The following is a 53466-nucleotide window of genomic DNA, read 5'->3' as shown; positions in this document are numbered from 1 at the left end:
GGGGGCCCGGGGCGCCCACCCTACGCTTGCGCCGCCGCGTGACAACGCATCGGCACAGGCCATGTTACAAAAATCAATGACGGAAGTGACGGGTCCCGGTGTACAGCATCACGACGCCACGCTCATCCGCCGCATCGATCACTTCCTGGTCGCGCATCGAGCCGCCCGGGTGGATCACGCAGGTCGCGCCTGCATCGACCACCACGTCCAGCCCGTCGCGGAACGGGAAGAAGGCATCCGACGCCACCGCCGAACCGGCCAACGACAGGCCCGCGTTCTGCGCCTTGATCGAGGCGATGCGCGCCGAATCGATACGGCTCATCTGCCCTGCCCCCACGCCCAGGGTCATGCCGTTACCGCAGAACACGATGGCGTTCGACTTGACGAACTTGGCCACGCGCCAGGCGAACATCAGGTCCTGCAGTTGCTGCTGGGTCGGCTGCTTCTTGGTGACCACGCGCAGCTCGCCCAGGCCCACGTTCTTGGCATCCGGCGACTGCACCAGCAGGCCGCCACCGACGCGCTTGACGTCGTAGGCATTCTGGCCGGCGCCCAGCGGGATTTCCAGCAAACGCACGTTTTGTTTCGCAGACATGATCTGGCGCGCTTCCGCGGTGAAGGACGGTGCGATCAGCACTTCGACGAACAGTTTCGCCAGCGCCTCGGCCGCACGGCCGTCGACTTCCACGTTGAAGGCGATGATGCCGCCGAAGGCCGAGGTCGGGTCGGTCTGCAGGGCGCGCGAGTAGGCGTCCAGCGCATCCACGCCGATCGCCACGCCGCACGGATTGGCGTGCTTGACGATCACGCAGCCGGCCGGCTGCTCAGCGTTGCCCAATGCGCCACCGAGCGACTTCACGCATTCCCAGGCCGCATCGGCGTCGGCGATGTTGTTGTACGAGAGTTCCTTGCCCTGCAGCTGGCGATAGTTGGCCAGCGCGCCGTCGACAGCCGTGATGTCGCGGTAGAACGCGGCGCCCTGGTGCGGATTCTCGCCGTAGCGCATGTCCTGCACTTTTTCAAAGGACATATTGATGGTCTGCGGATACGACGAACGCGTGGCGTGCTGCTTGTCCTCGCCCAGGCTGGTGAGGTAGTTGGTGATGGCGCCGTCGTACTGCGCGGTGTGCGCGAACACTTTCTTGGCCAGGCGGAACTTGGTGTCATAGCTGACGGCGCCGGTGCCTTCGCCCGCGCCCTTCATTTCCGCCAGCACCACGCCGTAATCCGCCGGATCGACGATCACGACCACGTCCTTGTGGTTCTTGGCCGCCGAACGCAGCATGGTCGGGCCGCCGATGTCGATGTTCTCGATCGCATCTTCCAGCGAGCACTGTTCTTTCGCCACGGTCTGCTGGAAGGGATACAGGTTCACCACGACCATGTCGATCTGCGGAATGCCGTGCTCTTCCAGCTTGGACACGTGCTCGGGGAAATCGCGGCGTGCGAGGATGCCGCCGTGGACCTTCGGGTGCAGGGTCTTCACGCGGCCGTCGAGCATTTCCGGGAAGCCGGTGTAGTCGGCAACTTCCGTCACGGGCACGCCATTGTCCTGCAGCAGTTTGGCGGTGCCGCCGGTCGACAGGATGTTGACGCCGAGCGCAGACAGCGCGCGCGCAAAATCGAGCACGCCGGTCTTGTCGGAGACGGAAATGAGAGCTTGTTTGATCATGGGAGTGGCCAAGGTTGATGAAAATGTTGTGCGGATTCAGGGCACGCCATACTGGCCGCGCCCGCGCACGGCCACTCGTGCCGGCAAGCGTTAGAGCAGTCCGTGCTCTTGCAGTTTCTTGCGCAAGGTATTGCGGTTGATGCCCAGCATCTGGGCCGCGTGCGACTGGTTGCCGTCGGCACGCGTCATCACCACTTCGAGGATCGGCTTCTCGACGGTCATGACCATCATGTCGTAGATATTCGTCGGCTTCTGCTCGCCCAGGTCATTGAAATAGTCCTCGAGGCTCTTCTGGACAACTTCCTGGATACTCTCTTTGCTCATGTCTGCTGCTTCATCCTGGTTAGTGTTTGCTTCGCCGCGTGGCGACGTCCCCATCGTTCTTATTCTTGTTTGACTACTTTTATGCTGCTTGTGCCTCAACGTCAGGCTGCGCGGGCCGGTATTGTAACCGCTCGCCGAACCCCAGTTGGGATTGGAAGAATTTATCCACCGCATCCAGCTGTTCGCTCGTCGATTCCATCCGGTTCATGCGCTGGCGGAATTCCTCGCCACCCGGCAAATCCTCGACGTACCAGCCGATGTGCTTGCGCGCCGTACGCACGCCAACATACTCGCCGTAGAAGGCATAGTGCGCCGGCAGGTGTTCGTTCATCAGGTGCCGCACTTCTTCCACCAATGGCGCCGGCAGCAGTTCGCCGGTGCGCAGGTAATGGTCGATTTCGCGGCAGATCCAGGGCCGGCCCTGGGCCGCGCGGCCGATCATCACCGCATCGGCGCCGGTGTAGTCCAGCACAAATTTCGCCTTTTCCGGCGTGGTGATGTCGCCATTCGCGACCACCGGAATCCCGACCGCCGCCTTCACGGCGCGGATGGTGTCGTACTCGGCCTCGCCCTTGTAGCCGTCGGCGCGGGTGCGGCCGTGCAGGGTCAGCATCTGGATGCCGGCCTGCTCGGCCATGCGCGCGATGCGCAGCGCGTTCTTGTTTTCGCGGTCCCAGCCGGTGCGGAACTTCAGCGTCACCGGCACGTCCACCGCTTGCACCACTGAATTTAAAATACGCTCGACCAGGTCTTCGTGCTGCAGCAGGGCCGAACCGCACCAGCTGTTGCACACCTTTTTCACCGGGCAACCCATGTTGATGTCGATGATCTGGGCACCGCGCTCGACGTTGTGACGGGCGCAATCGGCCAGGTCTTGCGGATCGGCGCCTGCGATCTGCACCGCCTTCGGCTCCATTTCGCCTTCGTGGTCGGTGCGGCGGCTGGTCTTTTCGCTGGCCCACAGGCGCGGGTTCGAGGCTGCCATTTCCGAAACCGCATAGCCCGCGCCCAATTGCTTGCACAGCTGGCGGAACGGACGGTCGGTCACACCCGCCATGGGTGCGACAAAGACATTATTGCGAAGTAAATACGGACCGATTTGCACAGCGGGAATGGGGTAAGAATTTGCGGGAACCTGCTATTTTACCCGAATCGCTGCTCAAATTATCAGCAAAATTTTTCGCGAACTGTCGCGAACGGCACAATTTACTGTGGACAGCCGGAAAATTAATGGCTACCCGAGGTCATCCATCACGGCCGGACGCAGGTGGTCCACCTCGCCCCAGCTCACCAGCTCGAGCTTGCCGTCGCGTACGATAAAGCGGTTGATGCTGGCATTCAATACCTTGAAGTCGCGCGGCGTTTCCAGCGGCAAACCGAGCGCGGCGCGGTAGGCACACTCGAGCACGCCGCCATGGGCCACCAGCGCAAGCGACTTGCCCAGGTTGTCTTCGGCCCAGCCGAGGATGGCAGGCACCACGCGGTCATAGAACTGGCGGAAGGTTTCGCCCTGATTCTTCCCCGGCGGCAGCACGGCATCGACGTCGCGCGCCTGCCAGGCGGCAAACTCTTTTGGGAAATGCTGTTCGATCTCGGCATACAGCAAGCCTTCGAAGCCGCCGTAGCAGCGTTCGCGCAGGCGGCCGTCGATGTAGAGCGGCTGGTCGCGCTTGTCGCCCAGGGCTTTCGCGGTCTGGGCGGCGCGCGCCAGGTCGCTCGACACCAGCACGTCGACGTGTTCGCCGGCCAGCGCCGCGGCCAGGGCGCGCGCCTGGCGCTCGCCTTCGGCATTCAGGTCGATATCGAGGTGGCCTTGCAGGCGGCGTTCGGCGTTCCAGGCGGTTTCGCCGTGGCGGATCAGCACGATCCGGGTAGGAGGTGTGTTTTGCATGAAGAAGAAATAGCCCCGGAAACCGGGGCGTGGGATTACAGCGTGGACGCGACTTGGGGATTGAGCGAGTACACGCCGAAGATCTGGGCCTCGTCGAGGATGTGGCCGCGCATGGCGAGGCGTGCTTCCTGGCCGGTGAAGGTCCCTTCCAGCGGCAGCTGGGCGATGTCCAGCGCGTAGATGGTAAACACGTAGGTATGCACGCGCTCGTCGTTCCAGGGCGGGCAAGGACCGTCGTAGCCGAAGTACTCGCCGGCCATGTCGGGGTCGGCCGCGAACCAGCCGGTGTAGTCGTTGGTGCCCTGGCGCAGCTGGTGCTCGGTGCCGTTCTTGACCAGGAAAGGCAGGTTCGGACCGGATTTGCCGCCCGGCGTGACCATGTCGGAGAACTGGCCTTCGGCCAGCGACTTCAGGCTGGGCGGAATGTCGACCAGGGTCCAGTGATAGAAATCGGCGCGCTTCAGGTCTTCGGGAACGGTTTTGCCTTCCTTGTTGACGTCGGTGCCGTCGGTCGGCACGTCGCGGTCGTGGCAGAGCAGCACCAGCGACTGGGTGCCGGCGGGTACGTCGTCCCAGGCCAGGTGGGGATTGCGGTTGCTCGACAGGCGCACGTGGGTGGCCGGGTCGATGACGGCGAAAGCGCATTCCGGCGGAATCAGGCCGCCTTCGGTAAACGAATCACTCCAGATTTTCATCACGATCTCCCTAGTGGGACTCCTTTCTATTGACCGCCATGAGGCAGTACGGGTTTCAGCGCTTGACGTCGACCGGATCAACACGCAGCCAGATCGTCACCGGTCCGTCATTGGTCAGCGATACTTTCATGTCCGCGCCAAATTGACCGGTTTCAACTTTGCCATGCCGTGTGCATGCCTGGCGCACGAAATGATCGAACAGGCGGCGGCCGTCGTCCGGGCTGGCGGCCGGCGAGAACGAGGGACGGGTGCCGGAGCGGGTGTCGGCGGCGAGCGTGAACTGCGGCACCAGCAGCAAGGCGCCGCAGGTATCCGTTACGCTGCGGTTCATCTTGCCGGCTTCGTCGGAAAACACGCGGTAGCCGAGCAGCTTGGCCAGCAAGGCGTCGGCCTCGCGTTCGGTGTCGCCCTTCTCGGCGCAGACCAGCACCATCAGGCCGGCCTCGATCGCGCCAATGGTGGCGCCGTCAACCACGACGCTGGCGTGGCTGACGCGTTGCAGCAGGGCGATCATCCAGTGAAGGTCACGCGGGCGAACTTGCGCTTGCCGACTTGCATCACGAAGGTGCCGGCCTCGACTTGCAGGCCCTTGTCGCTCACCACGCCGCCGTCGATGCGCACGCCGCCCTGGTCGATCATGCGCATGGCTTCCGAGGTCGAGGCGCACAGGCCGGTAGCCTTCAGCAACTGGGCCACGCCCAGCGGCGCGCCTGACACGTTTACTTCAGGCACGTCGTCAGGAATGCCGCCTTTCGAGCGATTCACGAAATCGGCCAGCGCATCGTCGGCGGCCTGGGCCGAGTGGAAGCGGGTGACGATTTCCTTGGCCAGCGCCACTTTCGCATCGCGCGGGTTGGCGCCGCCTTCGGTGGCGGCCCTCAGGGCGGCGATGTCGGCCAGCGGACGGAAGGACAGCAGCTCGAAATATTTCCACATCATGGTGTCGGAAATACTCATCAGCTTGCCGAACATCATGTTGGCCGCCTCGGTGATGCCGATGTAGTTGTTCTTGGACTTGGACATCTTGTCGACGCCGTCCAGGCCTTCGAGCAGCGGCATGGTCAGAATGCACTGCGGTTCTTGCCCGTAGTCTTTCTGAAGTTCGCGGCCAACCAGCAGGTTGAATTTCTGGTCCGTTCCACCTAGCTCAAGGTCTGATTTCAAAGCGACCGAATCGTAGCCTTGCATCAAGGGATAGAGGAACTCATGAACAGCAATCGGGGTCCCACTCTTGTAGCGCTTGGTGAAGTCGTCGCGTTCCATCATGCGCGCCACGGTGTAGCGCGAGGCCAGTTGAATCATGCCGCGCGCGCCCAGCGGGTCGCACCACTCAGAGTTGTAGCGCATCTTCGTGCGTTCCGGGTCCAGGATCAGGCCCACCTGGCGGAAGTAGGTTTGTGCGTTTTCCTCGATCTGCTCGCGGGTCAGCGGCGGGCGGGTGGCATTGCGGCCCGACGGGTCGCCAATCATCGAGGTGAAGTCACCGATCAGGAAGGTGACTTCGTGGCCGAGGTCTTGCAGCTGGCGCAGCTTGTTCAGCACCACGGTGTGGCCGAGGTGCAGGTCGGGCGCGGTCGGGTCGGCGCCCAGTTTGATGCGCAGCGGTACGCCGTTTTGCTCGGAGCGGGCCAGCTTTTGTGCAAATTCGCTTTCGATCAGCAGTTCGTCGACACCGCGCTTGGTGATCGCAAGCGCCTCCTGCACCTTGTCCGACAAGGGCAGAACGGCATTACTTGCTAAATTGCTATTACCTGAAGTCGCGGAGGATGTCATAAATTTCTTGTAGGAATATGGCTAAAACGGTTGTAGGAGCGCGTAGTTTGGTATAATGCTCGATCCCATCAATCTTGCCGTAAGAAAACTTTTCAAAACAACAAGAACAAAATAGGTGAGAAGTTCAAGCGGTAAATTTTAACTGATTGCATGAACCCTATACATAAAATCACCGGCAAACGCTGGTTCGGCCTGGCCGACACGAGTCGCAAGACCCGCATCGTCGGCGCCGGCGCGGTCGCCCTGGCGCTGTGCGCATTCGGCGCAGTCGCCGTCGCTCCGATCGCCCCCGACGCAGCAGACATGCCGGTCAAATCGGTTGCCGAAGACCTGGCCCTGCCAAACCTGGCCGACCAGATCGCCGCGCTGCAGGAAGACGAACAGCAATTCATCCGTCAGGAAAGTGTTCGTTCCGGCGACTCGATCGGTTCCACCCTGAGCCGCATGGGCGTTGACGACGCCGACGCACAAAAGTTCATCCGCACCGACAAACTCGCCCGCCGCGTGCTGGCGCTGAAAAACGGCAAGCGCCTGCAAGCCGAGACCGATGAAAACGGCCTGCTGCTCTCGCTGCGCGCCACCATCCCCGGCAAAGATAACGCACCGACGATCCTGACCATCGCACGCAAGGGCGAAGGCTTCGTGGCCAGCGAGGCGCCTGCCAAGCTCGAGCGCCGCGTCGAAATGCGTTCGCGCCAGATCAATTCCTCCTCGCTCTACTCGGCCACCGACGCGAATGTCGACGGCGGCTCGATCCCGGATTCCGTCGTCAGCGAAATCGTCCAGATGTTCTCGACCAACATCGACTTCCGCAACGACATCAAGCGTGGCGACCGTTTCAACGTCGTCTACGAAACCTTCTGGCTCGACGGCGAAATGGTCAAGACCGGCCGCATCCTGGCTGGCGAATTCATCAACCGCGGCACCAGCTACCAGGCCGTCTGGTTCGAAGACCCGGTCAGCAAGCAGGGCGGCTACTACAGCCTGGACGGCAAGTCGCTGAAAAAAGCCTTCCTCAAGTCGCCGATCGCCTTCTCGCGCGTGTCGTCGGGCTTCTCGAACCGTATCCACCCGATCTCGGGCAAGTGGAAAGCGCACAAGGGCATCGACTACGCCGCGCCAACCGGCACCCCGATCCGCGCCGCCGGCGACGGCACCGTCGATTTCGCTGGTGTGGGCAATGGCTACGGCAACATGGTCGTCCTGAAGCACTGGAACAACTACAGCACCGCCTATGCCCACATGAGCCGTATCGGCACCGGCATGCGCAAGGGCGCCAAGGTCAGCCAGGGCCAGGTGATCGGCTACGTCGGCTCGACCGGCTGGTCGACCGGCGCCCACCTGCACTACGAGTTCCGCGTGGCCAATGTCGCCCGCGATCCAAGCGCACTCAAAGGCCTGACCCAGGCACCGCTGACCTCGGCAGAACTGGCACGCTTCAAGATGGCTGCCGCCGAGATGAACCACCGCTTCTCGCTGCTGACCCCGGGCGGCAACGCGATGGCTGCACGCTAAGCCTTCCGTATCTCCTGTTAAAACGCCTTCCCTGCATTGCACGGAAGGCGTTTTTGCGTGGGCCCTCCTCCTCCGGCATCCTTTATGATGAGCACATGATGACGAACTCCACTCTTTATATCGGCCTGATGTCGGGCACCAGCATGGATGGTGTCGATGGCGTGCTGGCAGACTTCCAGGGCGGCGCGATCCGCACGCTCGAGGCGACCTTCGTGCCCTTCCCGCCGACGCTCCGCGCCGAGCTGATGGCGCTGCAGGCGAATGGCGACAACGAGATCGAACGCGAAGCCATTGCCGCCAACGGCCTGGCGCGGTGCTACGCCGACTGTGTGCAGAAACTGGCGCCTGCGGCCCCGAGTCCGGTCGCGGCAGTGGCGTTGCACGGACAGACCGTGCGCCACCGGCCCGAGCTCGGCTTCACGCGCCAGACCAACAACCCTGCCCTGCTCGCCGAACTGACTGGCATCGACGTGATCGCCGACTTCCGCAGCCGCGACATTGCCGCCGGCGGCCAGGGTGCGCCGCTGGTGCCGGCCTTCCACGCGGCGGCATTCGGGAAAGCGGGCACGGCGCGCGTCGTGGTCAACATCGGCGGGATCGGCAACATCAGCGTGCTGCATGCGGATGGACGGGTGGGCGGTTTCGATACCGGGCCCGGGAATGTGCTGCTCGATGGCTGGATCGGGCGGCACCAGGGGAAGGAATACGACGCGGACGGAGCCTGGGGCGCGAGCGGGGCCGCGCACGCGGGCTTGCTGGCCGTGCTGCTGGCAGAACCTTACTTCCAGCAGCCGGCGCCGAAGAGTACCGGGCGCGATTTGTTCCATATGGAATGGCTGGATGCGCGGCTGGCTGGGTTCGCGGACCTGGCGCCGGCAGACGTGCAAGCGACGCTGGTCGAGGTGACGGCGCGTTCGATTGCAGAAGCGATCCTGCAGGAAAGCGCGGAGGTTGACGCGGTGTATGTCTGTGGCGGAGGCGCCTACAACGGCGCGTTGCTGCGGGCGCTGGCGACTGCGCTGGGCGGGAATATCGCGGTGGAATCGACGGCGGCGCTGGGCGTCGCGCCGAACCGGGTCGAGGCGCTGGCGTTTGCCTGGCTGGGCTACCGGTTCAATACGCGCGAGCCGGGCAATATGCCGGCGGTTACCGGCGCCAAAGGGCCGCGCATCCTCGGCGCGCTGTATCCCGCCTAGGTCGATCAGACGTATCGATGACCGTACGGTCGATACCAACGCAACGCCAACCAACAGGTTGTAACGCACAAAAAACAAATCCGGGCATTGCCCGGATCTGGATAGCGACACCCGGCAGCGCCGGGCCATCGAACGACTTACGCCGAGAACGACGAACCGCAGCCGCAGGTGCTGGTCGCGTTCGGGTTCTTGATGACGAACTGGGCGCCTTCGAGGTCGTCCTTGTAGTCGATTTCCGCGCCGACCAGGTACTGGTAGCTCATCGAGTCGATCAACAATTGCACGCCGTTCTTTTCCATCGTGGTGTCGTCGTCATTGACGATTTCGTCGAAGGTAAAGCCGTACTGGAAGCCCGAGCAGCCGCCGCCCTGCACGAAGACGCGCAGTTTCAGGTCTGGGTTGCCCTCTTCTTCGATGAGCTGCGCCACTTTGTCAGCGGCGCTGTCGGTGAAGACGATCGGGGTCGGGATGGTGTCAAAGTCTTGCACTTCGGCCACTGCTGTCATGGGATAAACTCCTGATGAATTTCGATTTATGCCCATTATAGACGGTTCGCGCCGGTCATGCTTCGGCCCTTGCCGCTTCCGCCAGGTGAAAGACCGGCTCGCCCGTCGGCTGGTGCGTGAGCTTGCCGGTCACCAGGGCGCCGCCGTGCATTTCGAGCAGTTTATAGTGGACATCCCCATGTATGCGGCCTTTCGGCTGCAATTCAAGTAGCTCGGTGGAATGGACCGAACCGGCGATGTAGCCGTTCACCACGAGATTGGCACAGCGCACCTCGCCTTCGATGCGGGCGTGTTCCGACACGATCAGGACGCTGTCCGGGCCTTCGCTGGCCAGCACGTTGCCGTGCACCTCGCCGTCGATGCGCAGGCCGCCGCTGAAACAGAGGTCGCCTTCGATACGGGCGGCTATGCCGATCAGGCTGTCAATTTCGCTTTTCGCGTTGCGACCGAACATGGTGGCACCCCTGTAGGTTAGTAAAGTTGCGGCGAGTAAATCAACCAGTGCATCGGCCAATTTACCGCCCTCAACAGTTACCACCTTGATCTAGCTCTGGTCAGGCAATGCCTGTAGGAATCACCTGACCGGGGTAACAACAGTCTTATGGAAGCAAGGCGATCTGCTGCAGACCTGTGGTCTCGTCCAGGCCGAACATCAGGTTCATGCACTGCACGGCCTGGCCCGAAGCGCCCTTCACCAGGTTGTCCTGCACCACCAGGATCACGACGGTGTTCGTGCCTTCCGGACGGTGCAGTGCCAGGCGCAGCATGTTCGAGCCGCGGGTCGAGCGGGTTTCCGGGTGCGAGCCGAACGGCATCACGTCGACAAAGGCCGAATCCTTGTACTCGGCCTCGAACAGTTCCTGCAGGGCGGCGTTGTCGATGTCCTTCGTCAGGCGCGCATACAGGGTCGCGTGCATGCCGCGGATCATCGGCACCAGGTGCGGGGTGAAGATCAGGCCGACTTTCTGGTCGGTGAAACGCTGCAGCTGGGCCGAGGTTTCCGGGGTGTGGCGGTGGCCGGCCACGCCGTAGGCCTTGAAGTTGTCGCTGGCTTCCGAGAACAGAGTGCCGATCTCGGCCTTGCGGCCGGCGCCAGAGACGCCCGACTTGGCATCGGCGATCAGGCTGTCGGCGTCGATCAGGCCGGCCTTGAGCAGCGGCACGAAGCCGAGCTGCATCGTGGTCGGGTAGCAGCCCGGGTTGGCGATCAGGCGCGCCTTCTTGATGTCTTCGCGGTTCAGCTCAGGCAGGCCGTACACGGCTTCCTCGATCAGGTCCGGGGCGGTGTGCTCGATCTTGTACCATTTTTCGAAGGCGGCGCGGTCCTTCAGGCGGAAGTCGGCGGCCAGGTCGATGACCTTTACGCCGGCGGCCAGCAGGGCCGGGGCTTGTGCCATGGCCACGCCGTGCGGGGTGGCGAAGAAGACCACGTCGCACTGGGTCAGGTCGGCCTTGTCCGGCGCCGAGAAGGCGATGTTCACGCGGCCGCGCAGCGACGGGAACATGTCGGCCACCGGCAGGCCGTCTTCCTTGCGCGAGGTGATCGCGGTCAGCTCCACGTCGGGATGCGCGGCCAACAGCCGCAGCAATTCCACGCCCGTGTATCCGGTTCCGCCAACGATGCCAACTTTGATCATAGTGTTTCCTTCGTAAGATAAGCGCCCAGCCGGGCCGAGGCTGCAATTTTAACAGCCCCACCCGGTCGGTGCGGCGCGCGGCATGTCCGGCGCTTTGCGAAAGCATGCAAAGAAAATTTGCATCACGCGTCAATCTTGCAAATATTGCATGGCCGCTACGTCAGGTGCCGGTCAGGCGCTCCGCGTCGTGCACCGGCACCGGATCCATGGTCGACATCTTGCCCACATACTCGAGGTGCTGGTCCAGCCAACGCTCCGCGGTGGCCACGCCCAGGTCGTGCAGGCGCAGCAGGAAGGGCCACTCGGTATTGAACTTGCTCGACAAATCGAGCTGCTGCAGTTCTTCATTGCCGCTGATCAGGTGCAGGCGCACGCCGGCCGCGTGCACGACCTTGCTTTCCTCGGCATCGACCACGGCGCCCAGGTGACGGATCATGCTGACTTCGCGCACGAAGCTGATGTTGAACGCGATCTCGCTGGTGCGGCTCTGGATGTCGCTCATGGTCATCGGCAAGCCTGGCCGGGCGATCGGGTTGTTCTGGATGATGACGATATCGGCCGGGCCATTGTCCGCCAAGGGGGACAAGGAAGGGTCGCCGACAAAGCTGCCGTCCCAGTAGGCTTCGCCGTCGATCACGACCGGCGCGAACACGTAGGGCAGGCAGGCCGAGGCCGCGATCATGCGCGCATCGAGCTCTTCGCGCAGGAACACCCTGCCTTTGCCGCTGCGGATATTCGTTGCCGGAATGAACAGGTCGATCTCCTCGCAGCTGCGCACGCGTTCGAAATCGATCAGCGTGGCCAGCAGCGGCTGCATCGGGTTCATGGACAGCGGCGATACCGGCGGCGCCAGCACGCCGGCGAGCAATTGCATCAATTGGTAGCCGGGCGAGGTCGCCAGGGTGCCGCCGCCCGTGGCCCAGTCGAAGGGCGAAGGCCGCACCGGACTGATCACGGTGGCAGCCGTGCTCAGCCCGCGCCAGAAGCGCTGCAGCGCAGCGCGCGCACCCTCGCGCCCGCCACCCCGGGCGTAGCCGTCGGCCAGGACCGCCGCATTCACGGCGCCGGCGCTGGTGCCGCTGATGGCGCCGATTTCCAGCCGCTCTTCCTGCAGCAGGCGGTCCAGCACGCCCCAGCCAAAGGCGCCGAATGCGCCGCCGCCCTGGATGCCAAGGCTGATCCGTTTTACGCCTGTCGTCACGATTATGCTCCTGCAAACTTGATTACTGACCAGCCTAGCCCGCACCGAAGGCCGTGGCCGTGCATTGCCGAACATTCGCGGACGACCGGAAGTGAAAAAATTTTGCAGTGCACAAGAGCGGTGCAAAAACGTGCCGGAAAACAAAAAAGCCACCCGAGGGTGGCTTTCTCTGCAGTAAGCAGCCCGCAGGCTGCCCAAGCGATTAACGCTTCGAGAACTGCTTGGCGCGGCGTGCTTTACGCAGGCCGACTTTCTTACGCTCGACTTCACGGGCGTCACGGGTGACGAAACCGGCACGTGCCAGGTCGCCCTTGAGGCCTGCGTCGTAGTCGATCAGGGCGCGGGTGATGCCGTGACGAACGGCGCCTGCCTGGCCCGACTCACCACCGCCGTGCACGTTGACCTTGATGTCGAAACGCTCGACGTTGCCGGTCAGTTCCAGCGGCTGGCGAATGACCATCAGGCCGGTTTCGCGCGAGAAGTAATCCGCAGCTGGCTTGCCGTTCACGATGATCTGGCCGGTGCCGGCCTTGATGAACACGCGAGCGACTGCACTCTTGCGACGGCCGGTGCCGTAGTTGTAGTTACCGATCATGTCAGTTCCTTAGAGGGTCAGTGCTTGTGGTTGCTGTGCGGCGTGCGGGTGGGTGCCTTCCGCGTACACTTTCAGCTTCTTGATCATGGCGTAGCCCAGCGGGCCCTTCGGCAGCATGCCTTTGACAGCCTTTTCCAGGGCACGGCCCGGGAAGCGCTGTTGCATTTTCAGGAAGTTGGTTTCGTAGATACCGCCCGGGTAGCCCGAGTGACGGTAGTAGGTCTTGGCGGTGGCCTTGGTGCCGGTCACGCGCAGCTTGCCTGCGTTGATGACGACGATGTAGTCACCGGTATCGACGTGCGGAGTGAATTCCGGTTTGTGTTTGCCGCGCAGTCGGAGTGCCACTTCGCTGGCAACACGTCCGAGGACCAAGTCCGTCGCGTCAATCACGAACCAGTCGCGCTGGACTTCATGGCCCTTAGCGGAAAAAGTTTTCATGTTGACTTCCTAAATAGGTAAATTGCTCAAATGGTGGTTCCGCAAGGGTTACTGCGGACTCTGCCTTATTGTCTTTTCCAGAGCAAATGGAAAGCCGACGATCATACCGCGTTTCCAACGGCAGCGTCAAGCCGGCCTGTTTTCGCTGTCGCATCCCTGCCCGTCAAAGCCGATGCACGGTGAGATTGCGCAAAGTCATGTTCTCTACGACAACTAGACTCGACCTCAACATATGTATCCAAAAAGTGTTCTTAAATGAAACTTTCGGGTTGACCTGGGAATTCGTGCCAAATTAGTATGGGTCACTTGTCTGAGGAGCTTAAGTGAAGATTCGATCCATCCTGCTACCCCTTGGCGCGCTGCTGCTGTCGGGCGCCGTCCAGGCCGCGCCGGCCGCTTCGAAAGCGGCCACGCGCAACTGCCACCTGCCCGGCACCGAAGATACGCTGCGCTGCCTGGCCGTTTCCGTTCCCCTCGATTACGCCAGGCCGGACGGCCCCGGCACAAAAATTCACGTGACGGTGGCGCCGGCCTTCCGCGAGGCGGCGCGCAGCGATCCGCTGTTCGTGCTCGCCGGCGGCCCCGGCCAGGCCGGCAGCGAAGTCCTGCCCCTGCTCTCGGCCGCTTTCAAGCGCGTGCGCGCCACGCGCGACATCGTCTTCATCGACCAGCGCGGCACCGGTTTGTCGGGCAAGCTCGATTGCGAAAGCCGTCCCGAACACGAGACCATGAGCGACGCCGAGCTCGAAGCCGAGGTGCGCGCCTGCATCGCGAAAAGCCGCGCCCCCTTCGGCGCCTACACCACGGCGGCGGCCGCGCGCGACCTGGAAGGGGTTCGCAAGGCGCTCGGCTACGGCAAGGTGAACGTCTGGGGCGGTTCCTACGGCACCCGCCTCGGCCAGGCCTATGCGCGCGCCTTCCCCGACAGCGTGCGCACCCTGGTGCTCGACGGCGTGGCCGCGCCCGACCAGGTGATCCCGGCCGGCGGGCGCGACGGCAACGCCGCGCTGGAAAAACTGTTCGCCCAGTGCGCCGCGAATGCCGCCTGCAACAAGGCCTACCCGAACCTGCGCACCGAATTCGACGCACTGGTGAAACGCACCGAACCGGGCATCAAGCTGTCGATCGCCGACCCGCGCACCGCGGCCCCGGTCACCTTCACCATGACCGGCCAGCGCTTCCTCGGCACCGTCCACAACATCCTGTATTCGCCGGCCGACGCGCGGCGCCTGCCCTTCCTGCTGCACAGCGCCTACAACGGCCGCTGGGAGCCTTTCATCGCGCGCCACAACATCGCCGGCGACTTCGCCAGCGACGGCTCCAGCGCCATGCTGCTGCACCTGGCCGTGGTCTGCGCCGAGGACGTGCCGCGCATGACGCCGGAGCTGGTCAAGGAAGACAATGCCCTGCTCACGCGCCCGCTGGCCGAGCGCATCCCGAGCCTGTGCAAGGACATGAAGGTGCCGGCGGTGCCGTACGCAACGCCGGCGAAGATCGCCGCGCCGGCCCTGCTGCTGTCGGGCGCGCTCGACCCGGTCACGCCGCCGCGCCGCGCCGAACGCGCCGCCGAGTTCATGAGCAATGCGCGCCACCTGGTGGTGGAGAACGCCGGCCACGGGGTCTCGCAGCTCGGCTGCGCGCCGCGCCTGCTGCGCGAGTTCCTCGACAAGCCGACCGCCAACCTGAATGCCAAGTGCCTGGCCGAGATCCCGGCCCCGACCTTCCAGCTCGGCAGCGCCGGGCCGCAACCCTGAATCGAGTTCCCCATGATCGAAGTACAAGACGTACGTAAACAGTTCGGCGAGGTGCAGGCGCTCGGCGGCGTGAGCTTTACCGCGCGCGACGGCCAGATCACGGCCCTCCTCGGACCGAACGGCGCCGGCAAGACCACGCTGCTGCGCACCCTCATCGGCCTGCTCAAGCGCGACCACGGTGCGATTTCCGTCGACGGCGTCGACCCGGAACGGGACCCGCTCGCGGTCCGCCGCAACATCGGCTTCCTGACCGACCAGTTCGGGCTCTACGAGCGCCTCTCCACGCGCGAATACCTGCGCTACTTCGGTGAGCTGAACGGCATGGGCGGACCCGCGCTGAACACCCGCATCGACGAGGTCTCGGAGCTGCTGGCGATGGACGACATCCTCGAGCGCCGCGCCAAGGGCTTCTCGCAGGGCCAGCGCATCAAGGTGGCCCTCGCCCGCACCCTGCTGCACCGCCCGCGCCACCTGCTGCTCGACGAACCGAGCCGCGGCCTGGACGTGATGGCCACGCGCGCCCTGCGCCACGCGCTGACGGCGCTGCGCAAGGACGGCTGCTGCGTGATCATGGCCACCCATGTGATGCAGGAAGTGACCCACCTGTGCGACGACGTGATCGTCATCGCCAAGGGCCACACCGTGGCCCAGGGCTCTCCCGAAGAACTGTGCCGGCGCACCGGCATCGCCAGCCTGGAAGACGCCTTCGTCAGCCTGGTCGGCACCGAGGAAGGAATCGCCGCATGAAGCCCAAGTATCTGGTCGTCCTGCTGAAAGAACTGCGCGAGACCTTCCGCGACAAGCGCACCCTCGGCCTGCTCGCCCTGTTCACCTTCATGTACCCGCTGATGCTGGGCTTCTTGCTGAACAAGACCATCGACCGCGCCACCAAGCCGGAACGCGACGGCGTCAAGGTGGCCGTGATCGGTTCCAGCATGGCGCCGACCCTGATGGCCCAGCTCAAGCAGCGCAACGTCACCATCGTCGACACCAAGCCGCTCGACGAGGAAAAGATCGGCGAACTGCTGCGCACGGAAAAATATCCGGTGGTGCTGCGCCTGTCCGACAAGTTCACCGAGAACTACGCGGCGATGCGTCCGGCGCGCGTCGAGCTGTGGTTCGACTCGGCCGACGAGAACTACACGCAGCGGCGCGAGGTCGAGGAAGTACTGGAAGCGTATGGCGCAAACGTCGCCAGCGCGCGCCTGCTGGCCCACGGCGTGTCGCCGGCGACGCTGGCGCCGATCCAGGTGCAGCGCTTCGACACCGGCACGAATGCCTCGCGTTCGGCCGGCTTCATCGGCAGCATCCTCGGCATCCTGTTCCTGCCGGCGTTTATCTGCGGGATGTCGACCGCGGTCGACATCACCGCCGGCGAGCGCGAACGGCGTTCGATGGAAGTGCTGATGGCGCAGCCGGCGCGCGCCTGGGAACTGGTAACCGGCAAGTGGCTCACCGCCGGCGTGCTGGCGATTGCCGGCGTCACGCTGGAACTGGCGCTGGCGCATGCCATCCTGTCCTGGATGCCGCTGGAGGAAATCGGCATGTCCTGGGCCCTGACCTGGGCCGACCTGGTGCTGGTGTGCGTCGCCTCGATCCCGCTGTGCCTGTTCGCGGCCGGCCTGCAGATCGCGCTGGCGATGAACGCCAAGTCGTTCAAGGAAGCGCAGAGCGTGCTGAGTATCGCGATGCTGGTGCCGCTGGTGCCGGGCGTGGTCATCTCGATGATGGAACTGAAGACCGCCGACTGGATGTACATGGTGCCGATGCTGTCGAACCAGACCCTGCTGCGCGAGATGGCGAAAGGCGGCGACATCGGCCTGTGGCCGGTGGCGATGACCTTCCTGTCCTCGGCGGTCGCGGCCGCGATCGCGGTGGGCTTCGCCAGCTGGCGCATGAAGAGCGAGCGCTACGTGCTGTCGGTGTAAAGCGTTGATCCGGCCACGGCCTGGAAAGACAGCCCGCCCCGGCATGCCGCGGCGGGCTGTTTTACAATGTGCGCACTACACTTAGCGGAGAACGCAACATGGAAGTCAAAGTCAGCTGGAACGGCCCCTCGGGCATGGCTTTTCGCGCCGAGACCGGGTCCGGCCACACGGTGACGATGGACGGCGCGCCGGAAGCCGGCGGCCACAACACGGCGGCGCGGCCGATGGAACTGGTCCTTGCCGGCACCGGCGGCTGCACGGCCTTCGACGTGGTGCTGATTTTGAAGCGCAGCCGCGAAGAGGTGCTGGGCTGCGACGTGACCTTGCAGGCCGAACGCGCGCAGGTCGATCCGAAGGTGTTCACGAAGATTAACTTCCACTTCACGATCAGCGGGAAGAGCCTGAAGCCGGCGGCGGTGGAGCGCGCGGTGAAGCTGTCGCACGAGAAGTACTGCTCGGCGTCGATCATGCTGGCCAAGACGGCCGAGATCACGCATTCGTTCGAAATCGTCGAGGTCGCGTGATCCCGTAAGGTGGGCACTCCGTGCCCACGCGGAACGATGCGCTAACGAGACGCCTCATCGAGCGTTGGCCAATGATCATGTGATTCGCGTCGAAATGAGCAGCCGTGACGCAAGCATTCGCGTGGGCACGGAGTGCCCACCGTACGTTTAAAGCCAACGTTCAAACGCAGCCGCGGCCCATCAGACGTAATACGCCGTCGTCGTCATCACCTTCGCAAACGCCTTCATCGCCAGCTTGACCGGCACCGGCATCTCGGCCGCGCCGAGCGCCTGGGCTGCCGCGCCGTGGGCGATTTCATCGACGCGCATCTGTTCGACGATGGCGCGCGACTTGGCGTCCTGGGTCGGCAGCAGATCGAGGTGGCTGTTCAAATGCGCTTCGACCTGGCGCTCGGTCTCGACCACGAAGCCGAGGCTGTTGGCGTCGCCCAGCTTGGCGGCGACAGTCCCCATGGCGTAGGCGCCGGCATACCACAGGGGATTCAACACGCTCGGCTGCGAACCCAGTTCCGACAGGCGCTGCGCGGTCCAGGCCAGGTGGTCTTCTTCCTCGCGCCCGGCTTCCTCGAACTGCTTGCGCATCTCCGGGCTCATGGCGTGGCGCGCCTGCGAGTCGTAGAGCGCCTGGGCGCAGACTTCGCCGACGTGGTTCACGCGCATCAGGCCGGCGCTGTGGCGCGCTTCGCGTTCGTCGAGTTCGCAGTCGACGGCATGCGCCGCCGGGTTCGGGCGCGACGACGAGGCCACGCCGCCGACCACGCGCAGCGCCTTGTCGACGCCGACGATCAGCTGGTCGAGGGGACTGATAAAACGGTTCGCTAACATAGGTGTTTTTCGAATAAGTCGCGGAAAACGCCATTATATGCCCGCCGCCCCGGCCCTGCCGCGCCGCTCCGTCCGCCTTCCTGCCCTGCGCCCTGTCCCGCATTTTTGCAATCCAGCCCGCCCAGCGCGCCGTGCGTCGCATCTGCCCGCCCGGCTCGGCCGTTATTGACTACAATGCAGGCGTCAAAAAGGCTTGGCGGAAACTGAAATAACCGTCACGCAAAAGCCCATCCCTGGAGTCCGCATGGAATTACGCATTCGCAATTTGTCCAAGACCTACGCCAACGGCGTGGTGGCCCTGGACAAGGTCACGCTGAACATCCCGCAAGGGATGTTCGGCCTGCTGGGCCCGAACGGCGCCGGCAAGTCGACCCTGATGCGCATCCTCGCCACGCTGCAGGAGTGCGATGCCGGCTCGGTCTTCCTCGACGACATCGACGTGCTCGACGAAAAAGACGAAGTGCGGCGCATGCTCGGCTACCTGCCGCAGGACTTCGGCGTCTACCCGAAGGTCACGGCCTGGGAACTGCTCGACCACTTCGCCCAGCTGAAAGGCCTGTCTCATAAACACCGCCGGCGCGAAGTCGTCGACGGCCTGCTCCAGCAAACCAACCTGTTCGAGGTGCGCCACCAGAAGCTCGGCACCTTTTCGGGCGGGATGCGCCAGCGCTTCGGCGTGGCGCAGGCCCTGATCGGCGACCCGCAACTGATCATCGTCGACGAGCCCACCGCCGGCCTGGATCCGCAGGAGCGGGTGCGCTTCCACAACCTGCTGTCGGACATCGGCGCCGACAAGACCGTGCTGCTGTCGACCCACATCGTGTCCGACGTGGCCGATCTGTGCTCGAACATGGCCATCATTCACAAGGGCCGCGTGCTGCTGTGCGGCGAGCCGGCGCGCCTGATCGACGCCATCGAGGACTGCATCTGGTCGCGCTTCGTCGACAAGGCCGACCTGCCGCTGTTCCAGAAGCAGCACGCGGTGATCTCGACGCGCCTGCGCGCCGGCCGCACCCTGGTCCACGTGTACGACGAGAACGACCCGGGCATGGGCTTCGAGCCGGCCCACGCCAGCCTGGAAGACGTGTACTTCGCCACCATCGCGGGCCGCAACAACAGCGCAGCCGGGAACTGCTGAACCATGGCCGCGCTGTTCGCGATCGCCCGCTTCGAGCTCCGGCAGCGCCTGCGCCAGCTGTCGACCTGGGTGTACTTCGCCGCCTTCGTGGCGCTGGCCATGCTGTGGACGGCGGCCGCCGGCGGCGCCTTCAAGGACACCATCGTCGCCTTCGGCGCGCGCGTGCTGATCGACGGGCCGCGCCAGGTGGCGCTGTCCGCCGCCTTCCTCGGCTGCATCGGCGTGGTCGTGATCGCCGCCGTGATGGGGCGCGCCGTGCAGCAGGACTTCGAGTACGAGATGCACCACTTCTTCTTCAGCGCGCCGATCGGCAAGCATGCCTATGTATTCGGGCGCTTCCTCGGCGCCTGGGCGGTGCTGGCCCTGGTCTTCGGCGGCATCGTCCTCGGCAGCTGGCTGGGCAGCCTGGCGCCCGGCGTCGAGTCCGAGCGCGTGGGCGGCGCCAGCCTGGCGGCCTATCTGTTTCCCTGGCTATTCACGCTGCTGCCCAACATCTTCATCTTCGGCGCCATCTTCTTCGTGCTGGCGGCGCTGACGCGGCGCATGCTGCCGGTGTACGTGGCCAGCATCGTGCTCCTGATCGGCTACACGGTGGCCCCTTCGCTGGCGCGCGACTTCGACCTCAAGACCCTCGGCGCGCTGATCGACCCGTTCGGCACCACGGCCCTGATCACGCTCACCGAATACTGGCCGCTCGCCGAGCGCAATACCCGGCTGGTGCTGCCGGAGGGCCTGTACCTGGCGAACCGCTTGATCTGGTGCGGCTTCGGCCTGGCCGTGCTGCTGCTCGGCTACTGGCGCCTGCACCTGACCGGCCCGCTGGAAAACCGCCGCAGCGAAGCACGCAGCGCCAGTACCGGCGACAGCGGTGCGGCCATCGCCCTCGCCGGCATCCGCGAGCGCCCCGACTTCGCGCGCCGCAGCCTGGGCCTGCTGCTGCTGCGCCAGAGCTGGCTGCAGCTGCGCCAGTCGGTGGCCACGCTGCCCTTCATCCTGGTCACGCTGGCCGGCCTGGCCATGCTGGTGGGCGGCAGCTTCGACACCGGCACGCTGCATGGCGCGCAGACCTATCCGGCCACCTGGCAGATGCTGGAGCTGATCCGCGACGGCTTCGCGCTGTTCCTCCTGATCGTCACCACCTTCTACGCGGCGCAACTGGTCTGGCGCGAACGCGATGCCCGTACCGCCCAGCTGTTCGACGCCCTGCCCCTGCCCGGCTGGCTGGCGCCGCTCTCCAAGACCCTGGCCCTGGTCGGCATGCAGGCCCTGCTGCTGCTGCTGGCGATGCTGTGCACGATGCTGTGCCAGGTCCTGCGCGGCTACTTCGCGCTCGAGACCGGCCTGTATCTGCGCACCCTGTTCACCATCCTGCTGCCGCAGTTCGCGGTGCTGGCGGTGCTGTCGGTGGCGGTGATGGCGCTGTGCGGCCGCAAGTACCTGGGCTACGCGGTGCTGGTGGCGCTCCACGTGACCGGCATGGTCTGCCAGGGCCTGGGACTGGACCACGTGCTGCTGTCGGGCACCTTCCCGGCCCTGGACTGGTCGGGCATGAACGGCTACGGCCACCAGCTGCAGCGCGAGCGCATGCTGGAGCTGTACTGGGGCAGCCTGGCGCTGGTGCTGCTGGTGCTGACCGTGGTGCTGTGGCCGCGCGGCGTGAACGCCGAATTCGGCAGCCGCCTGCGCCTGGCGCGCCAGAACCTGGGCCGCGGCGTGCTGGCCGCCTTCGGCATCGGCATCGTGCTGTTCGGCGCCAGCGGCGCGCTGCTCTGGTACGAACTCGACGTGGCGGGAAACTACCAGGCCACGCGCACCCAGGACGCCCGCCGTGCCGAATACGAAGCGCGCTACCGGCGCTTCGCCGCCCTGCCGCAGCCGCGCCTGGCGGAAGTGGCGCTGCGCGTCGACCTGCATCCGCGCACGCGCACGCTGGCCGTCGACGGCGCCTACCAGCTGGAGAACGCCGGCAGCGCGCCGGTGACGGAGCTGATCGTCTACCAGCGTCCCGGCGCCGACCTGGCGGCGCGCCTGTCGCAGCCGGCGCGCCTGGTCGATGCCGACCGCGCGCGCGGCTTCTACCGCTACCGCCTGGACACGCCGCTGGCGCCCGGCGCGCGCCTGGCCTACACATTCCAGCTCAGCGCGGCGCCTGCCGGTCCGCTCGGCTTCGGCACCGACACGCCGGTGGCCGCGAACGCCAGCTGGTTCACGAACGCCGACCTGCCGCGCATCGGCTACCAGGCCGACGCCGAACTGGCCGACGAACGCGACCGCCGCCGCCACGGCCTCGGGCCGCGCCGCCGCAGCGGCGCCGACGCCGACCCGGCGCGCATCCGCTTCGAGGCGCTGGTGACCACGAGCGTCGACCAGATCGCGGTGGCGCCGGGCGCACTCGAACGCGAGTGGATCGCGGGCGAGCGCCGTCACTTCCGCTACCGCGCCGAGCTGCCCATCCTCGACGATTACGCGATCGCCTCGGCGCGCTACGCGGTGCGCCACGAACGCTGGCAGGACGTGGCGATCGACGCCTTCTACCAGCCGGGCCAGGAAGCGAACGTCGAGCGCCTGGTGCGCGGCGCCGGCGCCGCCCTCGACTACGGCACGCGCGCCTTTGGCCCCTACCGCCTGCACGACCTGCGCCTGGTGGAGACGCCGCGCGGCGCGACGCCGGCCCGGGCTTTCCCCGGCATGCTGGCCCTGCCCGAGACCGGCGCCTTTGTCGCCCGCGCCGACAGGGGCGAGCGCAGCGACATCGACTATCCGTATTACATGGGCGCCTACCTGACCGCGCGCCAGTGGTGGGGCCAGCAGCTGGCGGCCTCCGGCGCGCCGGGCGGCGCCCTGCTGGCCGATGGCCTGGCCGAGTACACCGCCCTGGTGACGCTGCGCCGCAGCCTGGGATCCACCGCGATGCGGCGCTACCTGCACCAGGACCTGTACGCCTACCTGCTGGGCCGCGCCACCGCCACCGGCCGCGAAGTGCCGCTGGCACAGGCCGGCCCCGAGGCCTGGCTGGCCCAGCGCAAGGGCGGCCTGGCGCTCTACCTGCTGCAGGACCAGCTGGGCGAGGCGCGCGTCAACGCGGTGCTGCGCGGCCTGCTGGCGCGCAGCACCGCGGGAGGCCCGCCGCCCACCGCGGCCGACCTGGTGGCCGCCCTGCGCGCAGTGGCGCCGCCCGACAAGGCCTACCTGGTGCACGACTTGTTCGACGCCATCGTGTTGTACGAAAACCGCGCCGACAGCGCCACCGCGCACCGCCGCCCGGACGGCAAGTACGAGGTGATCCTGCGCGCCAGCGCGGGCAAGCTGCGCACCGGCGGCGCGGCCGAGCAGCAGATGCCGCTGGCCGACTACATCGATTTCGGTGTGGACGACCGCGACGGTAATCCGCTGGTCCGCGAACGCCGGCTGGTGCGCGAGCGTGCACAGGTGGTATCCTTTATCGTAGAGACGCAACCGGGCCGCGCGGGTATCGATCCGGACCATAAACTCATCGACAGGAAACCCACGGATAATATGGTTCCTGTCGACAACGAATGATTCTCGATATATTATCTAAGACACTATTTCCAGTGAGGTTATGATGTCGCCCTTAGTCGCAGAGATTAGCGAAAAAATTCAATTGCTGAGCGCAGAAGAAAAGAACGAGCTGTTGCGCGTGCTGTTGAAGGACGTCGATGGCGCGGACGAGGATGCCGATGAAGCCTGGCGCAATGAGGTCGTGCGGCGCGTGAAGGCGATCCGGAATGGCGAAGCGGCCATCAAGGCGTTGCAGGATTGGCAGGAATAAGTCGGCTGCAATAAGTGGCTGGAATAAGCGGCTGGAATAAGCGGATTGGATAATAAAAAACCGCGATATGCATCGCGGTTTTTTTTCGTTTCGATCATGTGAATCGGTCGAAACAGTGACGGCAAGTTGACGCCGATCGTACGGTGGCGCAGATGGTGAACACCGGCGCCCGAGGAATCTCAGCGATCCCCCATCAAACGATCACTTCTTGGCTGCAGCGCGTTTCGCAGCAGGTTTCGCCGCTGGATTCTTCGCCGCGACGGTCTTCGCCGCCGCCTTGGCCGCCGGCTTTTTCGTCACCTTGGTCTCGACCGCCGCGCCATCCACGTCCGACGATGCATCATTCGCCGCCGCCTTGCCTTTTGCCGCCGGCTTGGCCTTGCGCTCCTCGAACTCGAAGCTGATCTTGCCGTCCTTGCCGCGCGTCAGGAAAGCCTTGAACGGACGGCGGGTGCGCTGCGACACGAAGCCCGGCAGCAGGTCGGTCTTGCCGTCGTTCAGCAGCTTGGCCATCTGCTCGGGCAGGATTTCCTGCTGCAGGATGATGCGGCCGCTGCGGAAGTCACAGGTCTTCGGCTTGGCGACCTGGTGTTCGCACACGTAGGCCAGGCCCATCTCGTAGACGCCGCCGTTGCACTTCGGGCAAGGTCCGAGCGGGGTCTGACCGGTGAAGTCGACACCCTCGCCTTCTTCGCCTTCGGCCGCGTCCTGGCCGAAATCGAACTCCAGCTTGAAGTTGTTGATGTCTTCGTCGCGCACGATGCGCAGGATCGCCGCGAACGGACGGCCCATCTTCGAGCGGAAGCCCTGCAGCGGACCGATGGTGCGGTTGGCCAGCAGTTCTTCGACCTCGTTGATCTCGAACTGGCGGCTGCCCGGCGTCTTGCTCATCGAGAAGTCGCACTTGGTGCAGGCGAAGCGGCGGTAGTTTTCCTTGACCACGCCGGCGCAGTTCGGGCAAGGCGTCTGCAGCGTTGCGTATTCGCCCGGAATCGTGTCGTTGTCGTATTCCTTGGCGCGCTTGACGATGATCTGGGTCATCTGGGCGATTTCGCGCATGAATTCTTCACGCGAGATCTTGCCCTTCTCCATCTGCGACAGCTTGTATTCCCATTCGCCGGTCAGTTCCGGGGCCGTGAGCTCGTTCACGCCCAGGCCGCGCAGCAGGGTCATCAGCTGCGACGCCTTCGCGGTCGGGATCAGCTCGCGGCCTTCGCGGATCAAATACTTCTCGGTCAGCAGGCCCTCGATGATGGCCGCGCGCGTCGCCGGCGTGCCCAGGCCCTTGCCGGCCATGGCGTCGCGCAGCTCGTCCGAGTCGACCAGCTTGCCGGCGCCTTCCATGGCCGACAGCAGGGTCGCTTCGGAATAGCGTGCAGGCGGTTTCGTGACCAGGCCGTTCGCGGTGACTTTTTCGGTGAGCACCTTCTCGCCCTTGGCCACCGGCACCAAATTCGCGCCGTCCTTGTCGTCGCCGGTCGTGTCCTTGCCGTAGATGGCCAGCCAGCCCGGGTTGGTCATGACCTTGCCTTCGGTCTTGAACTGGTGGCCCGAGACTTCGGTAAAGCGGGTCGTCACCAGGAACTCGGCCGGCGGGAAGAACACGGCCATGAAGCGGCGCGTGACCAGGTCGTAGAGCTTTTGTTCCGGCTCGGACAGGTTCTTCGGCGCCACGCCGGTCGGGATGATGGCGAAGTGGTCCGAGATCTTGGTGTTATCGAAGATGCGCTTGTTCGGCTTGACCCAGCCGTTCTTGCTGATCTGCTTGGCGAACTGGTGGTAGTTGTTGTTTTCCGCCAGCGCTTCCATGGTCGACTTCACGGTACCGATATAGTCTTCCGGCAGGTGGCGCGAATCGGTACGCGGGTAGGTCAGGACCTTGTGCTTTTCGTACAGCGCCTGGGCCAGGCCGAGGGTGTTCTTGGCCGAGAAGCCGAAGCGGCCGTTGGCCTCGCGCTGCAGGCTGGTCAGGTCGAACAGGGCCGGCGCCATCGAGGTGGTCGGTTTCGATTCCTCGGTGACCACGCCCTGCTTGCCGCGGCAGGCGGCCGCGATCGAATCGGCGGCGGCCTTGCTCCACAGGCGCTCGGCGCGCTTTTCCGGATCGTTCTCGTCCTTCTTGAATTGTTGGTCGAGCCAGCGTCCTTCGTAGATGCCGGCGGCGCAGACGAACTCGGCGCGCACTTCCCAGTAGTCGCGCGGGACGAACTTCTTGATCTTCTCTTCGCGCTCGACCACGATCGACAGGGTCGGCGTCTGCACGCGGCCCACGGTCGTCAGGTAAAAGCCGCCCTCCTTCGAGTTGAAGGCGGTCATGGCGCGGGTGCCGTTGATGCCGATCAGCCAGTCGGCTTCCGAACGGCAGCGCGCGGCATCGGCCAGCGGCAGCATCTCTTCGTCGCTGCGCAGCTGGCGGAAGCCTTCGCGGATGGCGGTCGGCGTCATCGACTGCAGCCACAGGCGCTTGACCGGCTGCTTGGCTTTCGCGTTCTGCGCGATCAGGCGGAAGATCAGTTCTCCTTCGCGGCCCGCGTCACATGCGTTGATCAGGGTGGTGACGTCCTTGCGCTTGATCAGCTTGTTCAGCACCTTGAGGCGCGACTCGGTCTTCGCGATCGGGTTCAGCGCGAAATACGGCGGAATCATCGGCAGGTGGGTAAAGCTCCACTTGCCGCGCTTGACGTCATATTCTTCGGGCACCGCGATTTCCAGCAGATGGCCGACAGCCGACGACAGCACGTATTCGTCGTTTTCGAAATACTCATCGTGCTTGGTGAAGCCGCCCAGCGTCTTGGCGATGTCATTCGCGACGGAGGGCTTCTCGGCGATGATGAGGGTTTTGGTCATAGGGTTTCTCGTCGTACTTATATTAGAGGTCAGGCCTGCGCATCATACATGCTCGGAGGCGGAACCTAGTGTCTTGGTGGTAACAGTCCAGAATAAGCGGCCAATGATAAGCGCGTTATCGCGCTGTTCGCAAGTAGACTCTGCACCTCTGTTGTGCAGGGCAGGCAGATGCCGCGCTGAAACCGGGCACATCCGGCTCGGCCGCCTTCTGTGCATTTTGTTCTTGAAAGTGGGCGCTTTCCTACATGGTATCGGACCCCACACTGATAGAAGGGGTGCGGGCTTGCGCGCATGATCGCCCTGTTGGCGGGCAGGCTAGCCGCCGTTTTGATGGGAGGAAAACCATGAGCGACAAACACAAAGGCATGGTGAATGATCACGGGCGCAGCGTCTCGCGCGAAAAAATGGTGCCGGTAGCCGAAGGCAGCCAGCAGGGCAAGCCGCCGGGCGCGGTGGCCCCGTCGGCGCCGAACTCGCAATCCTGGACGCCGAATTCCGAGCAAGGTACGGTGGGCAATTCGCAATCGGGTTCGCTGGGCGCCCAGCAGCAAACCATGGGCGGCAACCCCGACCGCGGACGCGGCGTCGCATCGGAAAGCGGCAACTGGAGTGCACGCCAGAAAGGCCAGCGCATGCAGGCGCGCGCCGAGGAAGACCGGCTCGGCATGTCGCAGCAGTCCGGTTATGGCGGACTCGAACAGGACCAGCGCGCCGGCTCGCAAGAGTCGGCCGGCGGACCGGCAGCCTCGAAGCAGACCAGCGTGAGCGGCTCGCAGAGCGGCGGACAGCCGAACCAGCCGTCGTCGGACTACGGCAAGGGTAAGGGTAAATAAGCGACCAGGGGCGGCCGTGCCGCCCTTTCTTCGGCTTTGCAATTAAATCGCTTGCTATCTAATTTTGCGCGATGTATATTCCACACATGACGAACAAGAACGCCACCGGCAAGGATGCCTTCCTCCGGCTCGACAACCAGCTGTGCTTTGCCTTGTATTCCGCCAATCTGGCGATGAACAAAGTGTACCGCAAGCTGCTGGCCGAACTCGGCCTGACCTATCCGCAGTACCTGGTCATGCTGGTGCTGTGGGAAGGCGATGGCATCACGGTGTCGGAACTGGGCGAGCGCCTGTTCCTCGATTCGGCCACGCTCACGCCCCTGCTCAAGCGATTGCAGGCGGCCGGGCTGGTCAGCCGCGAACGCGGCATCGAGGACGAGCGGCAAGTGCTGGTGCGCCTCACCAGCGAAGGCCGTGCGCTGCGCAGCAAGGCGAAGTCGGTGCCGGAAAGCGTGTTCTGCGCCAGCGGTTGCAAGCCGGAACAGTTGCAGGCGATGCGGCGCGACCTGGAGCAATTGCGCACAAGTTTGTCCGAGCAGTTCGAATAGCACGGTGCGCCAGGGCTGACAAGTCGCCAGGGCGTATCAGCAGCAAGCCGCGCGACTAGATAGATAGCGCGCGATTTAATCGACAGCGATACGGTTACGTGGTCCGGTCGCTGCCTTTCATCACCACGCTTTGGAGAAAAACATGTCCGTCGAAAAAGTCCTGTACGTTGCCACTGCCACCGCCACCGGAGGCCGCGATGGCCGCGCCGTTTCTTCCGACAATCACCTCGACGTCGCGCTGGTCACGCCGCGCGAACTCGGCGGCGCGGGCGGCGCCGGCACCAATCCCGAGCAGCTGTTCGCTGCCGGCTACTCGGCCTGCTTCATGGGTGCGATGAAATTCGTGGCCGCCAAAGAGAAACTGGCCCTGCCTGCCGACACCACGATCCAGGGCCACGTCGGCATCGGTCCGATTCCGACCGGCTTCGGCATCGAAGTGACACTGGATATCTCGGTTCCGGGCCTGCCGCGCGAGACCGTGGAAGCGCTGGTGCAGAAGGCGCACGTCGTCTGCCCTTACTCGAACGCGACCCGCGGCAACATCGACGTCACGCTGAACGTCCTGTAAGCGCAAAAGAAAACGGCCTGCTGGAAAGCAGGCCGTTCGTCCTTCGTCTTGCAAGAATTCGTTATGCCAATCAGTGCAGCAGGCGCGGCGCCTGTTCGTCGTCGGAACCGAACCAGTCGTCGAACATCAGTGCGTCGGGCTCCTTGCCCTGGCTCCACATCAGCATCAGCACGATGATCTTCAGCTTGCTCAGCGTGACCGGCGATTCGTCGACCGCGAGTGCGCGTTCGATGATGATTTCGCGCTGCACCGGGCTGATCAAACGGGCGCTTTCCAGGAACTGGATGAAGCCGATCGCTTCGCTGCCGAGTTCGAGATATTCCTCGTCCACGTAGTAGCGGGTGCCGGTGGAGGCGACCACGTCGGCCAGCTCTTCGGCCGCCATTTCATTCAAACCCGTGAGCCAGTCGATGGCCTCGCAAATCTCGAAGTCGTCGAAGCCGACGGCGGAGAGTTTGCGTGCCAGGGCTGCCGGCTCGGGGCAGGCTTCGGGACGATAGTACGTCTCGTAGAGGTAGACTAGGATGTCGAACATAGTGACGCTACTGTAGCAGCTAAGCTCGTCGCGGCACAAGCTTGCCGCGCGCCCGCGCACCCGCCACGCGTAATTCGTCGTTTTTCGGCCTTATCGGTTCGTATAGCTGTCTGACCAATTGTCGAGTTTACGTGCCCATTGGACATGCCGCTTCGCCTATTCAAAACCGCATTCAGGCCACCACGCGCTGTACCTTTCCACCAGGCAGGCGCTCGAGCAAACCGGCCATTTCCAGCGCCAGCAATTCCAGGCTGAGGGCGCCGACCGTGCTGCCCGAACGCAGCAGCAGCGTGTCGATGTCGACCGGCTCGTGGCCGAGATGGGCGAGCAGTCCGAGACAGGTTGTCTCAGTCGGCAAGCTCCCCGCGGGCGCCGGCGGCCGGGGCGCCAGCGCCAGCACGTCGCGCAGGTCGTCGATGCTGTCGACCAGGCGCGCGCCTTCGCGGATCAGTTTGTGACAACCCTTGGCCAGCGGCGCATGGATGGAGCCGGGCATGGCGAACACGTCGCGGTTCTGGTCGATGGCGACATGGGCCGTGATCAGGGAGCCGGAGCGTGCTGCCGCTTCCACCACCAGGACGCCTGCCGACAATCCGCTGATGATCCGATTTCGCTTGGGGAAATTGCTCGCGCTTGGCGCCGTGCCTGGCGGGTATTCGCTGACGATGCAGCCGCTGCGGGCGATACGCGCCCACAGTCCGCGGTTGCGCGTGGGATAAATGACGTCGGGTCCGGTGCCGACGACGGCGATCGTGGAACCGGCGCCATCGAGCGCGCCCTCGTGCGCGGCGGCGTCGATACCCAGCGCCAGCCCGGACACGATGCAGACGCCGTCCTGCGACAGGCAGCGCGCGAAGCTGCTGGCGTTGGCCTTGCCCTGGACCGTGGCGTTGCGGCTGCCGACAATCGCCAGTGCGCGCTGCCCCAGCAATCGGGCCTGCCCTTTTATATAGAGCAGCAGCGGCGGATCGGGGATAGCGGCCAGCGCCTGCGGGTAGCCGGGGTCGCCCAGGGCCAGCACATCCTGGCCTGGCTGCGCCGCCCACGCCAGGGCGGCGTCGAGCAATGGCGGGATGGAAGGCGGTGGCGGCGCGCACAAGGCACGCGCCACGCCTGGCGATACGTGCGCGGCCAGCGCCTCGTGGCCGGCCGCGAAGATGGCGGCAGGGGAACCGAAGGCATCGAACAGCAGCTTCGCAGTGAACGGCCCCACGCCGCTTGCCTCTTGCAGGCGCAGCCAGTCGGTGAGTTGAGCAATGCGGTCGTTGCTGCGGTCGCCGATGCGGCTGGCGGTGGTGGGGTCCGTGTCCTGCACGGTGGATTTACTCCGGTGATTTCGCCACGTCGCCGACTTCCACCGGCGCCGTCACTTGCATGATCAGGCCGTAGGAAACGCGCCCGAACACTCGGAAGATGAACAGGCTGCCATACTGCTCATCGGGAAGCTTGATTGTCGACTTGCGGAAACCGAGGAAGCCCTTGCGGCCTTCCGGGTCCGGCACCGTCTTCCCGAAATGATAGAGCTGCAAAACGGAGCCGACGTCGAGTCCGTCAATCGAACCCCGATTGACAGTCACGACCTGGCTCTGTCCGGCGTAGGTCACGCCGGCATAAATCGACATCACGCGCGCATCGATTGCTTGCAGCGGCGCATGCGGCACGTAGTTGCGCGCGGCCGGTGGCGGCGCCGGAACCAGGCGGTCGCCCACGCCCATCTCGCTCACCGAGCTCGAGACCGTAAAGGTGTGCACGTCGACGCCGGGCACGGCTGCCTTGACCAGCGAGACGGTGCCGACATAGGTGGCCTCGTGCGCCAGCACGGCGCCGGTCTGCGGGTCCTTCAGCGGGCCGCCCGGGCGGAACACCTGGAAACTGGTCACGCCGTTCAGTTCGCCGCGCACGTACACGCGGTCGCCGGCGCCCAGGTAGACGTGGTTTTCTTCCGAGGCCGCGATGCGCGGCGCGCTGGCCAGCTGGTCTTTCTCGATGATGAGCGGCTGGGTCAGGTAGGGTTCGATGACGCCGGCCGGGATGGATTGAATGGCATCGTTATCCAGGCCTTCGCTGCGCACTTGCGGCGACAGGCGCAGCAGGGGCGGCTCGCCGCGGCCATCGCCTTCGCCTGGTTTATTCAGCGACAGGCGGCCGCGCGCGCGGTCGAAGTAGACGATCTGGCCCGGATAAATCCAGTGCGGATTGCGGATTTCTTCGCGGTTCATGCCCCAGACCTGGGGCCAGCACCAGGGGTGTTGCAGGAAGGTGCCGGAAATATCCCAGAGGGTATCGCCCTTGACCACGCGATGCTGGTCCGGGGCATTCGGCTTGAAGGCGCATTCGGCGGCCTGGACGGGGCCGGCGACGACACACGCAACGAGCGCCGCCGCTGCAGCGCGGGTCACGACTGTGCTAAAATTTTTCATTGAAGACGTCCGTAAAGTGCGGCATTGACACGGAATTTGACACTGAATTACCTGGCTGCGCCCGTCACCTCGGCCAGCCGCGGCACAAGAGACAGCACGATTGAACACTCCCTGATCGCCAGGCGGATCACGAAGAGTTGCCGAACTGAATCAAATTCTGCACATAAATCCTTGAACTAGCAAGATAAACCGCGTCCTGCAGCAGGTGCGGCGTGTTGCATTCCTGCCCGTGTGCGCTTGTGCCTTACCCTTTGCCGCCCGCGTCCGTTAATCCTTATTCAACTGTTACCGATTACCCAATATGGCCCTCCTGAAGATCCTGCGCTACCCCGACCCACGCCTGCATAAGATTGCCCAGCCGGTGAGCGAGTTCGGCGAGCGCCTTGCCACGCTGGTGGCCGACATGGCCGAGACCATGTACGACGCACCGGGTGTCGGCCTGGCCGCAACCCAGATCGACGTGCACGAGCGCGTGATCGTGATCGACGTGTCGGAAACCCACGACGCGCTGCTGGTCTTCGTCAACCCGGAAATCACCTGGGCCAGCGACGAGAAGCAGGTCTACGACGAAGGCTGCCTGTCGGTGCCGGGCATCTACGACGGCGTCGAGCGTCCGGCGCGCGTGAAGGTGCGCGCCCAGGATGCGAAAGGCGACTTCTTCGAGATGGAATGCGAAGGCTTGCTGGCCGTCTGCATCCAGCACGAAATGGATCACCTGATGGGCAAGGTCTTCGTGGAATACCTGTCGCCGCTGAAGCGCAACCGCATCAAGGCCAAGCTGCAGAAGGAAGAGCGCGGCATGGAACGCGAAGCCGCCCTGCGCGCCGCTGGCCGCCGCTACTAAGGCGCCGCGCATGAAAGTCGTTTTCGCCGGCACGCCGGAGTTTGCCGCTGTCGCCCTGCGTCAATTGATCGCCGCCGGATTCGAGATTCCACTGGTACTGACCCAGCCCGATCGTCCAGCCGGGCGCGGCATGCAGCTGCAGGCATCCGCCGTCAAACAGGTGGCGCTCGAACATGACATCGCCGTGGCGCAGCCGCTGTCGCTGCGCATGGACAGCAAGGACCCGCAACGCGCGCTCGAGGCGGCCGAAGCCCACGCTCGCTTGAGCTCGCTCGATTACGACGTGATGGTGGTGGCGGCCTATGGCCTGATCCTGCCGCGCAGCACGCTCGACATTGCGCCTTGCATCAATATCCATGGCTCCCTGCTGCCACGCTGGCGCGGCGCGGCGCCGATCCACCGCGCGATCGAAAGCGGCGACCGCGAGACCGGCGTGACCATCATGGGCATGGAAGAAGGCCTCGATACCGGGCCGATGATGCTGATCGAGCGCGTGGCGATCGAGGATGCGGACACCACCGGCAGCCTGCACGACAAGCTGGCGGCCCTGGGCGGCACGATGATCGTCGAGGCGCTGCGGCGCATGGAACGCGGCGAATTGACTGCCACGCCGCAGCCGGAAGACGGCGTGACCTATGCGGCCAAGATTGCCAAGGAAGAAGCGAAGCTGGACTTCGCGCTGCCGGCCGTGGAGGTGTGGCGCAAGGTGCGGGCCTTCAATCCCTTCCCTGCGGCGCAGGGGACGGTGAACGGGACGGTGGTGAAGATCTGGAATGCGCAGTTGGCCGAGGGTTCCGGACCGGCGGGCAAGGTGCTTTCGGCAAATGCGCAGGATGGGATCGTGGTTGCCTGCGGCGAGGGTGCGCTTCGTTTGCTGGAGTTGCAAAAGCCGGGCGGCAAGCGTTTGCCGGCGGCGGAGTTTCTCAAGAGTTTTCCGCTTGAAGGGCAGATGTTTGTTTGATCTGCTCGGTGCGCATGAGGCAGACGTGATGTAGACGTACGGTGGGGTCATTGATGCCGGGGGCATCAATGACGTGCCCACGCGGAACGATGCGTCGCGTTTGCTTTTGAACGCGGCGACGACGCGTTCATGCCATTTCACGCGTTCGCGGCATGCCCGGGACGCGGCCAACACCAGGCGGCCCGACGGGTTTTTTATGAGGCTAGCGCTGTGCTGGCTTCCGCGTGGGCACGGGGTGCCCACCCTACGGTTGGCGCTAACGTCCGAACCCACCCTACGGTTGGCGCTAACGTCCGAATCCACGCTGCGTCTGATCGACGCTTGAATTCTTCGCCCCAAATGAAAAACGCGCCCTCGGGCGCGTTCGATGACAATTAATTGTCTGCTTGCGCAGCGCGTTGCGCGTCCATATGTTCGCGCAAGACCTGGTTGATGCGGGTCTGGTAACCTGGACCAGCCGCCTTGAACCATTCCAGCATGTCGACATCGAGGCGGATCGTCACGATCTGCTTCACGCCCACCGGCTGTTGCTTCGGTGCTGCTACATGGTTTTGCACCATAGCCTGATCCCAATCGGGTTCGTACTCTTTGTTCATGCAATCATCCCGTCTCTTTTAAAACGTGCCACATTCCTTATGGCATTTATTTATTGTCGTCGCTGTATGTATCCGTAAAATTGCTAAATGGTCGGGTTTTGTAACGTCATGTAACAATCGTCCGTATAAACACATAACGATACAATCTGCCGCCGCCAGGACCGGGCAGCGGGAAGCCAGGCCCTTGATGACGTATAATTTCAGACCGCCCGAACCGTGCCACCCCGCTCGCACGCTTATTGAAAGCCCGTCATGACCGTCCCGAAACACGCCACCTCCCCGATCGAAACCCAGCTGCGCGATATCCTGTCGCGCCGCATCATGATCCTGGATGGCGCAATGGGCACCATCATCCAGCAGTACAAGCTCGATGAAGCGGCCTACCGCGGCGGCCCGGACGGCCGCTTCGCCACGTTCGCCGCCCCCGAAGGCGCCGGCAACCGCGAGCTTTTCGTGAAGGGCAACAATGAGCTGCTCACCCTGACCCAGCCGCACGTCATCCAGGAAATCCACGAGCGCTACCTCGCGGCCGGCGCCGACCTGATCGAAACCAACACCTTCGGCGCCACGGGCGTGGCCCAGGACGACTACCACATGGGCCACCTGGCCTATGAAATGAACGTCGAAGCGGCGAAGCTCGCGCGCGCGGCCTGCGACAAGTATTCCACGCTTGAGAAGCCGCGCTTCGTTGCCGGCGCCCTCGGCCCGACGCCGAAGACAGCCTCGATTTCGCCGGACGTGAACGACCCGGCAGCGCGTAACATCACCTTCGATCAATTGGTCACGAGCTACCACGAGCAGGTGTGCGGCCTGGTCGACGGCGGCGTCGACGTGCTGCTGGTTGAAACCATCTTCGATACCCTGAACTGCAAGGCGGCGCTGTTCGCCATCGACCTGTATTTCGACGAGCACCCGGAGACGCCGCGCAAGCCGATCATGATCTCGGGCACGGTCACCGACGCCTCGGGCCGGATCCTCTCGGGCCAGACCGTGGAAGCGTTCTGGAATTCGGTGCGCCACGCCAGGCCGCTGACGGTGGGCCTGAACTGCGCGCTCGGCGCGGCACTGATGCGCCCGTACGCGGAAGAACTGTCGCGCATCGCGAACACCTTCGTCTGCATCTACCCGAACGCCGGCCTGCCCAACCCGATGAGCGATACCGGCTTCGACGAACTGCCGGCCGATACCTCGGCCCTGCTGCGCGAATTCGCCGACGCCGGCTTCGTGAATATCGCCGGCGGCTGCTGCGGCACCACGCCGGAACACATCGCGGCGATTGCCGACCTGCTCTCCACCGCCACCCCGCGCGCGATTCCGGACGTGCCGGTGGCGATGCGCCTGTCGGGCCTGGAGCCGTTCACGGTCGACGAATCCTCGCTGTTCGTGAACGTCGGCGAGCGCACCAACGTCACCGGCTCGAAGGCGTTCGCGCGCATGATCCTGAACGAGCAGTTCGACGAGGCGCTGTCGGTGGCGCGCCAGCAGGTGGAAAACGGCGCCCAGGTCATCGACATCAACATGGACGAGGCAATGCTCGACTCGCAGGCGGCCATGACGCGCTTCCTGAACCTGATCGCCTCGGAACCGGACATCTCGCGCGTGCCGATCATGATCGACTCCTCGAAGTGGAGCGTGATCGAGGCCGGCCTGAAGTGCGTGCAGGGCAAGGCCATCGTCAACTCGATTTCGCTGAAAGAAGGCGAAGAGGAATTCCTGCGCCAGGCTGTCTTGTGCCGCCGCTATGGCGCCGCCGTGATCGTGATGGCCTTCGATGAGATGGGCCAGGCCGACACCTACGAACGCAAGATCGAGATCTGCAAGCGCGCCTACGACACCCTGGTGCAAAAAGTGGACTTCCCGCCGGAAGACATCATCTTCGACCCGAACATCTTCGCGATCGCCACCGGCATCGAAGAGCACAACAACTACGCCAACGACTTCATCAACGCCACGCGCTGGATCCGCACCCACCTGCCGCATGCCAAGGTATCGGGCGGCGTGTCGAACGTGTCGTTCTCGTTCCGCGGCAACGACCCGGCGCGCGAAGCGATCCACACCGTCTTCCTGTACCACGCGATCAAGGCCGGCATGACGATGGGCATCGTGAACGCCGGCATGGTCGGCGTCTACGACGACTTGCCGGCTGAATTGCGCGAGCGCGTGGAAGACGTGGTGCTGAACCGCCGCGAGGACGCCACCGAGCGCATGATCGAATTCGCCGGCACCCTGAAGGCCGGCGGCGGCAAGCAGGAGCAGAACCTCGAATGGCGCAATGCCCCGGTCGAAAAGCGCCTGGCGCATGCGCTGGTGCACGGCATCACGCAGTGGATCGTCGAGGATACCGAGGAAGCGCGCCAGGCCGTGCTGGCGGCAAACGGCCGTCCGATCAACGTCATCGAAGGCCCGCTGATGGCCGGCATGGACATCGTCGGCGATTTGTTCGGCCAAGGGAAAATGTTCCTGCCGCAGGTGGTGAAATCGGCGCGCGTGATGAAGCAGGCCGTGGCCCACCTGGTGCCCTTCATCGAGGAAGAAAAAGCGGCGGAGGAAGCACGCACCGGCATCGTCGCCAAGCCAAAGGGCAAGATCGTCATCGCCACCGTGAAGGGCGACGTCCACGACATCGGCAAGAACATCGTCTCGGTAGTCCTGCAATGCAATAACTTCGAGATCGTGAACATGGGCGTGATGGTGCCCTGCTCCGACATCCTGGCCAAAGCCAAGGAAGAGAACGCCGATATCGTGGGGCTGTCCGGCCTGATCACGCCTTCGCTCGAAGAAATGGCCCACGTGGCAAAAGAGATGCAGCGCGATCCGTGGTTCCGCGAGCGCCAGATTCCGCTCCTGATCGGCGGCGCCACCACCAGCCGCGCCCACACGGCCGTGAAGATCGCACCGCACTACGACGGCCCGGTGGTCTACGTGCCGGACGCCTCGCGTTCGGTGTCGGTCGGCCAGTCGCTGCTGACCGAAGACACGCGCGCCCAGTACATGGCCGAGATCAAGGCCGACTACGAGCGCATTCGCGTCCAGCACGCCAGCAAGAAGGCGCTGCCGACGGTCACGCTGGCCCAGGCGCGCGCCAACAAGGCCAAGCTGGACTTCGCGCCGGTGAAGCCGAAGTTCATCGGGCGCCGCCTGTTCAAGAACGTCGACCTCGGCACGTTGGCGCGCTACATCGACTGGGGTCCCTTCTTCCAGACCTGGGACCTGGCCGGCCCCTACCCTGCCATCCTCACCGATGACGTCGTGGGCGAAGCGGCGACCAAGGTGTTTGCCGAAGGCCAGGCCATGCTGAAGAAAATCATCGAAGGCCGCTGGCTGACGGCGAACGGCGCGATCGCCCTGCTGCCGGCGAACAGCGTGCGCGACGACGACATCGAGATCTACACCGACGAATCGCGCGCGCAAGTGGCCTTTACCTGGCATGGCCTGCGCCAGCAAGGCGTCAAGCCGGTGGTCGATGGCGTACAGCGCCCGAACCAGTGCCTGGCCGACTTCATCGCACCGAAGGAAACCGGCGTGGCCGACTACATCGGCATGTTTGCCGTGACGGCCGGCCTCGGCATCGAGAAGTACGAGCAGCGTTTCGAGGATGCGCACGACGATTACTCGTCGATCATGCTGAAGGCCCTGGCCGACCGCCTGGCCGAAGCCTTTGCCGAATGGCTGCACGAGCGCGTGCGGACCGACCTGTGGGGCTATGCGACGGGCGAAGACCTGGACAACGCGGAACTGATCGCCGAAGACTACGTCGGCATCCGCCCGGCGCCAGGCTACCCGGCCTGCCCCGAGCACACGGTCAAGAAAGAGCTGTTCGAGACCCTGCAGGCCGAAGAGATCGGCATGCAGCTGACCGAGTCGTATGCCATGTATCCGGGCGCGGCGGTGTCGGGCTTCTACTTCTCGCACCCGGAATCGAAGTATTTTGTCGTCGGCAAGATCAACGACGACCAGGTCGAGGACATGGCGCAGCGCCGCGGCATGGACAAGACGGAACTCGAACGCCACCTGGCGCCGAATCTGTCATAAGCCTGACAGCAGGACGCAGGCGGAGCGGGACGCGAGAGGTGGCCCCGCTGTCGACAGGCAAGCGCTATCGTTCCCGCCACGGGAGCGATGGCGGGTGCCCCACCAGCCCCGCTCTACAAAACTGTCTTGTTTGACGTGTAAAAGCTGTCGCGTCCTGTCTTTTCTTGTCTCGCTTTTTTTCGAGACAAAACGAGACAAGATGCGACGCGATGCACAGGCCAAACGAGACACGATTGCAGAAGGCCCCTGAGGCCCCCTCCCCCAGCAAACGCATTTACTCAAAACAATTGCCCCGCCGACGCCGGGCGTTTTTCGCTGCTTACCCCGAAACAATTGCCCCGCCCGCGGCCGCTGAGCATCCACTCCTTGCCAAACCGCGTTTGCCTGCACAACCCTGGCAGCAGCAAGTACCGATCAGGATCGACAGAACTTTCCGGTTTTTCGATTGCCTAACCTGAGGGACCTCGGTCCGTAACCGGAGAAAGCCATGGCAATGCATCTTTCCACCAGGCGCTGGCAGGATCAGGCAATCCTGCTGCTGGGCGTCTGGCTGTTCGTCTCGCCCTGGGTGCTGGGCTACCCGAGCGAATCGCCGCCGGCGGTGAATGCCTTCATCGCCGGCGCCATCATCGCGGCGCTGGCCGCGTTCGACCTCTACAAGACCTACGTCTGGGCCGTGCTCGTGAACATCATCGTCGGCGCCTGGGTGGCGGTGTCGCCCTGGCTGGTGGATGTGATTTCCGACCGTCCCATGAGCGCAAGCATGCTCATCGTCGGGCTGGCGACCATCGTATTGGGTTTGTGGGAGATGCGTACCGACCCGGACCTGCATCAGCAGTGGGCCGGAACGTAGGAGCGAACACGGCGCTTCACGCTGCACGTCCGTTGTCGGTGATGATTGTAGGGTGGGCGCTCCGTGCCCACGCGTAATATTTGCAAAGTGTTGGCACAAAAGTGGGCCAACAATGTTCGCGGTTCACGCGTGGGCACGGGGCGCCCACCCTACGATATCCGAGGCCTGTGGCGGAAGACCGGTCGCAACGCCAAGCGTCATTTACTTCGCATTACGACTACAACGCGTAGCGCACCACCTTCTCGCTCCACTCGAAGGCCGCCATTTCCAGCTCCACCAGCTCATCCCCGCTGTCGGCCAGCTCGCCCAGCACCGGCAGCATCTCGTCGCCCTCTTCCATCCGTTCCAGCGATTCCGCCAGGCGCAGCAGTTCGCCGAAGAAGCCGCTGCGCTTGACCAGCGCGCTTGCGACTTCGTCGCTCACCGGAATCTGCTCGACCAGGTCGGCCATCGGCACCGAGAACAGCGCATCCATCAGCGACATGATGCCGACCGTGAACGCCACATCGGCCACCTGCCGCTGGCCAGGGCGCAGGCGCTGGGCCAGCAGCTCCATCAGGCGCGCACGGGTGCTGGCCAGCATCAGCAAAGGCGTCTGGGTATGGCCGCGCGTGCCTGGCTCGGCATACAGCATGATCTGCAGCCAGCGCTGCAACTGGCGCCGGCCCAGCACGATCAGGGCCTGGCTCAGGGAATCGATGCGCTGGCGCAGGCCGGCGGCCGGGGTGTTCACGATGCGCAGCAGGTTCACCGACAGCGAGACATCGCGCTTGATGGCGCGCTCGATCTCGATGTTGTCGGCGTCCGAGGTCACCAGGTTCATCAGCTCCATCAGCGCCACCTGCGAGGGCGACAGCTTGCGCCCCGCCAGCACCGACGGCTTGGCAAAATAATAGCCCTGGAAGTAATCGAAACCGAGATCGAGGCAGGTGCGGTACTCGGCCTGGCTCTCGACCTTTTCCGCGATCAGGCGTTTGCCGGTACCGCGCAGGCGCGGCACGATCGCCAGCATGGTCACCACCGGGGTGGCACGCAAGTCGACCTTCACGAAGTCGAGCAGCGGCAGCAGGCGGCCCAGGCGGTTGCCGTGGCTGGAGGCCTCGGCGGCGAAACGGAAGCCATGCCCGGCCAGCTCGGCCAGGCGCCACAGCACGGCGTCGGTCGCTTCCACCGAGCCCGTCAGTTCGAGCACGGTGCGCTCGCGCGGCAGGAAGGCGAAGATGTCGCTCATCAACACGTCGGTATCGACGTTCAGGAAAGCGACGGCATCGCCCACCGCGCGCGGCAGGCCGAGCTGGGCCGCGTGGGCCAGCACGCCGGCGCTGGCGGCCAGGCCCGAATCGATGTCGGCATTGCCGTCTGCGCGGTTACGGAACAGTAGTTCGTAGCCGAACAAGGCCTGGTTGCGGTCGAGCAGGGGCTGGCGCGCCAGGTAGAAATTGCGTAGCTGCAGAGGCTGGGATGCCTGGTCGAGGCTGGCGGTATCGGTCATCGCGTTCCCGGGGAGAGGTTCAAGCCGCCCACTCTACCCCATTCTCAGCAATTAGTGGATTTTTGGCATCGTCATGCGGCAAAAAAAGATGCCGTAATGCCAAATTTACAGCGCCAGCGGCGAGCCGTCGACGAACAGCTTGAGTTCGCCGGGTTCGAAATGGGTCCAGCTTTCGTTGTTGGTCAGCGGTTCCGTCACGATGATGGCCACCCGGTCGTTCGGCGTCGTCACCTGGGAAAAGTCGACCGACAAATCCTCGTCGGACAGGCAGGCGGCCGTGAACGGATACTGGCGCACGATGTAGCAGAGCTTGGTCGAGCAATGCGCGAACAAGGCCGTGCCGTCGGACAGCATCATGTTGAAGGTGCCGTAGGCGGCGATCTCGCGCACCAGTTCCTGCAAGGCCGCATGCAAGTCGTCGCGGCCGGGCTGGCTGTCGCCGAAGCGGCGCCGCAATTCCTGCAGCAGGTAGCAAAAAGCCAGTTCGCTGTCGGTATTGCCCACCGGGCGGAAGGCGCCATCGAGTGTTGGTGCGAATTCCTTCAAATCGCCGTTGTGGGCGAATACCCAATAGCGCCCCCACAGCTCGCGCACGAAGGGATGGCAGTTTTCCAGCGCCACCTGGCCTTGCGTGGCCTTGCGGATGTGGGCGACGACGTTGGTCGACTTGATCGGGTAACGCTTGATGAGTTCGGCAATCGGCGAGGCGATCGCGGCCTGGTGGTCGACGAAATGGCGTACACCGGCGCCCTCGAAAAAGGCGATGCCCCAGCCGTCGTGGTGGGTATCGGTGCGGCCGCCGCGGTGGGCGAAGCCGGTGAAGGAGAACACAATGTCGGTCGGGACATTGCAGTTCATTGCAAGAAGTTGGCACATGGCGCGCAGCTTACCATGGCGATGGAGGAGGAAGCGGCGCCGGCCACGTAGCCGGCGCTGGGCTTGTCAGGATAAGGCTTAGTGCAGGACGACCGGTTGGCTCATCAGGGTGTCGTAGGAGCCGAGGAAATCGTCGATTTCTTCCATGGTCGGTTCGCTTGCGATCAGGTTGTTGACGTCGCGCCGGAACGACTGCGCCAGTTTGCCGCCGATGAACGCTTCGCGACGGCCGGCTTTGTCGACGATTTCGTAACCGCCGAAGCGCAGGGCTTCGAGGTCGCGATCGACGCCAAATTCGACCACGCTGTACTGTTCGCTGTTATAGATCATGTTCATGATGACTCCTTCTCTCGATCAGAGTGTTGGACCAGCCACGCGGCGGCGGGCGGCTGGCTTCGACTTCAGTGAAGAGGTGGGGCTGCGCGAACCGATTTCAAGTGTGCCGGTCCGGCGTCAGTGATAACAATTGATCGTATGGTGAACTGCTTAACCATGATCGCAACTGACCTAGGTGTTCGCCGCTGGCCAGGCCGATGAACAAGCGTGTCGGGTGCTGGCGCAGAAGACGATTCAATGTAACACGCATCACGAGATTTCCCGCGCAGCAAAGGCAACCGGGCGCGATGCGTGCGAGCAGCAGCGTGGGAGAAGCGTCCAGGAGGAGTGTGCCGTCGGGCAGGCCTTCGAGGATGACGGCCGTGGCGCCCTCCCCGGCCGGGTCGATCAGGGCGGCAATCGCCGCCTCGCGCCGGCCGGCGCCCGGCCCGGTGACGATGGTAGTGGGAATCAACAGATAGCGGCCTGGGCGCAGGCAGCGTGAACGCGCGCCGCGCTCACCCGCCGCGCTTGCCGAGCTTGCCCGGCTCGACGCCCAGTTGCTTGAGCTTGCGGTACAGGTGGGTACGCTCGAGACCGGTTTTTTCGGCCACGCGCGTCATGCTGCCGCCTTCGCGTCCCAGGTGGTGCTCGAAGTACATGCGCTCGAAGGCGTCGCGCGCTTCGCGCAGCGGCAGATCGAACGACAGCGTATAGCCCTGGGTGTCGCCATGGCCGACCACGCCCACGCGTGCGCCGTTCACCGGCGCCGGCATCGGCTGCGGCGCGTACATCGGGGCGCTGGCCACCGGCATGGCCTCCATCACGGGCGGCGGCATCACCGGACGCGGCGGCGGGCTTGGTGCGCGCGCCACTTCCTGGGCGCGGGTGAGGCCTTGCTGCACGGCCTTCAGCAGCTTTTGCAGGGCAATCGGTTTTTCCAGGAAGTTCAGGGCGCCGATGCGGGTTGCCTCCACCGCGGTATCGATGGTGGCGTGGCCGGACATCATGATGACCGGCATCGTCAGCAAGCCGTCGCGCTGCCACTCCTTGAGCAGGGTGACGCCGTCGGTATCCGGCATCCAGATATCGAGCAGCACCAGGTCGGGTGCGCCTGCCGCGCGTGCTTCGCGCGCCTGCTGCGCGTTTTCCGCCAGCGTGATTGCGTGGCCTTCGTCTCCCAGGATTTCCGAGAGCAGCTCGCGGATGCCCATTTCATCATCAACTACGAGTATGTTCGCCATCTTTTGCCTTCCGTCTCCGCCCGTGTTTGCCGTGATTCGTCAGTCGTGATTTTATGCCTGATTTACACTTCGGCCAAGTTCGCCTCTTGTGCTAACTTTAACAGCAAAATGAATACCGACGCGCCACTTCCGTCCGGACGGTTCTGAATATCGATGCGGCCGCCATGTTCGTCGACGATCTTCTTCACCATCGGCAGGCCGAGGCCGGTGCCGCGCGCCTTCGATGTGACATACGGTTCGAACGCGCGCGCCAGGATTTTCGGCGCGAAGCCGGGACCGTTGTCCATGATCGCCAGGCGCACCGCGGTGCCGGCCGTGCCGTCGGCGCCAGTGTAGCGGATGATCTCGGTGGCGACGTCGATGCGCGGCGCGGGCGCATTCGACGCCGAACCTGGCCCACGGTCGGCCAGCGCATCCTGGGCGTTCTGCAGCAGGTTGTGGATCACCTGGCGCAATTGGGTGGCGTCGCCCATCACCGGCGGCAGGTTCGGCGCCAGCGCGGCGTGGATGATGTCGGAGGCGTCCTCGGCCAGGTACAGGTTCAGGATCTGCTCGATCAGCCCGTTCAAGTCGAGCGGTTCCAGCACCGCCGGCGGCGTGCGCGCGTAGTCGCGGAAGTCGTCGACCATGCGCTTCATGGCGTCGACCTGGTTGACGATGGTGGACGTCGCGCGCGCCAGCAGGGCGGCGTCGGCTTCATCGAGCTTTTCCTCGAGCTTCATCTGCAGGCGCTCGGCCGACAGCTGGATCGGGGTGAGCGGGTTCTTGATCTCGTGCGCCAGGCGGCGCGCCACCTCGCCCCAGGCCACCGAGCGCTGGGCCGAGATCACGTCCGAGATATCGTCGAACACCACGATGAAGCCGCTGCCCGCCCCCACCGGCAGGCGCGAGCCGCGCGTCAGCAAGGTGGTGTCGTGGTCTTCGCCGGGGCGCGGGATCTCGATCTGCTGCTGCCAGTGGGTGCGCTGGCGCGCGCTGCCGGCGGCCGATTGCGCGCTCTGGGCCGAGAAGGCGCGCGTGACGCAGTTGGCGAACACGTCCAGTCCTTCGATCTTGTTCAGCGGCCCGTTCAGGTGGCCATGCTCCATCTGCAGGATGCGGCAGGCGGCGTCGTTGGAATTGACGACCGTGCCTTCGGCGTCGAGCACCAGCACGCCGGCCGACATGTTGGCCAGCACCGACTCCAGGTGGGCCTTGGCGCTTTGCAGGGCCGCGCGGTTGCGCTCGACGGCGCTCCTCGCTTCGAACAGCTGGCCGGTCATGGCGTTGAAGGACTGGGTCAGGGTGCCGAGTTCGTCGCGGGTCTCGACGATCGGGCGCGGCGACAGGTCGCCCTCGGCCACCGCCTGCGTGCCCTCGGCCAGCACCAGCAGCGGCTGGGCCAGGTTACCGGCCATCAGCACCGCGGTGCCGATGGCGCCGAAGATCACCAGCAGCAAGGTCAATGTCAGGGTGCGGATGTACATCTGCTGCAGGCCTTCGCGCGCCACCGAGCGCTGGCGGTATTCGCTGAAGGCGCTGCGCAGGACTTCGGCATTCGTGGCCAGGTTCACCGGCACCGCCTGCATCATCTGCAGGTAGCGCGGCGCCATGCCGGGCGGCTCGGGCACGGCCAGCACCACGCGCAGGCGCAGGCCGGTGGCGGCGTCCAGGGCATTCTGGGAGTCGAGCCCGGCCTCGCGGAAGTCGAGCTCGATGCCGCCCTCGGGCCGCGCATAACCACCCGGCATGGCGGCCTGGCGCAGCATCTGCGGGGTCGGCAGGTCGGGCGTGAGGTCGGCGCGCCGGTCCTCGCTGGCGCTGGCCATCAGCTTGCCGTCGGCGTCGAGCAGCATCGCGCTCTGCATGCCTTCGATGCCGTGGATCGCCTGCGACAGCGCCAGCTGGGCGCCGAAGTCGCTCTGTCCGGACAGGGTCGCCGACACGGTCAGGGCGCTGGCCACCAGGTCGGCCTGGGCTTCGTCGAGCGCGGCGCGGCCCAGGTTCAGGCCCGAGGACAGCGCGGCCTCGATCTTGACGTCGAACCAGGATTCGATCGAATGCGAGACGAACTGCACCGACACCATGAAGATCACCAGGCCGGGCAGGATGCCGATGCCGGCGAACAGCAGCACCATGCGCGCCATCAGGCGCGAGCCGAAGCGCTTGGCCTTATAGCGCGAGTACAGGCGGCCGAGGGCCACCACCACCAGGATCAGCAGCAGGAAGGCGATGGTGGCGTTCAGCCCCAGCAGCCAGGAATAGTAACGGTCGAAGAAGCCGGAGTTGTCGGAAGCCGAGGCGAGCAGGAACAGCAGGATCGAGACGACCGCCCCGCCGACCACCAGCGCGTAGCGCATGGCCTGGTTCACGCCGCCCTCCCTTTACTCCGCACGGTAATTGAAGGTCTTCCGGTTCGAGGCGAGGCGCCAGTCGGAATTCGAGAAGGCGCTGACCTGCAGGGGTTTCTGCAGGTAGTCGCGGTCCATGAACATGCGCAGGCTGACTTCATACGTCTCGCCGTGCTTCAGGGCGCCCTTCGGCGCGATCGACCAGCGGCCCGGACGGCGGATCTGGAACATCGCCTCGTCGAGGGTCTGGAAGGTCTGCTGGACGCTGCCGACCGCGGCCACGTAATACTGGCGCAGCAGCACGTCGTAGGAGATGCTGACGGTGCGCTTGGCGAACACGGCGCGCTCGTCGCGCCAGTACCAGCGCGGGCGCACCAGTTCGATCTCGGTGGTGAAGTAGAGCTTGACGCCGTGCTGCAGGGCGTCTTCGAGCTCGCGGCTCAGGTCGAACGAGTAGTTGGCGGCGAGCCGGTAGCCATCGTCGCCGGCCTCGATTTTCGCCATCGTGATGTCGATCCCGTCGGCCGCCTGCGCCGTTGCGCACGCGAAGACCAGCAGCAACTGGCAGGCGAGGAGGCGGAAAAATCGTAAAGTCACAGGTGGCCGGAACCTAAATTAATCGAGCGAATTGTGGAGCGTACTACGCACCCTTCTTGTGGAAGAGCGCATAGAACAGACCGTCATGATCCAGCCCGGCGCCGCTCATGGGTAGCAGCTGGCCTGGCGCATCGAGGCGGATGGCGTCGTCGTGGCGCGCCGCGAACGCGGCCGCCTGCGCCTCCGATTCCTGGGGCCAGAGCGAACATGTCACAAACAGCAATTTACCATCGGGCCGCAGCATCTGCCAAAGATTGTCGAGTATCTGCGCGGAAAGTGTTGTAAGTTGGCGCGTGTCGGTCTTGCGGCGCAGCCAGCGGATATCCGGGTGGCGGCGCACGATGCCCGAGGCCGTGCACGGCACGTCGGCCAGGATACGATCGTATTGACGGCCATCCCACCAGCCTTGGGTCTGCGCTTCGGCGGCCACCAGCGCGGCTTCCAGGCCGAGGCGGCCGAGGTTGTCGCCGACGCGTTTCAGGCGCTGCGGATCGGCGTCGACCGAGGTCAGTTCCACGTCGGCGAGTTCGAGGATGTGGCCGCTCTTGCCGCCCGGCGCCGCGCAGGCGTCGAGCACGCGCATGCCATCGCGCAGGTCGAGCAGCGGCGCGGCCAGCTGGGCGCCGGCGTCCTGCACCGACACCAGGCCGTCGTGGAAGCCGGGAATCTGCGCCACGTTCACGGCCTGGCGCAGGCGCAGCGCCTGCGGGCCGACCTGATCGAAGGCGACGCCCTCTTCCTGCAAGCGCTGCCCGTAGGCCTCGAGCGAGGTCTTGCGGGTATTCACGCGCAGGGTCAGCGGCGGATGGGTGTTGCCGGCCGCGAGGATGGCTTCCCAGTCTTTCGGGTAGGCGGCGCGGGTGGCGTCGATCCACCACTGCGGGTAGCTCCACTGCGCGAACGGATCGGCCAGCGCCTGCCGCACCAGTGCTTCGCGCTCGCGCAGGAAGCGCCGCAGCACCGCGTTCACCATCGCCTTGGCGTGGGCGAAGTCGGGGTGGCTGGCGGCCGCGGTGACGGCCTGGTCGACCACGGTAAAGGCTTCGTAGGGCGCCTCGCCCTCGGCCGGGTCGAGCAGCGCCAGCGCGCAGCACAGCAGGCCGGACAGCTGCGGCGCGTCCGGCGCCTTGGTCGTCATCAGGCCGAGCAGGGTTTCGCTGCGGCCCATCTGGCGCATGCTGCGGTAGGCCAGGTCCTGGATCGCGCCGCGCGCCTGGGGCGTGACGCCGAAGGTCGTAAACACATGCGACAAGGCCTGGGGCAGCGCGGTGCCGGCGCCGACCTGGGCGATGGCGTTCGACGCGCCGAGCAGGGCCAGCGCCAGCGAATCGGGCGGCAGGTTCGGCACGTAGTCGGGCTGGAAGTGCTGCTGGACCTCGTAGCTGGGTTGCAGCCGTTCCCGCACCTGCTCCTTCGGCTGCGCGCGGGGTGGCTGGGGACGCTGCGCCTGCGGCCCGGCTTCGGCCTTTGCTGCCGGCCGGCCCTGCCCCGCTCCCGGGGCGGCCGCCTTTGCCGCAGGCTTGGCCGCCGGCTTGCCGGCCGGCTGGGCGAACCGGGCCGCGGGATTGCCCACCTTCTTCGGCGCCGGTTTGGCGGCGCCGCCGGACTGGGGTTTGATGGTGAGCGTAGGGCGCTTGTCGGTCATGGTTACGGGTCAATACGGAAAGGCGACATTGTAACGGTACAGCCTTTGGCTGCGCTTAAAGCCCGGGCCGCGGCCCGGCCGCGGGGCATATTCGGCGTTGCGGCAAACCAGTATAATGAATCCTGATTGCCGTGGCCGCGCGCCACCGCCCCATTCGAACTCACCGTACATTACCCATGCTCGCCCAACAAAAACAAGCGATCGTTGCCCTGTTCCAGGCCGCCCTTGCGCCGATCGTCGCCGGCACCGATCTCGTTCCAAACATCGTCCTCGAACGCCCGCGCGATCCGTCGCATGGCGACATCGCCTGCAACATCGCCATGCAGCTGGCCAAGCCACTGAAGACCAACCCGCGCGAACTGGCCACGCGCCTGGTCGCGGCCCTGCTGGCCGACCCGCAGGCCGCCGGCCTGGTCGAAGCGGCCGAGGTGGCCGGACCCGGCTTCATCAACCTGCGCGTGGCGGCAAGCGCCAAGCAGTCGGTGGTGCGCAGCATCCTCGAGCAGGGCGAGGCCTTCGGGCGCGGCACGGCCGGCGCGGGCCACCACGCCATCATCGAATTCGTGTCGGCCAATCCGACCGGTCCGCTGCACGTTGGCCACGGCCGCCAGGCCGCGCTGGGCGACGCCCTGTCCTCGCTGTTCGAGGCGCAGGGCCACCAGGTGACGCGCGAGTTCTACTACAACGACGCCGGCGTCCAGATCGCCACCCTGGCCACCTCGGTGCAGGCGCGCGCACGCGGCTTCAAGCCGGGCGACGCCGAATGGCCCGAATCGGCCTACAACGGCGACTACATCCAGGACATCGCCGACGACTTCCTGTCGAAGAAAACCGTGTCCGCCAGCGACGGCGAACCGGCCACCGCCAGCGGCAATATCGAGGACATCGAATCGATCCGCCGCTTCGCCGTGACCTACCTGCGCAACGAGCAGGACATCGACCTGCAGGCCTTCGGCGTCAAGTTCGACAACTACTACCTCGAGTCCTCGCTGTATGCCGACGGCAAAGTGGACGAAGCTGTCCAGGCCCTGGTCGACGCCGGCGTCACCTACGAGCAGGACGGCGCCCTGTGGTTGAAGACCACCGACTACGGCGACGACAAGGACCGCGTGATGCGCAAGTCCGAAGGCGGCTACACCTACTTCGTGCCGGACGTGGCTTACCACATGCAGAAATTCCGCCGCGGCTTCGACCAGGCCATCAACATCCAGGGCAGCGACCACCACGGCACCATTGCCCGCGTGCGCGCCGGCCTGCAGGCCGTGAACATCGGCATCCCGCAGGGCTACCCCGACTACGTGCTGCACAAGATGGTCACCGTCATGAAGAACGGCGAAGAGGTCAAGATCTCGAAGCGCGCCGGTTCGTATGTCACCGTGCGCGACCTGATCGAATGGTCGGGCAACGGCGACATCACGCGCGGCCGCGACGCCGTGCGCTTCTTCCTCATCTCGCGCAAGGCCGACACCGAGTTCGTGTTCGACGTCGACGTCGCGCTGAAGACCTCGGACGAAAACCCGGTCTACTACGTGCAGTACGCCCACGCGCGCATCTGCTCGGCCCTCAGCAACTGGGGCGGCGACGAAGCCACGCTGGCGAACGCCGATCTGTCGGTGCTCACCACGCCGCACGAAGCGAGCCTGCTGTCGAAGCTGGCCGCCTACCCGGAAATGCTGGCGCGCGCCCAGGCCGAACTCGGCCCGCACCAGGTGGCCTTCTACCTGCGCGAACTGGCCGGCGAACTGCACAGCTACTACTTCGCCCACAAGTGGCTGCTCGACGACGACGAGCAGCTCAAGCTGGCGCGCCTGGCCCTGGCCACCGCCACCCGCCAGGTGCTGCGCAACGGCCTGGCCCTGATCGGCGTGTCCGCGCCGAACAAGATGGAACGCGCGCCAAGCGACGACCAGGACGCCGCACCAGCCGATCAACCAGCATAAGCACAGCAACCATGACCGCCACCATTCGTTTCCCTTCCCGCCAGCGCGGCAGTACCCTGACCGGCATCATCATCGGCCTGATCATCGGGCTGGGTATCGCGGTGGCGGTGGCGCTGATGATCACCAAGGGCGCCTCGCCCTTCACCGACCGCTCGAACAAGATGGGCCGCCCGGCCGATCTCGACCCGAGCCAGGCCAGCGATCCGAACAAGCCGCTGTACGGCAGCCGCGACGCCGCGCGCCAGGCCAACAAGCAGCTGAGCGAGCGCGAGGCCGCGAAAGCGGCCGCACCGGCCCCGGCGCCGGCCGCCGCCACCGAAGCCGATCCGCTCGGCGAAGCGATCGCCGGCATGAGCGAGGCCGCCGAGCGCAGGCCTGCGGCCCCGGCCGCCGCACCGGCTCCGGCTCCGGCTCCGGCCGCCGCTCCTGCCGCCGCTGCCGCCGCCGCGCAGAACGCCGCCGGCGCCAGCGCCGGTGGCGACGACAAGTACGTCTACTATCTGCAGGCCGGCGCCTTCCGCGAAATGTCGGACGCCGAGAACACCCGCGCCAAGCTGGCCCTGCTCGGCTTCGAAGCCGCGATCAGCGACCGCACCAGCGACAGCGGCGTGCTGCACCGCGTGCGCCTCGGCCCATTCAACCAGGTCGAAGCCGTCAACAAGGCGCGCGCCAAGCTGCTCGACAGCGGCATCGACGTCGCCATCGTCCGCAACCAGAAATAAGCAACCAGGAGAATTCGATGCACCTGCTTCGCCGCCTGCTGTGCAGCGCCCTCGTCCTCGCCGGCGCCACGGCGCTCCTTCCCCCCGCCGCCGCTGCGCCGGCCGCGCCGAAAGAAGGCGTGCAATACCAGGTCCTGCCGCAACAACAGGAAACCCAGGCCGGCAAGGCGGTCGAAGTGACCGAGTTCTTCGCCTATTACTGCCCGCACTGCAACGCCTTCGAGCCGCTGCTGTCGGAGTGGGTCAAAAAGCAGGGCAACAACATCGTCTTCAAGCGCGTGCACGTGTCGGCCGGCCCGCGCGTGGTGCCGCAGCAGCGCCTGTTCTACACGCTCGACGCCATGGGCCTGCTCGGCCAGTACCACGAAAAAGCCTTTGCCGCGATCCATGAAGGGCGCCTGCGCTTCGCCGACGACGAGGAAGTGTTCGACTGGGCGGCGAAAGCCGGCATCGACCGCGCCCGCTTCACCGACACCTACCGCTCGATGGGCGTGAGCGGCAAGCTGCGCCACGCCGCCTCGATGATGGACGCCTACAAGGTCGACCACTGGCCTTTCGTGGCCATCGACGGCCGCTTCGTCACCTCGCCTTCGATGGCGAACAAAGGCGACACCGGCGCCCGCACCGAAACCGAGCAGCAGCAGGTGGCGCTGGGGGTGATGGACGCACTGGTCGCGAAAGCCCGAGCGGACAAGAAATGACCCGCGGGGGTCGTGCAGACCGCGTCTTCATCACCGGCGCCTCGAGCGGCATCGGCGCCGCACTGGCGCGCGAGTATGCCGCGCGCGGCGCCACACTGGGCCTGGTGGCGCGCCGCGGCGAGCTGCTGGCCGAGCTGATCGCCTCCTTGCCGCACCCCGAACGCCACCGCAGCTATGCGCTCGACGTGCTCGACCACGCCGCCCTCGACGCCGCGGCCCAGGACTTCATGCAGGCCTGCGGCGGCGCCGACATCGTGATCGCCAGCGCCGGCATCTCGCACGGCACCCTGACCGAAAGGCCTGAAGACCTGCCGGTCTTCGCCTCGGTGTTCGCCACCAACGTCAACGCCACCGTCGCCACCTTCGCGCCTTTCATTTTCCAGATGAAGGTGCAGGGCACGCCCTGCCGCCTGGTGGCGGTCGGCAGCGTGGCCGGCGTACGCGGCATGCGCGGCGCCGGCGCCTACTGCGCCTCGAAGGCGGCCGTGCACGCCTACTGCGAATCGCTGCGGCTGGAACTGAAGCGCTCCGCGATCCGGGTCGTCACCATCGTGCCCGGCTATATCGATACCCCCATGACCCGCAACAACCGTTTTCCCATGCCTTTCCTGATGCCTGCCGAACGCTTCGCCGCCAGGGCCGCCAACGCCATCGCGCGCGGCGACAGCTACCGCGTGCTGCCCTGGCAGATGGGCGTCGTCGCCAGGCTGCTGCGCGCCCTGCCGAACCCCTTGTTCGACCTGATGTTTTCGCGCGCGCCCCAGAAACGCCGCAAGGAGGCCGCATGATCGCGCCCCTGCTGACGCCCATGACCGCTCTCGATATCGGCGCGCGCTCGCAGGCCGGCGTGGCGGTGGAAGTGGTTGAGACAACCGGTTCCACGAATGCCGACCTGCTGGCGCGCGCCGCCTCGCTCGATGCCCCGCTGCTGCTGGTGGCGCGCAACCAGACCGCCGGCCGCGGCCGCGCCGGACGCAGCTGGCTGTCCTCGAGCGAAGGCTCGCTGACGTTTTCGCTGGCGTGGAAGTTCGACGGCGGCGTGCAGCGCCTGGCCGGCCTGCCGCTGGCGGTTGGCGTGGCGCTGGCCGAGACCCTGGATACACTCGGCGTGCAGGTTGGCCTGAAGTGGCCGAACGACGTGCTGCGCGACGGCGACAAGCTGGCCGGCATCCTGATCGAGACCCAGGGCGCCCCCGGCGGCGGCGTCTGGACCGTGATCGGCATCGGCCTGAATTTGCTGATGCCCGACGAAACCGAGGCCCTGCTCGGGCGCAGCATCGCTTCCCTGCCCTGGCTGGCGCGGATGGACCGCAACGCGCTGATGGCGGCCCTGCTCGACGGCCTGGCCGGCGCCCTGCGCGAATTCGACGGCGCCGGCTTCAAGGCCTTTTCCGCGCGCTGGAACCGGCGCCACGCCTGGCAAGGAGAAACCGTGGTCATCCTCGACGCCGGCAAGGTGCTGCACGAAGGCGCGGCCGCCGGTGTCGACGACACGGGACGCCTGCTGCTCGACACGCATGAAGGCCGCATCACGGTGCTGGCCGGCGATGTGTCGTTGCGGATGAAAGCGTCGTGAGCATGCTGCTGCTGGTCGATGCCGGGAATACGCGCGTGAAGTGGGCGCTGGCCCGGGACAGTGCGGCGCCGGGGAACTGGATCGCCAGCGGCGCGGCCCTGCACGACGGTCTCGATGCGCTGGCCGGCGAATGGCAGGCGCACGGGGTGACGCGGGCGATCGTCTCGAACGTGGCCGGGCCCGCGCTGCGCGAACGCCTGGCGGCCCTGCTCGGGCCGATCGCGGTCGACTGGTTCGCTTCCAGCGCCGAACGCGCGGGCCTGGTCAACGGCTACCGCGAACCGGCGCGCCTGGGCTGCGACCGTTTCGCCGCCGCCATCGGCGCGCGTGCGCTGGCGCCGGGCCAGGCGCTGGTGGTGGCCACCTGCGGCACCGCGACCACGGTCGATGCGGTAACGCCCGATGGCCGCTTCCTGGGCGGGATGATCTTGCCGGGCCTGGCCCTGATGGCCGGCGCGCTGGCGCGCAACACGGCCCAGCTGCCCCAGGCCATGCCGGGTGCGGCGCCCCCGCCCCTGTTTGCCGACAACACGAACGATGCGATCGTCTCGGGCTGCCTGTCGGCCCAGGCCGGCGCCATCGAGCGCGCGGTGGCCGGGCATGGCGGCGCGGCCTGCGTCCTCTCGGGCGGCGCGGCGCCGTATATCGCTCCCGCGCTCAAGCTTGCGTACAAGCTGGTCGATAATATCGTGCTGGTCGGTCTGCACGCGGTGGCGCGCGCGGATGCGGCGCAGGGAGAATCGGACTATGGGGGCTGAGGCGTGCTGAAATTCGTATTCTGGGCTTTGCTGGCCGCGAACGCGCTGCTGTTCGCCTATGGCCGCGGCTTGCTGGGCAGCGCCGACGGCGAGGTGCGCGAGCCCGCGCGCCTGACCAGGCAGCTGGCGGCCGACAAGCTGGTGCTGCTATCCGGCGAACAGGCGCAGGCACTGGCTGCCGCCGCCAAGACCGAGGACAGCGGGGCCGAGGCCGAAGAAGCGCCGGCCGCACCCGAACCGGCGGCCCCCGAACCGGCGGCGCCGCCAACTCCGGCTTATGCCTGCCTCGAGACCGAAGCCTATGCCCCGCCCGACGCGCGCCGTTTCGAGACCCGCCTGGCGCGCCTGGAACTCGGCGCGCGCCAGATGCGCCTGGCCGTGCCCTACCAGGAAGTGACCAGCCACCTGGTCTACCTGCCGCCGAACGGCGGCAAGGAAGGCGCCGAGCGCCGCGTGGCCGAGCTGCGCGAACGCGGCATCAGCGATTATTTCGTCATGCAGGGCGATTCGCCGCTGCGCTGGGCGGTGTCGCTGGGCGCCTTCAAGACCGAAGCCTCGGCGCGCACGCTGGCGGCCGAACTGGCGAAAAAAGGTGTGCAGGGCGTGCGCGTGCTGCCGCGCGGGCCGCAATCGAACCGCTTCGCCTACCGCTTCCGCGATATCGATGGGCCGACGCGGGCGCGCATCCTCGAGGCCGGGCGCGGGATGGAAGCGACGATTCTGCACATTTGCAAGTAACCGGGCCGCTGGTTCGCGCCTGTTCCAGGCGGTGGGTTCGAGAACCCACCCTACCGCCGATACCTTGGGGTGGGTTCTCGAACCCACCGCCCC

At 65.3% G+C, this 53466-nt stretch carries 50 protein-coding genes; 23 read left to right on the top strand and 27 right to left on the bottom strand.

Annotation, left to right across the window (positions count from 1 at the left end):
* Window positions 1–73: 73 nt before the first annotated feature.
* The 7 genes from purH to tyrS form a co-directional block, all read right to left on the bottom strand.
* Window positions 74–1672: a bifunctional phosphoribosylaminoimidazolecarboxamide formyltransferase/IMP cyclohydrolase gene (purH, locus tag QPK31_RS21380; protein WP_290424899.1), complete on the bottom strand. Its 1599-nt coding sequence runs from the start codon at window positions 1670–1672 to the stop codon at window positions 74–76.
* Between the two features lie 90 nt (window positions 1673–1762).
* Window positions 1763–1996 (bottom strand): helix-turn-helix domain-containing protein, encoded by a 234-nt coding sequence (locus QPK31_RS21375; protein WP_056338842.1) that lies wholly within the window; start codon window positions 1994–1996, stop codon window positions 1763–1765.
* 79 nt (window positions 1997–2075) lie between these two features.
* The gene (dusB, locus tag QPK31_RS21370) at window positions 2076–3101 is read right to left on the bottom strand and encodes a tRNA dihydrouridine synthase DusB (protein WP_290424898.1); all 1026 of its coding nucleotides are present in this window, start codon (window positions 3099–3101) and stop codon (window positions 2076–2078) included.
* A gap of 129 nt (window positions 3102–3230) precedes the next feature.
* Entirely contained in the window at window positions 3231–3887 is a 657-nt protein-coding gene (locus tag QPK31_RS21365) for a histidine phosphatase family protein (RefSeq protein ID WP_290424897.1), read from the bottom strand.
* A 35-nt stretch (window positions 3888–3922) separates the two neighbouring features.
* Complete coding sequence (locus tag QPK31_RS21360; protein ID WP_290424896.1) at window positions 3923–4582, bottom strand: YbhB/YbcL family Raf kinase inhibitor-like protein; 660 nt, start codon at window positions 4580–4582, stop codon at window positions 3923–3925.
* 55 nt (window positions 4583–4637) lie between these two features.
* On the bottom strand, window positions 4638–5096 hold the full coding sequence (dtd, locus tag QPK31_RS21355) for a D-aminoacyl-tRNA deacylase (protein WP_290424895.1): 459 nt from the start codon (window positions 5094–5096) through the stop codon (window positions 4638–4640).
* Window positions 5093–6355, bottom strand: coding sequence for a tyrosine--tRNA ligase (tyrS, locus tag QPK31_RS21350; RefSeq protein WP_290424894.1), 1263 nt, complete (start codon window positions 6353–6355; stop codon window positions 5093–5095). Before tyrS ends, dtd begins: the two co-directional genes overlap by 4 nt.
* A gap of 150 nt (window positions 6356–6505) precedes the next feature.
* Here tyrS and QPK31_RS21345 point away from each other — a divergent pair, with 150 nt between their 5' ends.
* Entirely contained in the window at window positions 6506–7870 is a 1365-nt protein-coding gene (locus QPK31_RS21345) for a peptidoglycan DD-metalloendopeptidase family protein (protein ID WP_290424893.1), read from the top strand.
* A 98-nt stretch (window positions 7871–7968) separates the two neighbouring features.
* Window positions 7969–9066: an anhydro-N-acetylmuramic acid kinase gene (locus QPK31_RS21340; protein WP_290424892.1), complete on the top strand. Its 1098-nt coding sequence runs from the start codon at window positions 7969–7971 to the stop codon at window positions 9064–9066.
* A gap of 137 nt (window positions 9067–9203) precedes the next feature.
* Here the strand turns inward: QPK31_RS21340 and erpA are convergent, their stop codons facing one another.
* The 6 genes from erpA to rplM all read right to left on the bottom strand — a co-directional run bounded on the left by erpA (window position 9204) and on the right by rplM (window position 13443).
* Window positions 9204–9572: an iron-sulfur cluster insertion protein ErpA gene (gene erpA / locus QPK31_RS21335; RefSeq protein WP_290424891.1), complete on the bottom strand. Its 369-nt coding sequence runs from the start codon at window positions 9570–9572 to the stop codon at window positions 9204–9206.
* A 55-nt stretch (window positions 9573–9627) separates the two neighbouring features.
* The gene (locus QPK31_RS21330) at window positions 9628–10026 is read right to left on the bottom strand and encodes a polymer-forming cytoskeletal protein (RefSeq protein WP_290424984.1); all 399 of its coding nucleotides are present in this window, start codon (window positions 10024–10026) and stop codon (window positions 9628–9630) included.
* 145 nt (window positions 10027–10171) lie between these two features.
* On the bottom strand, window positions 10172–11209 hold the full coding sequence (gene argC, locus QPK31_RS21325) for an N-acetyl-gamma-glutamyl-phosphate reductase (RefSeq protein WP_290424890.1): 1038 nt from the start codon (window positions 11207–11209) through the stop codon (window positions 10172–10174).
* Between the two features lie 160 nt (window positions 11210–11369).
* Window positions 11370–12410 (bottom strand): patatin-like phospholipase family protein, encoded by a 1041-nt coding sequence (locus QPK31_RS21320; protein ID WP_290424889.1) that lies wholly within the window; start codon window positions 12408–12410, stop codon window positions 11370–11372.
* Between the two features lie 202 nt (window positions 12411–12612).
* Complete coding sequence (gene rpsI / locus QPK31_RS21315; RefSeq protein WP_136223188.1) at window positions 12613–13005, bottom strand: 30S ribosomal protein S9; 393 nt, start codon at window positions 13003–13005, stop codon at window positions 12613–12615.
* Between the two features lie 9 nt (window positions 13006–13014).
* Window positions 13015–13443: a 50S ribosomal protein L13 gene (rplM, locus tag QPK31_RS21310; RefSeq protein WP_290424888.1), complete on the bottom strand. Its 429-nt coding sequence runs from the start codon at window positions 13441–13443 to the stop codon at window positions 13015–13017.
* 323 nt (window positions 13444–13766) lie between these two features.
* Here rplM and QPK31_RS21305 point away from each other — a divergent pair, with 323 nt between their 5' ends.
* The 4 genes from QPK31_RS21305 to QPK31_RS21290 all read left to right on the top strand — a co-directional run bounded on the left by QPK31_RS21305 (window position 13767) and on the right by QPK31_RS21290 (window position 17649).
* On the top strand, window positions 13767–15197 hold the full coding sequence (locus tag QPK31_RS21305) for an alpha/beta fold hydrolase (RefSeq protein WP_290424887.1): 1431 nt from the start codon (window positions 13767–13769) through the stop codon (window positions 15195–15197).
* 12 nt (window positions 15198–15209) lie between these two features.
* Window positions 15210–15944, top strand: a complete 735-nt coding sequence (locus QPK31_RS21300; RefSeq protein ID WP_290424886.1) for an ATP-binding cassette domain-containing protein — start codon at window positions 15210–15212, stop codon at window positions 15942–15944.
* A complete protein-coding gene (locus tag QPK31_RS21295) occupies window positions 15941–17125 on the top strand; it encodes an ABC transporter permease (protein ID WP_290424885.1) in 1185 nt (394 codons plus the stop codon). Before QPK31_RS21300 ends, QPK31_RS21295 begins: the two co-directional genes overlap by 4 nt.
* 98 nt (window positions 17126–17223) lie before the next feature.
* Complete coding sequence (locus tag QPK31_RS21290) at window positions 17224–17649, top strand: OsmC family protein (RefSeq protein ID WP_290424884.1); 426 nt, start codon at window positions 17224–17226, stop codon at window positions 17647–17649.
* 180 nt (window positions 17650–17829) lie between these two features.
* Here QPK31_RS21290 and coq7 read toward each other — a convergent pair whose 3' ends face one another.
* Window positions 17830–18474: a 2-polyprenyl-3-methyl-6-methoxy-1,4-benzoquinone monooxygenase gene (gene coq7, locus QPK31_RS21285; RefSeq protein ID WP_290424883.1), complete on the bottom strand. Its 645-nt coding sequence runs from the start codon at window positions 18472–18474 to the stop codon at window positions 17830–17832.
* Window positions 18475–18718: 244 nt separating this feature from the next.
* On the opposite strand from coq7, the gene QPK31_RS21280 reads away from it, so the two are divergent.
* The 3 genes from QPK31_RS21280 to QPK31_RS21270 all read left to right on the top strand — a co-directional run bounded on the left by QPK31_RS21280 (window position 18719) and on the right by QPK31_RS21270 (window position 23402).
* A complete protein-coding gene (locus tag QPK31_RS21280) occupies window positions 18719–19612 on the top strand; it encodes an ABC transporter ATP-binding protein (RefSeq protein WP_290424882.1) in 894 nt (297 codons plus the stop codon).
* Window positions 19613–19615: 3 nt separating this feature from the next.
* Window positions 19616–23152 (top strand): ABC transporter permease, encoded by a 3537-nt coding sequence (locus QPK31_RS21275; protein ID WP_290424881.1) that lies wholly within the window; start codon window positions 19616–19618, stop codon window positions 23150–23152.
* A gap of 82 nt (window positions 23153–23234) precedes the next feature.
* Window positions 23235–23402 (top strand): addiction module protein, encoded by a 168-nt coding sequence (locus QPK31_RS21270; protein WP_290424880.1) that lies wholly within the window; start codon window positions 23235–23237, stop codon window positions 23400–23402.
* Between the two features lie 201 nt (window positions 23403–23603).
* Here QPK31_RS21270 and QPK31_RS21265 read toward each other — a convergent pair whose 3' ends face one another.
* Window positions 23604–26249: a DNA topoisomerase III gene (locus QPK31_RS21265; protein ID WP_290424879.1), complete on the bottom strand. Its 2646-nt coding sequence runs from the start codon at window positions 26247–26249 to the stop codon at window positions 23604–23606.
* Window positions 26250–26593: 344 nt separating this feature from the next.
* Here QPK31_RS21265 and QPK31_RS21260 point away from each other — a divergent pair, with 344 nt between their 5' ends.
* The 3 genes from QPK31_RS21260 (at window position 26594) to QPK31_RS21250 (ending at window position 28198) form a co-directional block, all read left to right on the top strand.
* The gene (locus QPK31_RS21260; RefSeq protein ID WP_290424878.1) at window positions 26594–27082 is read left to right on the top strand and encodes a hypothetical protein; all 489 of its coding nucleotides are present in this window, start codon (window positions 26594–26596) and stop codon (window positions 27080–27082) included.
* Between the two features lie 86 nt (window positions 27083–27168).
* Window positions 27169–27630 carry a MarR family winged helix-turn-helix transcriptional regulator gene (locus QPK31_RS21255; protein ID WP_290424877.1) on the top strand — a complete coding sequence of 154 codons (462 nt, stop codon included), beginning with the start codon at window positions 27169–27171 and terminating at the stop codon, window positions 27628–27630.
* A gap of 142 nt (window positions 27631–27772) precedes the next feature.
* The gene (locus QPK31_RS21250) at window positions 27773–28198 is read left to right on the top strand and encodes an organic hydroperoxide resistance protein (protein WP_290424876.1); all 426 of its coding nucleotides are present in this window, start codon (window positions 27773–27775) and stop codon (window positions 28196–28198) included.
* 70 nt (window positions 28199–28268) lie between these two features.
* On the opposite strand, the gene QPK31_RS21245 is transcribed toward QPK31_RS21250, so the two are convergent.
* The 3 genes from QPK31_RS21245 to QPK31_RS21235 form a co-directional block, all read right to left on the bottom strand.
* On the bottom strand, window positions 28269–28733 hold the full coding sequence (locus QPK31_RS21245) for a DUF494 family protein (RefSeq protein ID WP_229438174.1): 465 nt from the start codon (window positions 28731–28733) through the stop codon (window positions 28269–28271).
* Window positions 28734–28905: 172 nt separating this feature from the next.
* Window positions 28906–30048, bottom strand: a complete 1143-nt coding sequence (gene dprA, locus QPK31_RS21240; protein ID WP_290424875.1) for a DNA-processing protein DprA — start codon at window positions 30046–30048, stop codon at window positions 28906–28908.
* Between the two features lie 7 nt (window positions 30049–30055).
* A complete protein-coding gene (locus QPK31_RS21235; protein WP_290424874.1) occupies window positions 30056–31153 on the bottom strand; it encodes a LysM peptidoglycan-binding domain-containing protein in 1098 nt (365 codons plus the stop codon).
* A 301-nt stretch (window positions 31154–31454) separates the two neighbouring features.
* Here QPK31_RS21235 and def point away from each other — a divergent pair, with 301 nt between their 5' ends.
* The gene (gene def, locus QPK31_RS21230) at window positions 31455–31997 is read left to right on the top strand and encodes a peptide deformylase (protein WP_290424873.1); all 543 of its coding nucleotides are present in this window, start codon (window positions 31455–31457) and stop codon (window positions 31995–31997) included.
* 10 nt (window positions 31998–32007) lie between these two features.
* Window positions 32008–32958: a methionyl-tRNA formyltransferase gene (gene fmt / locus QPK31_RS21225; RefSeq protein ID WP_290424872.1), complete on the top strand. Its 951-nt coding sequence runs from the start codon at window positions 32008–32010 to the stop codon at window positions 32956–32958.
* Window positions 32959–33332: 374 nt separating this feature from the next.
* Here fmt and QPK31_RS21220 read toward each other — a convergent pair whose 3' ends face one another.
* On the bottom strand, window positions 33333–33554 hold the full coding sequence (locus QPK31_RS21220; RefSeq protein ID WP_290424871.1) for a BrnA antitoxin family protein: 222 nt from the start codon (window positions 33552–33554) through the stop codon (window positions 33333–33335).
* Between the two features lie 252 nt (window positions 33555–33806).
* On the opposite strand from QPK31_RS21220, the gene metH reads away from it, so the two are divergent.
* The gene (gene metH / locus QPK31_RS21215; RefSeq protein ID WP_290424870.1) at window positions 33807–37586 is read left to right on the top strand and encodes a methionine synthase; all 3780 of its coding nucleotides are present in this window, start codon (window positions 33807–33809) and stop codon (window positions 37584–37586) included.
* A 487-nt stretch (window positions 37587–38073) separates the two neighbouring features.
* A complete protein-coding gene (locus tag QPK31_RS21210) occupies window positions 38074–38439 on the top strand; it encodes an SPW repeat protein (protein WP_290424869.1) in 366 nt (121 codons plus the stop codon).
* Between the two features lie 217 nt (window positions 38440–38656).
* Here the strand turns inward: QPK31_RS21210 and QPK31_RS21205 are convergent, their stop codons facing one another.
* The 8 genes from QPK31_RS21205 to rsmB all read right to left on the bottom strand — a co-directional run bounded on the left by QPK31_RS21205 (window position 38657) and on the right by rsmB (window position 46938).
* A complete protein-coding gene (locus QPK31_RS21205; protein ID WP_290424868.1) occupies window positions 38657–39931 on the bottom strand; it encodes an EAL and HDOD domain-containing protein in 1275 nt (424 codons plus the stop codon).
* Window positions 39932–40036: 105 nt separating this feature from the next.
* Window positions 40037–40807: a class II glutamine amidotransferase gene (locus QPK31_RS21200; RefSeq protein ID WP_290424867.1), complete on the bottom strand. Its 771-nt coding sequence runs from the start codon at window positions 40805–40807 to the stop codon at window positions 40037–40039.
* Window positions 40808–40885: 78 nt separating this feature from the next.
* Window positions 40886–41143, bottom strand: coding sequence for a DUF3567 domain-containing protein (locus QPK31_RS21195; protein ID WP_027865841.1), 258 nt, complete (start codon window positions 41141–41143; stop codon window positions 40886–40888).
* 97 nt (window positions 41144–41240) lie between these two features.
* On the bottom strand, window positions 41241–41597 hold the full coding sequence (locus QPK31_RS21190) for a GTPase (protein ID WP_290424866.1): 357 nt from the start codon (window positions 41595–41597) through the stop codon (window positions 41241–41243).
* 43 nt (window positions 41598–41640) lie between these two features.
* Window positions 41641–42366: a response regulator gene (locus QPK31_RS21185; RefSeq protein ID WP_290424865.1), complete on the bottom strand. Its 726-nt coding sequence runs from the start codon at window positions 42364–42366 to the stop codon at window positions 41641–41643.
* 62 nt (window positions 42367–42428) lie between these two features.
* Window positions 42429–44705: an ATP-binding protein gene (locus QPK31_RS21180; protein WP_290424983.1), complete on the bottom strand. Its 2277-nt coding sequence runs from the start codon at window positions 44703–44705 to the stop codon at window positions 42429–42431.
* Between the two features lie 24 nt (window positions 44706–44729).
* The gene (locus QPK31_RS21175; protein ID WP_290424864.1) at window positions 44730–45293 is read right to left on the bottom strand and encodes a DUF4390 domain-containing protein; all 564 of its coding nucleotides are present in this window, start codon (window positions 45291–45293) and stop codon (window positions 44730–44732) included.
* Between the two features lie 43 nt (window positions 45294–45336).
* Entirely contained in the window at window positions 45337–46938 is a 1602-nt protein-coding gene (rsmB, locus tag QPK31_RS21170; protein WP_290424863.1) for a 16S rRNA (cytosine(967)-C(5))-methyltransferase RsmB, read from the bottom strand.
* A gap of 176 nt (window positions 46939–47114) precedes the next feature.
* Between rsmB and argS the strand changes: the two genes are divergently transcribed.
* Genes argS through QPK31_RS21135 form a run of 7 tightly spaced genes read left to right on the top strand, consistent with a single transcriptional unit; the run spans window position 47115 to window position 53373 of the window.
* Complete coding sequence (gene argS / locus QPK31_RS21165; RefSeq protein WP_290424862.1) at window positions 47115–48878, top strand: arginine--tRNA ligase; 1764 nt, start codon at window positions 47115–47117, stop codon at window positions 48876–48878.
* An 11-nt stretch (window positions 48879–48889) separates the two neighbouring features.
* Window positions 48890–49600 (top strand): SPOR domain-containing protein, encoded by a 711-nt coding sequence (locus tag QPK31_RS21160; RefSeq protein ID WP_290424861.1) that lies wholly within the window; start codon window positions 48890–48892, stop codon window positions 49598–49600.
* A 17-nt stretch (window positions 49601–49617) separates the two neighbouring features.
* Window positions 49618–50301, top strand: coding sequence for a thiol:disulfide interchange protein DsbA/DsbL (locus tag QPK31_RS21155; protein ID WP_290424860.1), 684 nt, complete (start codon window positions 49618–49620; stop codon window positions 50299–50301).
* Complete coding sequence (locus tag QPK31_RS21150) at window positions 50298–51089, top strand: SDR family oxidoreductase (RefSeq protein WP_290424859.1); 792 nt, start codon at window positions 50298–50300, stop codon at window positions 51087–51089. The genes QPK31_RS21155 and QPK31_RS21150 overlap by 4 nt, the downstream gene beginning before the upstream one ends.
* A 20-nt stretch (window positions 51090–51109) precedes the next feature.
* Window positions 51110–51877 carry a biotin--[acetyl-CoA-carboxylase] ligase gene (locus tag QPK31_RS21145; RefSeq protein WP_374045831.1) on the top strand — a complete coding sequence of 256 codons (768 nt, stop codon included), beginning with the start codon at window positions 51110–51112 and terminating at the stop codon, window positions 51875–51877.
* Window positions 51878–51879: 2 nt separating this feature from the next.
* Window positions 51880–52635, top strand: coding sequence for a type III pantothenate kinase (locus QPK31_RS21140; protein WP_290424982.1), 756 nt, complete (start codon window positions 51880–51882; stop codon window positions 52633–52635).
* Between the two features lie 3 nt (window positions 52636–52638).
* The gene (locus QPK31_RS21135; RefSeq protein WP_290424857.1) at window positions 52639–53373 is read left to right on the top strand and encodes an SPOR domain-containing protein; all 735 of its coding nucleotides are present in this window, start codon (window positions 52639–52641) and stop codon (window positions 53371–53373) included.
* Window positions 53374–53466: the final 93 nt, after the last annotated feature.

Source organism: Massilia sp. YIM B02769 (assembly GCF_030411995.1).
Taxonomy (GTDB): Bacteria; Pseudomonadota; Gammaproteobacteria; order Burkholderiales; family Burkholderiaceae_D; genus Telluria.
This window is presented reverse-complemented; position numbering and strand designations above follow the sequence as displayed.

What these genes read in the sequence shown, in the direction of transcription:
- QPK31_RS21260 (WP_290424878.1), top strand. Translation starts at nt 26,594, where the DNA reads ATGAGCGACAAACACAAAGGCATGGTGAATGATCACGGGCGCAGCGTC.
- QPK31_RS21140 (WP_290424982.1), top strand. Translation starts at nt 51,880, where the DNA reads ATGCTGCTGCTGGTCGATGCCGGGAATACGCGCGTGAAGTGGGCGCTG.
- QPK31_RS21345 (WP_290424893.1), top strand. Translation starts at nt 6,506, where the DNA reads ATGAACCCTATACATAAAATCACCGGCAAACGCTGGTTCGGCCTGGCC.
- QPK31_RS21360 (WP_290424896.1), bottom strand. Translation starts at nt 4,582, where the DNA reads ATGAAAATCTGGAGTGATTCGTTTACCGAAGGCGGCCTGATTCCGCCG.
- QPK31_RS21235 (WP_290424874.1), bottom strand. Translation starts at nt 31,153, where the DNA reads ATGAAAAATTTTAGCACAGTCGTGACCCGCGCTGCAGCGGCGGCGCTC.
- argC (WP_290424890.1), bottom strand. Translation starts at nt 11,209, where the DNA reads ATGATCAAAGTTGGCATCGTTGGCGGAACCGGATACACGGGCGTGGAA.
- purH (WP_290424899.1), bottom strand. Translation starts at nt 1,672, where the DNA reads ATGATCAAACAAGCTCTCATTTCCGTCTCCGACAAGACCGGCGTGCTC.
- QPK31_RS21250 (WP_290424876.1), top strand. Translation starts at nt 27,773, where the DNA reads ATGTCCGTCGAAAAAGTCCTGTACGTTGCCACTGCCACCGCCACCGGA.
- QPK31_RS21200 (WP_290424867.1), bottom strand. Translation starts at nt 40,807, where the DNA reads ATGTGCCAACTTCTTGCAATGAACTGCAATGTCCCGACCGACATTGTG.
- QPK31_RS21150 (WP_290424859.1), top strand. Translation starts at nt 50,298, where the DNA reads ATGACCCGCGGGGGTCGTGCAGACCGCGTCTTCATCACCGGCGCCTCG.
- QPK31_RS21255 (WP_290424877.1), top strand. Translation starts at nt 27,169, where the DNA reads ATGACGAACAAGAACGCCACCGGCAAGGATGCCTTCCTCCGGCTCGAC.
- def (WP_290424873.1), top strand. Translation starts at nt 31,455, where the DNA reads ATGGCCCTCCTGAAGATCCTGCGCTACCCCGACCCACGCCTGCATAAG.
- rpsI (WP_136223188.1), bottom strand. Translation starts at nt 13,005, where the DNA reads ATGATCGGTAACTACAACTACGGCACCGGCCGTCGCAAGAGTGCAGTC.
- QPK31_RS21220 (WP_290424871.1), bottom strand. Translation starts at nt 33,554, where the DNA reads ATGAACAAAGAGTACGAACCCGATTGGGATCAGGCTATGGTGCAAAAC.
- argS (WP_290424862.1), top strand. Translation starts at nt 47,115, where the DNA reads ATGCTCGCCCAACAAAAACAAGCGATCGTTGCCCTGTTCCAGGCCGCC.
- QPK31_RS21145 (WP_374045831.1), top strand. Translation starts at nt 51,110, where the DNA reads ATGACCGCTCTCGATATCGGCGCGCGCTCGCAGGCCGGCGTGGCGGTG.
- QPK31_RS21210 (WP_290424869.1), top strand. Translation starts at nt 38,074, where the DNA reads ATGGCAATGCATCTTTCCACCAGGCGCTGGCAGGATCAGGCAATCCTG.
- QPK31_RS21195 (WP_027865841.1), bottom strand. Translation starts at nt 41,143, where the DNA reads ATGAACATGATCTATAACAGCGAACAGTACAGCGTGGTCGAATTTGGC.
- QPK31_RS21265 (WP_290424879.1), bottom strand. Translation starts at nt 26,249, where the DNA reads ATGACCAAAACCCTCATCATCGCCGAGAAGCCCTCCGTCGCGAATGAC.
- QPK31_RS21180 (WP_290424983.1), bottom strand. Translation starts at nt 44,705, where the DNA reads ATGCGCTACGCGCTGGTGGTCGGCGGGGCGGTCGTCTCGATCCTGCTG.
- QPK31_RS21295 (WP_290424885.1), top strand. Translation starts at nt 15,941, where the DNA reads ATGAAGCCCAAGTATCTGGTCGTCCTGCTGAAAGAACTGCGCGAGACC.
- QPK31_RS21340 (WP_290424892.1), top strand. Translation starts at nt 7,969, where the DNA reads ATGACGAACTCCACTCTTTATATCGGCCTGATGTCGGGCACCAGCATG.
- erpA (WP_290424891.1), bottom strand. Translation starts at nt 9,572, where the DNA reads ATGACAGCAGTGGCCGAAGTGCAAGACTTTGACACCATCCCGACCCCG.
- QPK31_RS21155 (WP_290424860.1), top strand. Translation starts at nt 49,618, where the DNA reads ATGCACCTGCTTCGCCGCCTGCTGTGCAGCGCCCTCGTCCTCGCCGGC.
- QPK31_RS21205 (WP_290424868.1), bottom strand. Translation starts at nt 39,931, where the DNA reads ATGACCGATACCGCCAGCCTCGACCAGGCATCCCAGCCTCTGCAGCTA.
- QPK31_RS21375 (WP_056338842.1), bottom strand. Translation starts at nt 1,996, where the DNA reads ATGAGCAAAGAGAGTATCCAGGAAGTTGTCCAGAAGAGCCTCGAGGAC.
- QPK31_RS21330 (WP_290424984.1), bottom strand. Translation starts at nt 10,026, where the DNA reads ATGTTCGGTCGCAACGCGAAAAGCGAAATTGACAGCCTGATCGGCATA.
- QPK31_RS21290 (WP_290424884.1), top strand. Translation starts at nt 17,224, where the DNA reads ATGGAAGTCAAAGTCAGCTGGAACGGCCCCTCGGGCATGGCTTTTCGC.
- fmt (WP_290424872.1), top strand. Translation starts at nt 32,008, where the DNA reads ATGAAAGTCGTTTTCGCCGGCACGCCGGAGTTTGCCGCTGTCGCCCTG.
- tyrS (WP_290424894.1), bottom strand. Translation starts at nt 6,355, where the DNA reads ATGACATCCTCCGCGACTTCAGGTAATAGCAATTTAGCAAGTAATGCC.
- rplM (WP_290424888.1), bottom strand. Translation starts at nt 13,443, where the DNA reads ATGAAAACTTTTTCCGCTAAGGGCCATGAAGTCCAGCGCGACTGGTTC.
- QPK31_RS21275 (WP_290424881.1), top strand. Translation starts at nt 19,616, where the DNA reads ATGGCCGCGCTGTTCGCGATCGCCCGCTTCGAGCTCCGGCAGCGCCTG.
- QPK31_RS21365 (WP_290424897.1), bottom strand. Translation starts at nt 3,887, where the DNA reads ATGCAAAACACACCTCCTACCCGGATCGTGCTGATCCGCCACGGCGAA.
- metH (WP_290424870.1), top strand. Translation starts at nt 33,807, where the DNA reads ATGACCGTCCCGAAACACGCCACCTCCCCGATCGAAACCCAGCTGCGC.
- coq7 (WP_290424883.1), bottom strand. Translation starts at nt 18,474, where the DNA reads ATGTTAGCGAACCGTTTTATCAGTCCCCTCGACCAGCTGATCGTCGGC.
- dtd (WP_290424895.1), bottom strand. Translation starts at nt 5,096, where the DNA reads ATGATCGCCCTGCTGCAACGCGTCAGCCACGCCAGCGTCGTGGTTGAC.
- QPK31_RS21245 (WP_229438174.1), bottom strand. Translation starts at nt 28,733, where the DNA reads ATGTTCGACATCCTAGTCTACCTCTACGAGACGTACTATCGTCCCGAA.
- QPK31_RS21160 (WP_290424861.1), top strand. Translation starts at nt 48,890, where the DNA reads ATGACCGCCACCATTCGTTTCCCTTCCCGCCAGCGCGGCAGTACCCTG.
- QPK31_RS21185 (WP_290424865.1), bottom strand. Translation starts at nt 42,366, where the DNA reads ATGGCGAACATACTCGTAGTTGATGATGAAATGGGCATCCGCGAGCTG.
- rsmB (WP_290424863.1), bottom strand. Translation starts at nt 46,938, where the DNA reads ATGACCGACAAGCGCCCTACGCTCACCATCAAACCCCAGTCCGGCGGC.
- QPK31_RS21280 (WP_290424882.1), top strand. Translation starts at nt 18,719, where the DNA reads ATGGAATTACGCATTCGCAATTTGTCCAAGACCTACGCCAACGGCGTG.
- QPK31_RS21300 (WP_290424886.1), top strand. Translation starts at nt 15,210, where the DNA reads ATGATCGAAGTACAAGACGTACGTAAACAGTTCGGCGAGGTGCAGGCG.